The following is a 47,344-nucleotide window of genomic DNA, read 5'->3' on the forward strand; positions in this document are numbered from 1 at the left end:
CGGACACGTCGACCAGGAACACCAGGTTCGCCGGCGGCAGCTCGGCGGCGCTCAGGTCGGCGGCCTTGATCGCCACCCGCAGCAGGCGGGCCTGCGGGTTCCAGGGCGAGACCGCCAGCTCGGTGCCGACGCCAAAAGGCGTATCGCCGGTGGGCTGCGGGTAGCTGTAGGGGAAGTAATTGACCAGCTCTTCCAGGCGCACCGCCTCGGGGGGCGGCAGTTGGCCGTCGTTGAGAAAACGCCGCACGTTGGCGTAGCTGCCGGTGTCCACGTCGATGCTGAAGGTCGACACCGGCGTTTCACTGACCGCGTGCACCGGGTTGGCCGGCAGATCCTGATAGACCTCGCGCCCTGCGTCCTGGTAACCGGCATTCGCCGCATCCGCCAGGGGCGCGGGTGCCACGGCCAGCATCGGCCGCTGTGGGCTGACCGTCCCGTCCACCGCGAACTCGCTGTCCGGGGCTTTCTGCTTGGCCAATTCGGCGGGCGCCGCGTTGCTTTCCTGCAACACCGCCGACGCTTCACGGCGCACGACCGGTTGCGCGACCGACGCGGCATCGCTGGGCGCAGCGGCTTTCGCCTCCACCGCGCCGCTGGCCGCCGGCTTGGTCGTTTCCGGTTGCGGGCCGCTGCACGCGGCCAACGCCAGCAACAGGCCACCGGCAAAACCGCTCAGCAACGGCTGGCGGGACAGAATGAGGTAACGGGACATGGCGCCTCCTGAGAATAAAAAGTCCTTACGCCTCAGTAGACGCAACGCCCGCAGGATCGGGGTTAAGGGCCGTGAAGTTTTTTCTGCGGTAAAAGCCTCGGCCAACCACCTCAGAAATGCTGCGTACCCTCCTGGCACAACTGGGTCGCCAACATGCCCAGAGTCATCAGTGCCCGCTCGGCTTCACGGTTCCAGGGCAGGCCGCAGTTAAGGCGGATGCAGTGGTTGAACTGTTCGGTGTTGCTGAAGATCAGGCCTGGGGCGATGCTGATGCTGTGCTGCAGCGCCCGCACGTGCAGCTCCTTGGTATTGACCCGTACCGGCAGGCTCACCCAGAGAATAAAACCGCCCTTGGGCCGGGTCATCTGGGTCCCCTCGGGAAAGTGCTGCTGCACCGCCAGCTGGAAGGCACTGAGGTTCTTGCGGTACTCCTGACGGATAAAACGCAGGTGACGGTCGTAACCGCCGTTTTCCAGGTAGGCCGCAACGCCCATCTGGGTGACGCTGCAGGCCGAGTGGGTGCTGAACATCTGCAGCCGCTGGATTTCCTCCTGGTACTTGCCGGCCAGGATCCAGCCGATCCGTACCCCCGGCGACAGGGTTTTGGAAAAACTCGAGCAATACAGCACCCGGCCGCTACGGTCCTGGGACTTGAGCGCCTTGAGCGGCCCCTGCTCGAACATCAATTCGCCGTAGATATCGTCCTCGATCACCTGGATGTCGAAATCGTCGGCCAGGCGCAACAATTGCTTCTGCCGCTCTTCGGGGATGCTGCCGCCCATGGGGTTGCTCAGCCGCGCGGTCAGCACCAGGGCCTTGATCGGCCACTGGGTAGCGGCCAGTTGCAACGCTTCCAGGCTGATGCCGGTGCTCGGGTCGCTGGGGATCTCGATCACCCGCAAGCCCAGCAGGTCGGCCAGTTGCAACAGACCGTAGTAGGTCGGCGACTCGGCGGCGATCAGGTCGCCGGGACGGGTGAGGATGCGCAGCGACATCTGCAGGGCGTCCACGCAGCCGTGGGTAATCACCACTTCTGACGGATCGACCACCACCCCAGCGTCGCGCATGCGAATCGCCACCTGACGGCGCAGCGGTTCGAAACCCGGACTGAACATATAGCTGAACGCCCGTGGACTCTGGAAACGCGTCACCTTGGCCAGTTGCTGGTGCAGCGCCCGTACCGGCAGGTAATCGACATGGGGCACCGCCGCGCCGAAGGGAAATACCCCTTCCCGGCGAGACTCCACCAAGATCTGGTTGATGATGCTGCTGCGCGTCACCAGGCCGGGCCGCTCGACGCGGGCGATATCCGGCGTCGGCGCGGTCAGCGCGGGCGTTTCGTGCACATAGTAGCCGGACTGCGGCCGGGCGCGGATCAGGCCCTGGTCTTCCAGGTTGGCGTAGGCCTGCAGCACGGTGGCATGACTGACATTGAGCTGGGCGCTCATCTTGCGTACCGAGGGTACCCGCTCACCGGGCTGGTAGACACCGCGGCGGATGTCTTCGGCCAGTTGCTGAGCGATACGCTGGTAGAGCAATAAGTTGGTCATGGCCATTTTTTCCGTGCTGAACCGTTACAGAGTCGATAACAGCAAAACTGCACTGGTACAGTCAAGGTCATTTAGCCAGTTTGTCGAACAATTTACCCAAACTGTATCGGTTCTTCCCGGGCGGCCTGACTCCGCGGGCACTGTGGTCAAAAAAAACGGAGCCCACAGGCTCCGTTATAGACGTACCACCCTGCCTCAGCGACGGCTGCCCAACTGGCCCTGTTCGTCGGAAAAGACCACCTCGACCCGGCGATTCTGCGCGCGGCCGCGGCTGGAGGCATTGTCGGCGACCGGATAGGCCTCGCCATAGCCTTCAACCTGGATGCGTTTTTCGTTGATGCCCAGGTCCAGCAACACGTCGGCGACCAACTGTGCCCGGGAGCGCGACAGCTCGAGGTTCTCCGCCGCCTCGCCCTGGGCGTCGGTATAACCTTCGATACGCACCACCCGACGCGGATTGAGCTGGAGGAATTGCACCAGCTTGAGCACCGTGCGATTGGCCGAACTCTTGAGTTCGGCACGCCCGGCATCGAACAGCACGTCGCCCAGGGTCATGACCAGGCCGCGCTCGGTCTCGGTGGTCGCCAGGCTGACCATCTGTTCCTCGAGCCATTGGCCCTGCTGCTGCACGCTGAGCAACTTGGCTTCACGCAAGGCCAGCTGCAAGCGTTCGCGGTCCAGCTCGAGCTTGGCCGCCCGTTCCTGGTTCAGGCTCAGGGCGCTGTGCTGGCGGGCGATTTCGCTGTAGCGCTGGCTGAGAAAGGCGTAGTGCAACACATCCGTCTGGCTGCCCCAGTAGCTGGACAGGCGTTCCGCGCGAGCCAAGGACTCGCCGGCGCGAATCACGTCCTTGGGTGCGCTGCGCAGCACGTTGGGGTCTTCCTTGACCTGCTGGAACTGCACCGCCGCCGCCGCCAGGGCCTGATCGCTCTGCTGTTGCAACGCGCAGCCGCTCAGCGTCAGCAGACTGATTGCCAGGCCGAGCGCTTGATAACGAGAGCCGCTCATTGCAAGTCTCCCAACTGCAGGCGCAGGCGCTTGATCTGCGCGTTCAAGCTGGCCAACTGGGTTTCGCTCTTCTGCGTCAGTACCCGCGCTTCCGCCAGACGGGCATCCAGCTCGGCTTGTTCAGCCTGCATGCGGGCATCCTTGAAGGCTTCGTCCGCCATGGCGGTCTGGGCCAGTTGCAGTTTGTCGGCGGCCTGCTGCAGTTCCGGTATTTGCGCGTCGGCACCCACGGCCTTGGCCTGGGCGAGTGCCTGTTCAGTCAGGCGCAGCTGTTCGGTGGGCGCGGGGTCCGAGACGCAGCCGGCCAGGGCCGACAGCAGCAGGAACAGCGTTGAAACTCGATTGTTCACAGGGCGTTCCTATGGATTCGGAACGCTGGCGGGCAGCTGCTGCTGCTCCTTCCAGCGCTCAAGATTGCGGGCCAGCAGGGATTCGGGGACACCAGCGGCGGACAATTCTGTCATTTTTTTCGCCAGTTGTCCGCGCAGCCAGGGCTCGTTGCAGGCCGAGTTATGGGACAGCGTCAGGTACAGGCCCTCGCTGGAAATCGGCGGATCCAGCGCCAACAGGTCATTCGTCATGCTCAGGGTCTCGGCCAGCGCGACACCTGGGTAACGCTCATAGAGTACGTAGTCGGTACGCCCCAGCAACAGCTTCTGAAAGGCCTGGGTCAGGCTGGGGACTTCCTCCAGGCTCAGGTTGTCCTTGGCGAACGCATCGAACTGCTGGCCAAAGCTGTTGTTCACCAGGGTGCCACCGGTACGGCCGCGCAGGTCGGCCCAACTGGCATAGGGAAAGGGTTCGGACTTGCGCATCCAGACCACACTGGAGGTGGTGTAGAACGCCGGGTGGATGTAATCCATGCTGTCCAGGCGCGGCAGGGTCAAAAAAGCACCAGCGATCAGGTCCACACGTCCCGTGCGCACTTCGTCCTGGGCCCGCGACCAGGGACCGGTGTACAACACCTCGATCTTTACGCCCAGGGATTCGGCGATCTGCTTGAGCAGGTCGGCATTGGCACCGATCAGGTGCTGGGGGTTATGCGGGTCGCGCCACAGGTAGGGCGGATACTCCGGATTGCCAGTGGCGACCAGTCGCTCGCAGCGAAGCTGGGCCTGGGCCGGGCCGGACAACAACAGCAAACCGAGCGCTAACAGCCAAGCCTGAAAACGGGCGCGATCACGCATGGGTGGCCTCTAGGCTGATCCTTCGATTAGGCGTGGGGCTCGGCCCACTGCCCGGATTATCTTCATGCTAGCTTAGGCGCTGCCGTGGAGCGCTTGCCGCGAACTACGGCCCAGACGCCCCACGCGGCCCCTTCCCCTGAGCAGGACAACACCGTGATAAAACGCCTGTCTATCGCCTTGGTACTTCTTCTGGGCATCGCTGCCGCCACCCTCTACCTCTCTCCCGCCACGCTGCTGACCACCGTGCAATGGGTCGAACTGCACCGGGCCGGGCTGTCGCCCAAGCAACTGCAGGTGGACGATCTTACCATCCATTATTATGAGGGCGGGCGCGCCGACCAGGAAACCCTGGTGATGATCCATGGCTTCGGCGCCAACAAGGACAACTGGCTGCGCTTCGCCCGCTACTTCACCTCAGACTATCACGTCATCGCCCTGGACCTGCCCGGGTTTGGCGAAAGCAGCCAGCCGGACGTGGCCTACGACGCAGCCAGCCAGATGGAGCGGCTGGTGCGGGTGGTCAAGGCGCTGGGGCTCGGCCGTGTGCACCTGATCGGCAACTCCATGGGCGGACAAATCGCCGCCCTCTACGCCGCCCGCCATCCCCAAGGCGTGGCGTCGGTCGCGCTGGTGGACAACGCCGGCATCACCCCGCCGCAGCAAAGCGAGCTGTTTGCCCGGCTGCAACGCGGCGAACCCAATCCGCTGGTGGTCAAGACCGCGGAGGACTTCCCCCGCCTGCTGGACTTCGTATTCGTCGATGTGCCCAGCATGCCCAAGGCGCTTCAACAGCACTTCGCTCAGCAGGCGATCGCCAACAGCGGCCATTACGAGAACATCTTTCGTCAGCTGGTCGAGCACCCCGTGCCGCTGGAGCCGGAGCTGCCGAACATTCAGGTGCCGGTCTTGGTGCTGTGGGGCGACCGCGACCGTACGCTGCATGTCTCCAGCGTCGAGGTAATGCGGCCACTGCTGCGCCAGTCGCGGGTGGTGATCATGAAGGACTGCGGCCACGTGCCCATGCTTGAGCGACCCGAAGAAACCGCCGGCCATTACCAGGCCTTCCTCGACAATCTGGCCAATTCAACCCCCAGTGTGGCCAAGGGCGCCTGAGCCGGCGCTCGGTGCCGCCACCTGGCGCCAATAAAAAAACCCGCTCGATGAGCGGGTTTTTTTCGAGCCGGGGAAAGGCTGGTTAAACCAGTTTTTCCAGTTCCGGAATCGCTTCGAACAGGTCCGCCACCAGGCCGTAATCCGCCACCTGGAAGATTGGTGCCTCTTCATCCTTGTTGATCGCCACGATCACCTTGGAGTCCTTCATGCCGGCCAGGTGCTGGATGGCACCCGAGATGCCGACCGCGATGTACAGCTGCGGGGCGACGATCTTGCCGGTCTGGCCAACCTGCATGTCGTTGGGCACGAAACCGGCGTCGACCGCGGCGCGCGAGGCACCCACGGCGGCGCCCAGCTTGTCGGCCAGCGCGTACAGGTGCTTGAAGTTGTCACCGTTCTGCATGCCACGACCGCCGGAAACGACGATTTTCGCCGCCGTCAGTTCCGGACGATCGGACTTGGCCAGCTCTTCGCCGACAAAGGCCGATTTGCCGGCTTCATGGGCCGCTGCCACCGCTTCGATGGCGGCGGAACCGCCCTCGGCGGCCACCGGGTCGAAACCGGTGGCACGCACGGTGATCACCTTGACCGACGCCGTGGATTGCACGGTGGCGATGGCGTTACCGGCATAGATCGGACGCTTGAAGGTGTCGGCGCTTTCAACGGCGATGATCTCGGAGATCTGGTCGACATCCAGCTGCGCAGCGACGCGCGGCAGGATGTTCTTGCCGTTGGAGGTGGCGCTGGCCAGGATGTGGCTGTAGGCGCCACCCAGCTCGGCGATCAGCGGGGCCACGTTTTCCGGCAGTTGATGGGCGTAGGCGGCGTTGTCCGCCACCAGCACCTTGCTCACACCGGCAATTTTCGCTGCGGCTTCGGCCACGCCAGCGACGCCGTGACCGGCGACCAGCAGGTGGATATCGCCACCGATTTTCTGGGCTGCGGCCACGGTATTGAGGGTGGCCGGCGCCAGGGCTGCGTTGGAGTTTTCAGCAATAACCAAGATACTCATTTAGATTACCTTCGCCTCGTTCTTCAGTTTCTCGACCAGTTCAGCCACGGACTTGACCTTGATGCCGGCGCTGCGCGAGGCCGGCGCTTCGACTTTCAGGGTCTTGACGGTGGAGCCGGTGGACACACCCAGGGCATCCGGGGTGATGCTTTCCAGCGGCTTTTTCTTGGCCTTCATGATGTTCGGCAGCGAAGCGTAACGCGGCTCGTTCAGGCGCAAGTCGGTGGTCACGATCGCCGGCAAGTTCAATGCGACGGTCTGCAAGCCACCGTCGATTTCGCGGGTCACATTGACCTTGTCGCCAGCCACTTCCACCTTGGAGGCGAACGTGCCCTGGGCGAAGCCGGTCAGCGCCGCCAGCATCTGGCCGGTCTGGTTGTTGTCGCTGTCGATGGCCTGCTTACCCAGGATCACCAGTTGCGGCTGTTCCTTGTCGACCACGGCCTTGAGCAGCTTGGCCACGGCCAGGGAATTCAGCTCGTCGGCGGACTCGACCAGAATGGCACGGTCAGCCCCCAGGGCCAGGGCGGTACGCAGCTGCTCCTGAGCAGTGGCGGGGCCAATGGAGACGACGACGATCTCGGTCGCTACGCCCTTCTCTTTCAGGCGTACCGCCTCTTCCACCGCGATTTCGCAGAAGGGGTTCATCGACATCTTGACGTTGGCGAGATCAACGCCGGAGTTGTCCGCTTTGACGCGAACTTTGACGTTGTAGTCAACTACTCGTTTGACAGCTACAAGAACCTTCATGGATTCCTCGTTACTCTCCGGTGAATAAAATATGTCGCCAAGGCAAGCCTGGCCGGTGATGCCCGTCAGCCGGAACCGACGGTCTGCCATACGGCCAGCGCAAAACCGACCGTATCTTGACCGTAACACCCATTCCGGTCAATACGCGAAAATACCCCTCCATAAGCCTTGAAGCACTGATTCCATCGGGCTTGCATCGAATTCAAACAAACGTTTGTATTGGACCCGCCCCAGGCTGTGGATATAATGCGCCCGCGCAGCTTATGGAAGAGCCTAGCCTCAATATAAATCGATCGAATAAAGCCCTGAGTAGGAGATTGCCTGTGGAACGCGAATTTATGGAATTCGACGTCGTCATCGTCGGCGCCGGCCCAGCTGGTCTGTCCGCCGCCTGCCGCCTGAAACAAAAAGCTGCCGAAGCAGGTCAGGAAATCAGCGTCTGCGTGGTGGAAAAAGGTTCCGAAGTCGGCGCCCACATCCTCTCCGGTGCGGTATTCGAACCCCGTGCGCTCAACGAGCTGTTCCCCGACTGGCAGGCGCTTGGCGCGCCGCTGAACACGCCGGTCAAGCGCGACGACATTTACATGCTGAAAAATGCCGAAAGCGCGATCAAGGTGCCCAACGCCTTTGTGCCCAAGACCATGCACAACGAAGGCAACTACATCATTTCCCTGGGTAACCTGTGCCGCTGGCTGGCCCAGCAGGCCGAGAACCTGGGGGTGGAAATCTACCCGGGCTTCGCCGCCCAGGAAGCCCTGATCGATGAAAATGGCGTGGTGCGCGGCATCCTTACCGGTGACCTGGGCGTCGACCGCGAGGGGCACCCGAAGGAAGGCCTCTACACCCCTGGCATGGAACTGCGTGGCAAGTACACCCTGTTCGCCGAGGGCTGCCGCGGCCATATCGGCAAGCTGCTGATCAAGCGCTTCAACCTGGACAGCGATGCCGACGCCCAGCATTACGGCATCGGCCTCAAGGAAATCTGGGAAGTCGACCCGGCCAAACACGAGCAAGGCCTGGTGCTGCACACCGCCGGCTGGCCGCTGGACGTGGTGGGCAATGCCAACACCGGCGGCTCCTTCCTCTATCACCTGGAAAACAACCAGGTGGTGGTTGGCTTGATCGTCGACCTGTCCTACAGCAACCCCTTCCTGTCGCCGTTCGACGAGTTCCAGCGCTACAAGCACCACCCGGTGATCAAGCAGTACCTCGAAGGCGGCAAGCGCATCAGCTACGGCGCGCGGGCGATCTGCAAAGGCGGCCTGAACTCGCTGCCAAAGATGGTCTTCGCCGGCGGCGCGCTGATCGGTTGCGACCTGGGCACCCTGAACTTCGCCAAGATCAAGGGCAGCCACACCGCGATGAAATCCGGCATGCTGGCCGCCGAAGCCGTGGCCGCGGCACTGTTCGCCGGCAACCCGGGCGGCGATGTGCTGAACAGCTACGTCGAGGCCTTCAAGGGCAGCTGGCTGCATGACGAACTGTTCCGCAGCCGCAACTTCGGCCCGGCATTGCACAAATACGGCCCGCTGTTCGGTGGCGCCCTGAATTTTGTCGACCAGAACCTGTTCGGTGGCAAGATCCCCTTCACCCTGCACGACACCAAGCCGGACCATGCCTGCCTGAAGCTGGCGTCGGAGTCGACGCGCATCGAGTACCCCAAGCCGGACGGCAAACTCAGCTTCGACAAACTGAGTTCGGTATTCCTCTCCAGCACCAACCATGAAGAGGAACAACCCTGCCACCTCAAGCTGACCGACCCGAGCATTCCGATCAGCAAGAACCTGCCGCTGTACGACGAGCCGGCGCAGCGCTATTGCCCGGCCGGGGTGTACGAGGTGGTGACCCAGGAAGACGGTGAGAAGCGCTTCCAGATCAACGCCCAGAACTGCGTGCACTGCAAGACCTGCGACATCAAGGACCCGTCGCAGAACATCACCTGGGTGGCGCCCGAAGGCACCGGCGGCCCGACCTACCCGAACATGTAATGATGTGAAGCACTAAAGAAAAGGCTCCCTCGGGAGCCTTTTTGATTTGCACAAGCCGTAGCGCCAACCGTGGAGCCGGGCGTGCTTCAGCCGTCATGCGCCACAGTCCGCCAGGCGGCTTCGGCGAGCTGCTGCCGGTAGAGTTCCGGACTTTGCTTGACCCTGCCCGAGAGCCAGGCACGGCAATAACTCTCGGCCGAACCGATAATCAGCGAGGGGATGAGTTCACGGGGCAAATCTTTTATATCGCCATGGTGAGAGGGGTCGCTGAACCAGTCCCTCAGTTGAGCGCTTCTGACACCATTGGCCTCCTTAAGCTGATCGCTAAAGGCACCTTGAGCCACGGCATAGCGAGCCTGGTATTGAAAGCGCGCCCAATCAGGCTGGTTGACCACCCAATCCACGTAACTGTAGACCAGGGCCTGAACCCACTCCTGGGTCGATCCGACGCCGCTCATGTAGCTAACCCTCAGTCGCGCTTGGTCGTCCAGGGCCGCCATATAGAGCGCAGCCACCACTCCGTCCTTGTTCCCAAAATGGTGATAGATCGACCCCACGCTCGTCTGGCTTTCAGCCCGGATGGTATCGATGGTGGTCGCGTCTATGCCGTGTGCGTTGAACAGCACGAGCGCGCACCGGAGGATCTGCCGCTTTGATTCGGCGCGACGCCCTGGGTAGCAGCGCTCGAGGAGATCAACAGGTTCCATTCTTCAGCCCAAAAAAGAGCGATGGTAAGTCAAACGAAGGGCCTACACGAGGCATTGACAGCCCACACAAACAAGAATAATGTTCTAGAACAGTATTCTATTCTGTTTTCCATCTCCCCCTACACCAGAGGTTACCTTGCATGAGCCAGACTCTCAGCATGTACCAAAGCGTTGGCGCTCCCGCTTTCAGCGCCATGGCCTGCCAAATGGCGCCCTACTTCGGCAGCATCAATCCGGAAATTTCTGTACTGACCCCCGGTCGCGGTGAAGTGAAGGTGCCTTTTCGTAAAGAAATCACCAATCACCTGGCATCCGTTCACGCCATCGCACTGTGCAACGCGGCAGAACTCGCGGGAGGCATGATGACCGAGGTGTCCATTCCCAGTGGCGCTCGCTGGATTCCGAAAGGCATGACGGTCGAGTACCTGGCGAAAGCCAAAACCTCCATCCACGCGATCGCGGACGGTAGCGAAATCGACTGGTCATCGTCGGGGGACAAAGATGTTCCGGTCGAAATATTCGACGAGGGCGGCGTGAAGGTCTTCACCGCGCGCATCACCATGAACGTGAAGATTGGCTAAGTAGAACGGGTTGACCTGCCGCTTCAACCTGAAGCGACTCAATCAGGCTGCGGGGCGATGGGAAAGAACTGCCCGGCGCTCCAGACGCCCAACCAGGCCTGCCCGTCGATTTCACGCGGCACCGCCAGTTCCACCAGCTGATAGAACTGGTTGCGATGGATCAGCGCCTCAAGGTTGGTCCGGACCCGCACATAGGGCGACGGCTGCTGGGTCGCAGGATCCAGCTCGACGCGCAGCGGGTGCTCGGGCCCGACGACCAGTTCGTCCTCGACATTGGTGACGAAGCGCAGCACCTGGGCCTCGCCCTGCCCTTCGACCTGCAAGCCAACCGCCACAAAAGGCGCGTCCTCGACCTTGATCCCAACCTTTTCCACCGGGGTGATCAGGAAATAGTCGTCACCGTCGCGGCGAATGATGCTGGAGAACAGCCGTACCATCGGCTTGCGGCCGATCGGCGTACCCAGGTAATACCAGGTGCCGTCGCGGGCGATGCGCATGTCGATATCGCCGCAGAAATCCGGATTCCACAGGTGCACCGGCGGTGGACCTTTTTTGCTGGCGGCGCTGATCTGCGCGATCAGGTCACCGGCCTTGTCGGTTTCAGCCATGTCAGGCTCCCTTGAACTGGCGGTCAATCGCTCAAGCCCAGCAGGTGCCGGGCGTAATCCTGCAGTGGGGCGGCGATCAGGTCCTGGGGGTTGTTATCATAAAACGTCAGAAAGCCGCCGCGGCTGCGAATACGCGCAGTATCCACCAAATAACGGGTGCTGGTCTCGATCACCATCAGTTGGATCACGCTGTGGTCCACCCCCAGGCGATCCAGCGCTTCCTGATCCTCCCATTCCTCGGTGGTGCCTATGCGGTCATCGGCGGCGGCGAAACGGCTGTACAGCAGGTAATGCGCGCCGGCCTTACGCGCATCGCTTAGCGCCTCCTCCAGCCCCTGGGGGCGATCGGCGCGGCGAACCATGGGGAAGTATTCGACAAACCCCAGGTAGGCCTGTTCCGCCACCACATTGGGCCGCGGGTAGCTGTCGCCGGGCGGGACAAAATGCCCCTGAGCGATGTAGATAAACGAGTCGGCCTGCAGTCGCCAGGTGTTGGCGCGCCGCGTCTCGCTATGATCGAGAACGCCGGCGTCGCTGAGCTGGGACCGCGCGCCGTCCGCCAGGTCACTGACTTTCATGCAGCCACTCAGGGCCAGGGTTACAAGCAAGAGGATTAGGCTACGCATAGAGGCTCCGACGCCGGTGACATAAAACCGGCAGATGGAGGACTGATGCAGCTTCCGCGCCAGTCCCTAGAGGCCGCGCTGCCATTCCTGGCGCAAGCGGGCCTGTTGCGGCTGCTCGATGGCCTGGCGCACCTGGGCCAGCAAACGCGCCTTGTCGGCGCCCAGGGTCCCCTTGAGCACCAAGTAGTTGGATGCATGATCGCTGCGGAACACCGTGTCCTGCAGTTCCAGCCCCGCGAGCAGGCGTTCCACCTCGACGAAGAGTTGATCCTGGGCCAGGGGCTGGTAATCGGGAAAACCGGCGCGAAAACGCGCCTCGCCCTGGGGAAAGCTCACCACCAGGGTGGAAAGAAACTCCGGCTGCGCGGCATTCATCAGCCGCGCCGAATGGTCCGCATGCTGGGCGCTCAGGGCCTGGCCCCCCAGGCCGTTGAGGACCATCACCGAACGGGCGATGCCCGCCTGGCCCAGCTTGTCCAGGGCACTCAGGGTCGATTCGTAGGTTTCACCCTTGTTCACCCGCGCCAGTACCTCGTCGTCGCCCGACTCGGCACCGACATACACCAGCTGCAACCCGGCGTCGGCCAGCTCCTGCAATTCCGTCACCGACTTCTTGCGCAGGTTGCGCGGCAGGCAGTAGCTGGAGACCCGTTGCACCGTGGGCATGGCCTGGCGAATGGCGGCCAGCACCGTCAACAACCGCCGGGTCGGCAACACCAGCGCATCGCCATCGGCGAGAAACACCCGCTGCACGATGAGCGTCTCGCCGCAGCGACGGATCTCCTCCAGCACTTGGGCTTCGTCCCGGGCGCGAAATTTCTTCTGCGCCGGCGTATACATCTCGCAGAAGGTGCAATTGTTCCAGGAGCAGCCGTTGGTCAGCGGCAGGATCAACGAGTGGGCCTCGCTGGGCGGGCGGAACACTGGTTCGATATAGCTGATGGGGAAAGACTGGGATGACATGCTTCAACTCGTGGGCGGCGCATTCAGGCGCGGGACGGCAGGGGACTCAACCGCCGATAATTTTCATCACCGTGGCGCCACCGGAAAACGCCAAGGCCTGTTTATCGCCCAGGGCCTTGACCAGCAGGCCCTGCAGAGCCGGCAGCGCCTGATGGCGGGGCTTGTCCAGCAGGTCACCGACATAATGCCGGTTGCTCGACGACAGGCAACCGTGCAACCAGCCGGTCGAGGACAGGCGCAGCCGTGAACAGGTCCGGCAGAACGGCACGCTCTCGTTGGCGATCACGCCAAAATAACCACGCCCCGGGATGCCGTAACGCAACGCCGTGGCATCCAGCGGCGCGTCGGCCTGGGCATATTCATGGTGCTGGCCGATCAATGCCAGCAGCTCCGGCAGGCCCACGAACTGCTGGACGAAGCTGTTGCCATCACGGGCCAGGTGGCCCATGCGCATCAGTTCGATAAAACGTAACTCAAAGCCGCGGTCCAGGCAGTATTCAAGCAAGGGCAATACCTGATCGAGGTTCTGTCCGCGCAACGGCACCATATTCAGCTTGACCTTCAACCCGGCGGCGCGCGCCTGCTCCAGGCCATCGAGCACCGTCGCCAGGTCGCCACCACGGGCGATGCGACGAAAGGCCTCAGGGTCGAGGGTGTCCAGGGAGACGTTCAGGCGACGGATGCCGGTGTCCAGCAGCAAGGGCAGTTTGCGGGCCAACAACTGGCCGTTGCTGGTCAGGCTGATATCGTTCAAGCCCAGTCGGCTGACACCGCGCAGCAGGGCGTCCAGCTTGGGGCTGATCAAGGGCTCGCCACCGGTGATGCGCAACCGCTCGATGCCGGCGGCTTCGATCAGGTAAGCCACCCCGCGCACCATGGCATCGGCGGACAGCTCGTCCTGAGCCGCCACCAGCCGCTTGCCGTCCGGCACGCAATAGGTGCAGGCGTAATTGCAGGCGGCGGTCAGGCTAAGACGCAGGTTGCGAAAGCGTCTGCCCTGGCGGTCGACGATCATGGCAGACTCCGGTGGCGTAAGACCGAAGTATATCGCCAGTGCCGGGTCAACGGCACATTGCCCATGCCGTTATAGACCCGCTGAATACTCTCAGGCGGCGGGCAGATCACCTTCACGTTTACGCTTGTTGCCCATGCGCACGCCGATGTCCATCAGGAACTGGAAGAAGCCTTCCTGGTCTTCCAGGACATTGCTCCAGAACGGCGAGTGGTACAGCGCCACGGCGCCGTGCACCAGCGCCCAGGCCGCGCAGTAATGGAAGTACGGCGGCACGTCCTCCAACTTGCCCTCGGAAATCCGTCCTTTGATCAACAGGGTCAGGCGCTCGAAATTGGAGGCACGAATCTTGTGCAGCTCCTCGACCATCTCCGGGACCTGGTTGCCCTTGACCACCTTTTCTTCCAGGCGGTCGAACAGGCGATACCGTTGCGGATCGCGCATGCGGAACTCGAAATAGGCACGGGACAAGGCCTCTTTGTCGCGGTCCACATCCGCCGAATGCAGCAGCGCATTCAAATCCCGCTCGTAGTCGAGCATCAGGCGCAGGTAAATTTCCGCCTTGGATTTGAAATGTTTGTAAATGGTGCCTTTGCCAATACCCACGGCGTCGGCGATCATCTCGACGGTGACGCTGTCCTCACCCTGCTCGAGGAAGAGTTTCAACGCGGTGTCGAGAATCTCCTGCTCACGGCGGCGAAATTCACGGACCTTACGGGGTTCTTTCTGCATAAAGGGACTACAGGGTCAAAAATCGAAGGCGCGTATTATGCCTAAATAGCGCCAAATTGCACGGATCATCCGACCATGTACGCCTTTCAAGACGAGTTTACCCAAGAACCCGGGCTGCGCTACCTGAACCACGCGGCGGTTTCACCCTGGCCCAGAAGAGCCGCCCAGGCCGTCAGCGCCTTCGCCCAGCAGAATGTGCATACCGGCGCGCGGGATTACCCGGACTGGCTGCAAGTGGAAAAAAGCCTGCGCGAACGCCTGAGGCGGCTGCTCAACGCCGCCTCCCGGGCCGATATCGCGCTGCTGAAAAATACCTCGGAAGCCTTGTCCTTCGTCGCCTTCGGCCTCGACTGGCGCAACGGCGACCAAGTGGTGATCAGCAACGACGAGTTTCCCTCCAACCGCATCGTCTGGGAGGCACTGGCGCCCCAGGGGGTCGAGGTGATTCAGGTCGACCTGGGCGGTCCCGACCCCGAAGCGGCCTTGCTCGCCGCCTGCGGTCCGCGCACCCGCCTGCTGTCGATCAGCGCGGTGCAGTACGCCAGCGGCCTGCGCCTGGACCTCGAGCGCCTGGGCCGCGGGTGCCGCCAGGCGGGCGTGCTGTTCTGCATCGACGCCATCCAGCAGCTGGGCGCCCAACCGCTGGATGTGCAGGCCTGTGACTGTGCCTTTGCCATGGCCGATGGGCACAAGTGGCTGCTCGGTCCCGAAGGGTTGGCGGTGTTCTATTGCCGCAGCGACCTGCGCGCCCAGCTGAAACTGCATGAGTACGGCTGGCACATGCTCGAACACGCCGGCGACTACGACCGCACGGACTGGCAACCGGCGCAGAGCGCGCGGCGCTTCGAATGCGGCAGCCCCAATATGCTCGGCGCCATGGCGCTGGAAGCCAGCCTGTCGCTGCTCGAAGAGGTGGGCATGGTGCAGGTGGCCAGCGCCATCGCCGAACGTGTCGACTGGCTCCAGCAGGGACTGCGCCGGCTGCCCGGCGTCACCCTGCTGAGCCCCTCGGACCCGCAGCGCCTCGGCGGGATCCTGACGTTCAGCCTGGCGACCTGGCAGCAGCGGCCGTTGTTCGACAGACTCAAGGCACAGCAGATCATCTGCGCACCGCGCGGCGGCGGCATCCGCTTGTCACCGCATTTCTACACCCAGGCACGGGCCATCGAGGACACCCTGGCCGTGCTGCACGAGCTGGCGGGCGGCTGACCGTCGGCGCGACGAGCCGCGAGGGCAGGTCCTCGCGCGGGCACGCCGACAGGCGCGCCGGGGGTCTGGACTCAGTACCGTCGCGGGTATTCCAAAACCGTTTAAAAAGGCCAGGCAAATGGCCTGGACGTTCGGCCATCTTCGCTAATACTGGGACGTACTGGTGTGCAGCATCTCCCCCAAGTGCTCCACCAGTCAGGGTGCCGTGGATCGTGCGCCTTGATTTACTCCTAATGGTCTTAACCCGGATTCATCCCCCAGAGTCCGGGTTTTTTTTGTCCGGCGTTCCAGCGTTCCCTGCCGTTTTACCTACACGGGCGCCCCGCTCGCTCACCGGGCACTTGGGCGCTCACGCCCGACTCAGGTCCGCCAGCGGAAACAGCCGTACAAAGTTGGCGCTGGTTTGTTCGGCCAGTTGCTCGAATCCGACGCCACGCACCTCGGCCAGAAACTCCGCGACCTCGCGCACGTATTGCGGCAGGTTTGGCTTACCGCGGTAGGGGATGGGCGCCAGGTAGGGCGAATCGGTTTCCACCAGCAAGCGGTCGGCCGGTACCTGGCGCGCCACCTCGCGCAGCGCCTCGGCGTTGCGGAAGGTGACGATACCCGACAGCGAAATATAGAACCCCAGGTCGAGAGCCGCCTTGGCCATGGCCCAATCCTCGGTGAAACAGTGCAACACGCCGCCCTGGGGCAGAGCGGCCTCGCGCAGCAGGTCGAGGGTATCGGCGCGCGCCTCCCGGGTGTGCACGATCACCGGTTTGCCGGTGATGCGCGCCGCCTGCAGGTGCAATGCAAAGGCTTGCCGTTGTGCCGCCGCAGCCTGGGGCTCGTAGTGGTAGTCCAGACCGGTCTCGCCGATGGCCACCACCCGTGGGTGGTCCAGCTCAGCCAGCAACCAGTCCAGGGCAGGCGCCAGGCCCGGCTGCAGGTCCAGGGGGTGCACGCCCACCGAACAATGCACATCGGCATAACGTTCGGCCAGCGCCTTCACCACGGGTGCGTTCTCGGCGCTTACGCCAATGCACAGGAACTGGCTAACCCCGCGTGCGCGCGCGGCATCCAACGCCGCATCGAGCGAACCGCCATGGGCGCTCAGGTCAAGGCGGTCGAGATGGCAGTGTGAGTCGATCAGCATGGGAGCCTCAAGAAGCGCCTAGCCTCAAGCCTCAAGCTCAGCGCCCGTCGCTTGCAGCTTAAGACGTGTCGCTTAGGGCTATTACATCGTATGGGTGGGTCGATCGGACTTCAGCGCACCGGCCAGGTAGGTCTCGATCTTGTTGCGGGCACTGTTGTCGCCGTCATTGAACTGCACGCCGACACCGGCGGCACGGTTGCCCTGCGCGCCCTTGGGCGTGATCCAGACCACCTTGCCAGCCACCGGGATTTTTTCCGGCTCGTCCATCAGGTTGAGCAGCATGAACACTTCATCGCCGAGCTTGTAGCTTTTGTTGGTCGGAATAAACAGACCGCCGTTGCGAATGAACGGCATATACGCGGCATAGAGTACGGACTTGTCCTTGATGGTCAGGGACAAGATGCCGTTACGCGGGCCGAGATTGGGAGGCAGGCTCATGCGGTATTCCTTACTGATCCAGAGGCCGATTCTAGCCCGGTCCGGGCAGGCTTGCCCACTGCACTAACAGGGCTTCGAGAAGCAAGACACGGTTGAGGTTGGCTTTACCCAGAATTTTCTGGCGCTGGGCAAGCACCCACTCCTGCAGCGCCAGAACCTTGGCCTGGGCGGTTTTATCGGCCAGGTACTGCAGGACTTTACGCATGTCAGCCAGGCCGAGGGCCTGTTCGTCGCGGGTCAGTTGGTAACGCAACAGCAGTTGCGACCAGTCGCAGAACCAGTCGAACAGCAACAGCAAGGGCAGCGCATTCCAGCTTTCCGCCAACTGGCTGGGCGCGGCCTGCTGCTTGAGTAGTCTCTTCACACCCTCGACCACCAGCGCGCGTTGCTCAAGCACCGCCTGGCCGTGCAAGCGTGCCGCATTCAGCGGTGAACCCGCGGCCAGCGAGAGCAGCTCGCTGCGCATTTCGGCGCTGCTGTCGGGCAGCGCCCCGGCCAGCCAGGCGAGGCTCTGCGCCTCGGTCGGTAACGGACAGGCCTGCTGCACGCAACGACTCTTGACCGTCGGCAACAGCCGGCTGGGCTGGTGGCACACCAGTAACAACACGGTGTCACCGGAGGGCTCCTCCAGGCTCTTGAGCAAGGCGTTGGCGGCATTCAGGTTCATCGACTCCGCTGGCTCGACCAAGACCACCTTGCGGCCGCCGAGCTGCGCGGTCTGCACCACGAAGCCCACCAGCTCACGGACCTGGTCGACCTTGATGGCCTTGTCCTGCTCCTCCGGTTCGAGCACAAAGTTATCCGGATGGGTTCCCGCGGCGAGCAGATGACAGGCCTTGCACGTGCCACAGGCGTCCACCCCATTGGGGTTGCGGCACAGCAGGGACGCCATCAGCCGCTCGGCCAGGGCCCGTTTGCCGATCCCCGCGGGCCCGTGCAGCAGGTAGGCATGGGCGTGCTGGGCACGCCCGGCCAGTCGTTGCCAGAGCGCCGCCTGCCAGGGATAAGCCTCAGCCACGGGCACGCTCCAGCAGCTCCGGCAGCAGCACGTCCAAGGCTTGCTGGACGTTCGCCAGCGGTTGCGCGGCATCGACGATACGGTAACGCTCGGGGTGGGCCGCCGCCCGCCGCAGGTAGCTGGCGCGCACCCGCTCGAAGAAGCCCCGCTCCTCCTGCTCGAAACGGTCCAGGCGACCGCGTGCCGCGGCGCGCGCCAGGCCCACTTCCACCGGCAGATCGAACACCAGACACAGGTCCGGCTGCAGGCCGGCCTGGACAAACTGCTCGAGCACGGCAATGCGTGCTTCGGACAGGCCCCGGCCGCCGCCCTGGTAGGCGTAGGTGGCATCGGTAAAGCGATCACAGAGCACCACCGCACCGCGCGCCAGGGCCGGACAAATCACCTGCGCCAGGTGCTGGGCACGGGCGGCGAAGACCAACAGCAGCTCGGTGTCGGCGCTCATATTTTCGTCACTGGGCGCCAGCAGCAATTCACGGATTCGCTCGGCCAGCGGGGTGCCGCCGGGTTCACGGCTGAGCAGTACGTCCAGACCGCGCTCGCGCAGACGCTCGGCCAAGTAATCGCGGTTGGTACTCTTGCCGGCCCCTTCAGGGCCTTCGAGGGTGATAAACAAGCCAGTCACAGGCTGCCCTTATTGATTGCCGGCCTGTGGAGTCACAGGACCTGGGCTGGAGCGATAATCGGCGCGCCGCTTGAGCTGGTACTCGCGCACCGCGCGGTTGTGTGCGTCAAGATCCGCAGAAAACACGTGACTGCCGTCGCCACGGGCAACGAAGTACAGGCTCTGCCCATCCACCGGATGCAAGGCTGCATGCAGCGCCTCGCGTCCTACCAAGGCGATGGGTGTGGGCGGCATGCCTTCGATCACGTAGGTGTTGTAGGGCGTCGGCTCGAGCAGGTGGGCGCGGGTCAGCTTGCCGGTGTAACGCTCACCCAGGCCGAAGATCACCGTCGGATCGGTTTGCAGACGCATGCCGATGCGCAGGCGGCGAACGAATACCCCGGCGATCTGGCCGCGTTCCTGGGGCACTCCGGTTTCCTTCTCGACCATCGAAGCCATGATCAATGCCTGGTACGGCTCCCTGTATGGCAACCCCTGGGCTCGCCCCTGCCATTCCTCAGCCAGCACCTGTTCCAGCCGTGCATGCGCCTGTTTGAGCAACTGCACGTCGCTCATGCCGCGCACATAGCGGTAGGTATCGGGGAAAAAACGCCCTTCCGGATGGATCCCGGGCAGGCCCAGTTTGGCCATCAAGGCCGCGTCGTCGAGCCCGCTCAATTGCTGGTCGAGCTTGGCTTGTGCCGACAGCAACTCGCGTACCTGACGAAAACTCCAACCCTCGACCAGGGTCAGGCTGTACTGCACCACCTCGCCACGCTGCCAGAGACCCAACAGGTCGGCGGCGCTCAACCCCGGCGTCAGCCGGTATTCGCCGCTGTGCAAGGGTTGGCCGACCAGATTGAATCGCCAATACAGGCGCAACCAGAACGCGCCGTGCAGTACACCCTCGGCATCCAGGCGATTGAGCAGCAAGCCCGGCGTGGCGCCGTCGGCCACCTCCAACATGCGCTCCTCGGCCAATACCAGCGGTTGGGCCAGCGCTTGCCGTTGCTGCCAACCGGCGAACGCCAGCCCCAGCCCCAGCAACAGCAAGGCCAGTTCCAGCGCCAACACCAAGGTACGTTTCACGAATCAGGCATCCAGAAGATCGCGGGCAATGGCCTGCAGTTTACGGGTCAGCGGCCCGACCGGCCAGCGATGGGTCTGCAGTGCCACCACCGGCCACACGCCGTACTGGCTGTTGCAGAGCAACACCTCGTCAGCCTCCAGCAACTCGCTGTACGCCAGGTCGCGCACCTGCAGGGCGACACCGATCTGCGAGGCCCGCATCATCAGCTCGGCGCGCATCACCCCGGCCACCCCGCAACGGGACAGTTCGGCCGTCAGCAGTTGGCCGTCCTTGACCAGGAACAGGTTGCTGTAGACCCCCTCGATGACCCGGCCGGCCTGGTCGCGCAACAGTCCTTCGGCGTGTTGGCCATCCTGCCATTCGCCACGGGCCAGGACCTGCTCCAACCGATTCAGGTGTTTCAAGCCGGCCAGCAGCGGCTGCTCGGCCAGGCGGGTCGCACAGGGATACAGACGCACGCCCCGCTCGCCATGGGCCGAGGGATACAGCGCGGCCGCTGCACCCTGGAGAATCCGCCGCGGCTGCGCCGGCAGCGGCGGCGCATAGCCTCGCGGGCCATCGCCGCGGGTGATGATCAGCTTGGCCACGCCCTCGCCCAGCTGGGCGCAGAACACCAACACCTCCGCGCGCAGCAACTCGAGATCAAGTTCCAGAGCCAGGCGCGCGCAACCCTGGCCAAGGCGATGCAGGTGGCGCTCCAGCAGCCGGGGGCGCCCATGGCTCACGCCGATCGTTTCGAACAGCCCGTCGCCGTACGCCAGGCCGCGATCGCCGAGGGCCAGCGCGTCGCCAGGACGCCCGTCGACCCAGCTCAGCATCAGCCGGCAAACCGGCGAAACACCAGCGAGCCATTGGTGCCGCCGAACCCGAAGGAGTTGGACAACACGGTGTCGATCACCATGGCCTTGGCCTGGTGCGGGACGAAGTCCAGGTCGCATCCCTGGTCCGGCTCATCCAGGTTGATGGTCGGCGGCGCGACCTGATCGCGGATCGCCAGAATGCTGAAGATGGCTTCCACCGCCCCCGCGGCGCCCAGCAAGTGACCGGTCATGGACTTGGTCGAGCTGACCGACAAGCGCCCGGCCTGCTCGCCGAACACCGTCTTGATCGCGGCCACTTCCGCCAGATCACCGGCCGAAGTCGAGGTGCCATGGGCGTTGATGTACTGCACCTCGTCGAGGTTCAGCTGGGCATCGCGCAGGGCATTGCGGATACAGCGCGCGGCGCCGGCGCCGTCTTCCGGCGGCGAGGTCATGTGGTAGGCGTCGCCGCTCATGCCGAAGCCGATCAGCTCGGCATAGATGGTCGCGCCGCGTGCCTGGGCATGCTCGAGTTCCTCCAGCACCAGGGCGCCGGCGCCATCGGACAGCACGAAGCCGTCGCGACCCTTATCCCAGGGGCGGCTCGCCCGCGCCGGATCATCGTTGCGGGTGGACAACGCGCGCGCCGCACCAAAGCCGCCCAGACCCAGGCCACAGGCGGCCATCTCCGAGCCCCCGGCGATCATCACGTCGGCCTCGCCATAAACGATATTGCGCGCGGCCATGCCGATGCAGTGCGTACCGGTGGTACAGGCGGTGGCAATGGCATAGTTCGGCCCCTGGACACCCAGGTGGATCGACAGAAAACCGGAGACCATGTTGATGATCGAGCCGGGCACGAAGAACGGCGAGATGCGCCGAGGGCCCTGCTCGATCAGAATTTTGCAGTTGTGCTCGATATTGGTCAGGCCACCGATGCCCGAGCCCATGGCGACACCGATGCGTTCGCGGTTGGCGTCGGTGATCTCCAGGCCGGCGTCGCGCACCGCCTGAAAGCTGGCCGCCAGGCCGTATTGAATAAACAGGTCGAGCTTGCGGGACTCCTTGGCCGACAGGTAATCCTCGACGTTGAAGCCCTTGACCGATCCGCCGAACCGGGTGGTGTAAGCGGAAAGGTCCATATGTTCGATCAGGTTGATACCGCTGCGAGCGGCCAGAATGCCCTGCCAGCTGCTCGAAACATCGGTACCCAGGGGCGACAGCATGCCCATACCGGTAACCACGACGCGTCTACGCGACACAGCAATCTCCTCGTCTTCAATTGCAACAGAATGGCGCTTAAAGAAAAACCGCACGCCGGTGAGGGCAGTGCGGCTTTTCCAGGTCGGGAATCGACGATCGAATTATTGCGCGTGCGCAGTAACGTAATCGATGGCTTCCTGAACGGTGGTGATTTTTTCGGCTTGCTCGTCCGGGATTTCGGTCTCGAATTCCTCTTCTAGAGCCATCACCAGTTCAACGGTGTCAAGCGAGTCGGCACCCAGGTCTTCGACGAAGGAAGCACTGTTGGTCACTTCCTCTTCTTTGACGCCAAGTTGCTCGGCAACGATTTTCTTGACGCGTTCTTCGATGGTGCTCATACCTTGTTTTCACTCCTAATGAACAAATCCAGGCAGCTGGTCTGTAAGTGTATAGAAAGGGTTTTGCGCATTTCAAGCTCGATGCCCAAGACCTTCGCGATCACCTCAACGTTCTGTCTATAAACCAGTTGCAGCTTTATAACGGATTTTAGACAGCTCGTATGACAATTTTCCGAAGGTTCCCGTCACATTCAGCTCATGTACATACCGCCGTTCACCGGGATAGTAGCCCCGGTGACATAGGCCGCGCCATCAGAAGCGAGAAAAGAAACCACTTTGGCGATCTCTTCGGCTTGCCCCAAACGGCCTAACGGAATCTGCACCAGCAGGCTTTCGCGCTGCGCTTCGGGCAGTTCACGGGTCATGTCCGTGTCGATAAAACCGGGCGCCACGGCGTTCACCGTGATCGCTCGCGAACCGACTTCCCGGGCCAGGGCACGACTGAAACCCTCCAGCCCGGCTTTGGCCGCCGCGTAGTTGACCTGCCCGGCGTTGCCCATGGCACCGACCACCGAACCGATACTGATGATGCGCCCCCAACGGGCCTTGGTCATGCCCCGCAGCACCGCCTTGGACAGGCGGAACAAACTGTTGAGGTTGGTGTTGATGACATCATGCCACTCGTCATCCTTCATCCGCAGCATCAGGTTGTCACGGGTGATGCCGGCGTTATTGACCAGGATCAACGGCGCGCCAAACTGTTGCTGAATGTGTTCCAGGGCGCTGGCCACCGAGCCATCGACACCGACATCCAGCACCAGGCCCTGCCCCTGCAGACCCTGCTCGCTGAATACGGCGGTGATGCGTTCAGCACCCGCCGCCGACGTGGCCGTGCCGATCACCGTGGCACCCTGACGCCCCAACTCGAGCGCGATGGCCTGGCCGATACCGCGGCTCGCACCGGTGACCAGCGCCACCTTTCCTTGCAGATTCATGGATGAATGCTCCTTGAGTCAGACCAGTGCCGCACGAGCGGCAGCAAAGGCCTCGGGTGTTTCGAGATTGAAGACAGCGATGCCCTTGACGCAACGCTTGTTCAGCCCGGACAGCACTTTGCCCGGACCGCATTCGACCAACGCGGTCACTCCGCTGTCGGCCAGACAGACGATCGACTCGACCCAACGCACCGGATTGTACAGCTGCGCCAGCAGGTCGCGCTTGAGTCCGTCCAGGTTCGCCACGGGGGCGGCACTGACGTTCTGCACCAGGGCAATCTGAGGCATCTGCCACTCAATCGCCGTTAGCGCTTCAGCGAAGCGCTCGGCGGCCGGGCGCATCAGCGCGCAGTGCGACGGCACACTGACCGGCAATGGCATGGCGCGCTTGGCGCCACGGCCCTTGCAAGCCTCGATGGCGCGTTCCACCGCCGCCGCGGCACCGGCGATCACCACCTGGCCCGGCGCGTTGAAGTTCACCGCACTGACCACCTCGCCCTGGGCCGCCTCGGCGCAAGCGGCCAAGACATCGGCATCGTCCAGACCGAGGATCGCCGCCATGCCGCCCTGCCCGGCCGGTACGGCCTCCTGCATCAATTGACCGCGACGCTCGACCAGCTGGACTGCCGCGGCCAGGCTCAAGCAACCGGCGGCGACCAGGGCCGAATATTCGCCGAGGCTGTGACCGGCGACAAAGGCCGGACGCACGCCGCCCTCGGCCAACCACAGGCGCCACAGCGCGACCGAGGCCGCGAGGATCGCTGGCTGGGTCTTGTCGGTTTGGTTGAGCAGCGCTTCCGGCCCCTGCTGAGTCAACGCCCAGAGGTCATATCCCAAGGCCTCGGAGGCCTCGGCAAAGGTGTTCAACAGCAACGGCTGGGTCGCGTACTCGGCCAACATACCGAGCGATTGCGAGCCTTGACCAGGAAAGACAAATGCGAGGGAGGCAGACATAAAAAAGTGGTCCCAGGGAATGTTGTCGTCGAAAGGTTGCCACCAACCGAGGCTGGCGCAACAAACTGACAGTTGGATGACAAGGCCGTCGGCGCGGTCACATCCGCGCGCCGTTTAAAGCAGCAAGTCTTCGAGACGCCCGTGCAGACGCTGCGGCAGGTCTTCCTGGATTTCCCGCAGGGCGCAACGAATGGCACTCTGAAAGCCTTCGCTGCCGGTGGCGCCATGGCTCTTCACCACAATGCCCTGCAGACCAAGAAAACTTGCACCATTGCGTCGCGCGGGCGCCAGGTCGGCACGCAGCCGGCGCAGCAGCGGCAAGGCCAGCAGACCCACCAGGCGCGCCAACAGATTTTGCCGGAACAGCAGCTCCAGCCGGGTGGCGATCATGCTCGCCAGCCCCTCGCTGGACTTCAGCAGAATATTGCCGACGAAGCCGTCACAGACCACCACATCGGCGTCGCCCCGGTAGAGCCCGTCGCCCTCGATAAAACCAATGAAATTCAGCCCCACCGCCTGCTGCAGCAGACTCGCGGCGAGCTTGACCTGCTGGTTGCCCTTGATCGGCTCGGTACCGACATTGAGCAGGGCCACCCGGGGTCTGACCACACCCAGCGCCTCGGCCGCCACCGACCCCATTACGGCGAACTGATACAGGTGCTCGGCGCTGCAATCCACGTTGGCGCCCAGGTCCAGCAGCTGGCAATGGCCTCGCGCGGTGGGGATGGCGGTGATCATGGCCGGGCGGTCGATCCCCGGCAGGGTCTTGAGCATATACCGCGACAGGGCCATCAGCGCGCCGGTATTGCCGGCGCTGACACAGGCCTGGGCGCGACCACTGCGCAGCATTTCCAGCGCCACCCGCATCGACGAGTCGGGCTTGGCCCTCAACGCCTGGGACGGGCGCTCATCCATGCCGATGACTTCACTGGCCGGAACAAGTTGCAGGCGTGAGCGATCGACGCCGGGCTGGCCAGCGAGCAAGTCTTCGAGGATGGAGGGTTGGCCGACGAGGGCCAGGTGCAGCGAGGGAAATTCAGCGAGGCAGGCAAGGCTGGCCTCAACAATGAAACGGGGACCGAAGTCCCCGCCCATTGCATCGATCGCGATGACCGGAGCGGACAAGATTTACTCGTCAGCGCCCTTGTCGATCACCTTGCGACCACGGTAGACGCCTTCCGGAGACACGTGGTGACGCAGGTGAATTTCACCGGTGGTCTTCTCGACGGACAGGGTGCTGGCCTCGAGTGCGTCATGGGAACGACGCATGTCGCGTGCCGAGCGGGATTTTTTGTTCTGCTGAACAGCCATAATTGATTAACTCCTAAACGTTTGGGTCACGCTTTAACTGCGCCAATACACTGAACGGGTTGGACCGCGATACCTCGTCCTCGCTCGGCTCGGGCTCATCAACAAGTCCTGCCGGCTGCTGGCAATCTTTAGGATCATGAGCTGGGACGATGGGCAAGGCGAGCAACAGCTCTTCCTCGACCAGCGCTAACAGATCCAAAGGATCCTCACCCAACTCCAGCACGTCATAGCCTTTCGGCACTGACTGGGTATTCGCACCTTCTTTCACCACGGCATAACTGCATTCGCTGTGGATCGGCAGAGCGACCAGTTCCAGACAACGCTGGCAAACCATCTTGACCTCAACGTCGATCGAGCTGTGGATCACCACAGCCTTACGCTCGTCGCGCTCGAAAAAAAACTTCGCACGGATCTCACCGACATTATCGGCAAGCGTTTCGCAGAGTCGCGTCAGGTCGGCTAGGGGCAGTTCACCGGTAAGGGTGGTGCCACGGTCAGCCAGTTTGCGCGGATCGACGTGAGGAGGAATCGGCCCATTCAACATAGGCGCAGCATTCTAGGGACGCACCTGCCCTCTGTCAAAGGAATATTCAAGCCTGTCCGTCACTTGGCGCGCCCGCTAGAATCCAGGGCCACCCAAAAGGAGACCTTTATGCCCGCACTGGTACTCGCTTCCAGCTCGCCGTACCGCCGGGAATTGCTGGCCCGCCTGCGCCTGCCCTTTAGCTGGGCCGCGCCCGAGCTGGATGAAACCGCCGAGGCCGGCGAAAGCGCCCTGCTGCTGGTACAGCGCCTGGCCGAGCAGAAAGCCCGCGCGCTGGCCGCACGGCATGGCAACCACCTGATCATCGGCTCCGACCAGGTCGCCGTATTGGACGACCGGATCCTCGGTAAACCGCACGACCTGCCACGCGCCCAGGCACAGCTGCAAGCCGCCAGCGGCCGCAGCCTGACCTTCCTCACCGGCCTGGCACTGCTCAATAGCGCCAGCGGCCGCTGCCAGGTCGATTGCGTACCCTTTACCGTGCATTTTCGCCCACTGGACGCCGTACGCATTCGCCGCTACCTGGAGGCCGAGCAGCCATTCGATTGCGCTGGCAGCTTCAAGGCCGAAGGCTTGGGCATCAGCCTGTTTCGCGCCACCGAGGGCACCGACAGCACCAGCCTGATCGGCCTACCCCTGATTCGCCTGGTGGACATGTTGCTGGCCGAGGGCATCGAGATTCCCTGATACCCGTGCAGTGCACGGAGGGCGATGGACAGGGCACGCCAGAGAGGCCAGCGCCCAGCCGTCCGCAAACCAACCCTGTGCAGCATGGGTATCGCTGCGCTCAACGCCATCCTACGCGCCGCGACCCAAGCCGCCGCCCCACAGACAGCCAGCGACCCTTGACAAGCCAGCCCATAAAAAACCCGGCCTGAGCCGGGTCTGTTGCTGCCACGACAGCCCTCAGCGCAAGGCAGGCCCCTGGAAGCCCATCCAGATGGCCAGGTTCTCCGCGACACTGGCCCCCAGACGCTTGGCGAAGCGATCGAATGGCGTTTCCTGGACGGTGAAATCCACCAACTCCTTCTCGCCTATCACTTCGCGCGCCACGTAGCTGGTGTTGCCCAGGCCGTCGATCAAGCCCAGCGGCAGTGCCTGCTCGCCCGACCAGATCAGACCCGAGAACAGCTCAGGATGCTCGGTAACCTTGAGGCGCTCGCCACGACCGCGCTTGACGCTGTCGATAAACTGGCGATGAGTGGTTTCCAGCACACTCTGCCAGAAGCGGGTCTCCTCCTCCTTCTGCGGCTGGAAGGGATCCAGGAAAGCCTTGTGCTCGCCCGAGGTATAGACCCGGCGATCAACCCCCAATTTTTCCATGACCCCGACAAAACCAAAGGTCGCTGCGGTGACGCCAATGGAACCGACCAGACTGGACTTGTCGGCATAGATCATGTCCGCCGCACTGGCGATGTAATAGGCGCCGGAAGCCCCCAGGTCGGTGATGACCGCGTAGACCTTGATATCCGGGTGTTCGCCGCGCAAGCGGAGGATCTCGTCATAGATATAACCCGACTGCACCGGGCTGCCACCCGGGCTATTGATGCGCAGGATCACGCCCTTGGTATTGTCGTCCTCGAACGCCTTGCGCAAGCTGCCGACAATATGGTCGGCGCTGGCCGCCTCCTGATCGGCGATCATGCCCCGCACCTCGATCAGCGCCGTGTGCTTGCCACTGGTAGCGGCCACGCCACCCTTGAGGTTCAGCGCCGGGGTCAACAGGGCAATGGCGCCAAACAGGTAGATAAAGGTCAGCGACTTGAAGAAAATCCCCCAGCGCCGCGCCCGGCGCTGCTCCTGCACACCCGCCAACAAGGTCTTTTCCAGCAATTGCCAGCTGCGGGCGTCACCGCTCGCGCCCGCCGGCGCCTTCCATTCATCCGACATAGCTACCCACCTCAATTGATTGTCCATGGGTGCGCGCCACCAGCCAGGCACGCAACTCGTTAAAGGCTTCGATGGCCAGCGCCGGTCCGTGTTCGCGCAGGGCGCTCAAGGGCTGGGCACCGTAGCCGACCGCCACCGAATCGATCCCGGCACGCGTCGCCATCTGCAGGTCGAACACCGAATCGCCGACCATCAGCGCCCGCTCGGGCGCGACCCGGCAATGCCCGAGTATCTCGTGCAACATGCGCGGATCGGGCTTGCTGGCGGTTTCATCGGCGCAACGGGTGATATCGAAGTACTCCAGCCAGCCATGGGCAGCCAGCACCCGCGCCAGACCTGGGCGACTCTTGCCGGTGGCCACCGCCAACTGATAACCCTGCTCGCGAAAGAGCTCGAGCGACTCACGCACGCCCTCGAACAGCACGGAAGGCTCGGCCTCCAGCGCCAGGTAAGCGTCGCTGTAGCGGCGCCGGAAATGCTCCACCCGCGCCGGCTCGTGCAAATCCGGGTGCAACGACTGGATCGCCTCGGGCAGCCCCAGCCCGATGATGCCCTTGATCGCCTCGTCGCTGCGCGGCAGCAGATCACAGGCCAGGGCCGCCACACGCATCGCTTCGACGATACGACCAATGGAATCGACCAAGGTGCCGTCCCAGTCGAAGATCAACAGCTGGTAGGGCGCGACCTCAGACACTCAAGCGCTCCAGGGTCTTGCTCCAGACCTCGTCCACCGGCGCTTCCAGCTTCAACTCGCCACCCTCGGGCAGCGGCACGGTCAGCATGTAGGCGTGCAGGAACAAGCGCTTGCCACCCAGCTCGCGGATCTCGCGACTGAAGTCATCATCGCCGTACTTGCTGTCACCGGCGATACAGTGCCCGGCGTGCTTGGCATGCACGCGAATCTGATGAGTGCGCCCGGTCACCGGCTTGGCCTCCACCAGGGTGGCGAACTCACCGAAGCGACGCAGCACCTTGAACAGGGTCAAGGCCTCCTTGCCGTCGTCATCCACCTCGACCATGCGCTCACCCGAGCGCAAGTTGCTCTTCTGCAAGGCCGCCCTCACCTGCTTCTTCGCCGTCGCCCAGTGCCCCCGAACCAGCGCCATATAGCGCTTGTCGATACCATCCTTACGCAGCGCTTCATGCAGATGGCGCAACATGCTGCGCTTCTTGGCGATCATCAACAGACCGGAGGTGTCACGGTCAAGGCGGTGCACCAGCTCGAGGTCCTTGGCGTCGGGACGCAACTGGCGGAACGCCTCGATCACCCCGTAATTCAGCCCACTGCCACCGTGCACGGCAATACCGGCCGGCTTATTAAGCACGATCAGTGCCTTGTCCTCGTAGACGATGGCCGCCTCCAGGCGAGCGAGCAACCCCTGAGCCAGTGGTACCGGCTCGTCGCGCTCAGCCAGGCGCAGCGGCGGGACCCGCACGATATCGCCAGCTTGGAGTTTATATTCGGGCTTGATCCGCCCCTTGTTCACCCGCACTTCGCCTTTGCGCAAAATGCGGTAGATCAGGGTCTTGGGCACGCCCTTGAGGCGTGCGCGGAGAAAGTTGTCGATACGTTGGCCGGCTAATTCCGGTTCAACCTCGAGCAACTGAACGCCGGAGGTTGGAGAGGGAGATTCTGTCATCCTCCAATCATAACAATTTTTTATTGAATTGAAGCACTTAATGATTACTGCTATAGTCCCGAGCGCCGCCAAAAGTGGCCCGGCTCGCGGATGTTCGGCAAAAATGCCATCCCGACCGCGTGCAACCCATTTGGGACGTAAGGCCGTCCGACGGGACTTTCGCCGCACTAGGCCGCGAATAACTCGGAAATAAAGCCTTGAGCCATGATGCGCGATCGACCCCTGTTGGGTGATCGCGGTAATGCCAACCCGCTGCGGATTCTGCGAGCGGCACCCGATTTTCAGCGATACGTGTAGGGTGGAGATGCACAACCGTCGGACTGCGTAGCTATTCAAAGACGCTTCATCTCGTCCGCTACCGATGGCTGATTCCTCCTCCTGACTGAGTGCTTCTGTCACCACAGCAAGCAGGAGACGTCTGTCGCGACCCGGCCCTACTGGCCGACTGTCGCTAGACATGGAACGACTTACAACCGTTTCTGACGCACACCTGACACCGACCCTGAGAGTCGTGTGTGCCGATCGCCGCTTCCGGCAGCCCCGGAAATCGACGGTACTACATGAAAAGAATGCTAATTAACGCAACTCAGCCCGAAGAGTTGCGTGTCGCCTTAGTCGATGGCCAGCGCCTCTATGACCTCGATATCGAGTCCGGCGCTCGCGAACAGAAAAAGGCCAACATCTACAAAGGCCGAATTACCCGCGTAGAACCCAGCCTCGAAGCCGCCTTTGTCGACTTCGGTTCCGACCGCCACGGCTTTCTCCCACTTAAAGAAATTTCCCGCGAATACTTCAGCAAGGCCCCAGAAGGCCGCGTCAATATCAAGGACGTGCTCAAGGAAGGCCAGGAAGTCATCGTTCAGGTCGAGAAGGAAGAGCGCGGCAATAAAGGCGCGGCCCTGACCACCTTTATCAGCCTCGCCGGTCGTTACCTGGTGCTGATGCCGAACAACCCGCGCGCCGGTGGTATCTCGCGGCGTATCGAGGGCGAAGAGCGCAATGAATTGCGCGAAGCCCTCAACGGCCTGATCGCCCCGAGCGACATGGGCCTGATCGTGCGCACCGCCGGCCTGGGTCGCAGCAGCGAAGAAATGCAGTGGGACCTCGATTACCTGCTGCAGCTGTGGACCGCGATCAAGGAAGCCTCGCTGGACCGCTCCGCCCCCTTCCTGATCTACCAGGAAAGCAACGTCATCATCCGCGCCATCCGCGACTACCTGCGCCAGGACATCGGTGAGGTGCTGGTCGACAGCGTCGAGGCCCAGCAGGAAGCCCTGAGTTTCATCAATCAGGTGATGCCGCAGTACGCCAGCAAGATCAAGCTTTACGAAGACACCGTACCGCTGTTCAACCGCTTCCAGATCGAAAGCCAGATCGAAACCGCCTTCCAACGCGAAGTGAAACTGCCGTCGGGCGGTTCCATCGTGATTGACCCGACCGAAGCCCTGGTGTCCATCGACATCAACTCGGCCCGTGCGACCAAAGGCAGCGACATCGAAGAAACCGCCCTGCAGACCAACCTGGAAGCAGCCGAAGAAATCGCCCGCCAGTTGCGCTTGCGGGATATCGGCGGCCTGATCGTGATCGACTTTATCGACATGACGCCGGCCAAGAACCAGCGTGCCGTGGAAGAAAAAGTCCGCGAGAGCCTGGAAGCCGACCGTGCACGCGTGCAAGTCGGGCGCATCTCGCGCTTCGGCCTGCTGGAAATGTCCCGTCAGCGCCTGCGCCCGTCCCTGGCCGAAGGCAGTGGCATCGTCTGCCCGCGCTGCAACGGCCAAGGCATCATCCGCGACGTGGAATCCCTGTCGCTGGCGATCCTGCGCCTGATCGAAGAAGAAGCCCTGAAGGACCGCACCGCCGAAGTGCGCGCCCAGGTCCCAATCCCGGTCGCCGCTTTCCTGCTCAACGAAAAACGCAACTCCATCACCAAGATCGAACTGCGTACCCGTGCGCGCATCGTGATCCTGCCGAACGACCACCTGGAAACCCCGCACTTCGAAGTCCAGCGCCTGCGCGACGACAGCCCGGAAGCCCAAGTGGGCCAGTCCAGCTACGAGATGGCCCCGACCGAAGTCGAAGAAGTCCAGGCTGCGGCCGCCACCCGCACCCTGGTGCGCCAGGAAGCCGCGCTCAAGGCCGTCCCTCAGCGCACCGCACCGACGCCGGTTGAAACCGCCGCACCGGTTGCCGCCGCGCCGACCCCCACCGCCGAACCGAGCCTGTTCAAGGGCCTGGTCAAGTCGCTGGTCAGCCTGTTCGCCGGCAAGGAAGAAGAAAAGCCGGTGGTGGTCGAGGTCAAACCGACCAGCGAACGCCCTGCGCGCAGCGAAGAGCGCCGCGGCGGTCGTCAGCAGAACCGCAGCCGCGGTGGCCGCAGCAGCGAGGAGCGCAAGCCCCGCGAAGAGCGTGCACCTCGCGAAGAACGTGCCCCACGGGAAGAGCGTGCCGTACGCGAACCCCGTGAAGAACGCGCCCCGCGCGAAGAGCGTCAGCCCCGTGCCCCGCGCGAAGAACGCCAACCCCGCGAGACGGTGGAAGTTCGCGAACCTCAGGAAGTGCGTCAGTCGCGTCCGCCGCGCGAAGAGCGCAAGCCCCGCGAAGAACGTCCGGCCCGCGAATTGCGCGCCCCACTGGATGCCGCCGAGCAGCCGATCCCGAGCAGCGATAGCGCGGAAATCGTCGAGCCCAAGGCCCGCGAGGAACGTCAACCACGTCCACCCCGTGAAGAGCGCCAACCCCGTGCGCCGCGCGAAGAGCGCCAACCGCGCCCTGCGGTAGACGCGCCCACCGAGGACGAGGAAGAAGCCCTGGCCGGCGACGAGCAGCAAGACGAAGAACAGGATGGCGCTGAAGGCGGCGATCGCCCGCGTCGTCGTTCCCGTGGTCAGCGTCGCCGCAGCAACCGCCGCGAGCGTCAGCGTGATGCCAACGGCAACGTCATCGAAGGTGAAGAAGGCAGCGAAGAGCAACAGGCCGAGCACGGTATCGAAACCGTTGCCGCCGTGGCCCTGGGCGCGACTGTTGCGAGCGACGCGGCGCAAGTCAGCCCCGCAGCCGAAGCCACCTACCCGGTCAGCGACGTTACCGAGTCGCAGCACGCCGCAGCGGATCTCGCAGCGGTCGAAGCCCCTGTCGAGCCGCAGACCGAAACCTCAGTCGCAGTCGAGTCCCCTGCCCCGCTGGCAGTCGAAGCGCCCGTGGCGGTGGAGACCGAAGTGGCCGCGCAAGCAGCCGTCTTTGCGCCTATCGTCGAGTCGGTTGCGGTCATCGATGCGCCCGCCGTGGTGATCGAGCCCGTCGTGGAAGCGGCCGCTGTGGAAGCCGCTCCTCTGGAAACGGCCACCGTGGAAACGGTCGAGCCCGCTCCCGCTGTCGTGGCGCAGGACGCACCCACCGAGGCTAACATCGAGCCCGAACAGGCACCGCTGGCCGAGCAACCCGAGCCAGGCGACACCGTCGCCGAAGCGCCTGCCGCACCTGTGGCGGCTGGGGGCCGTGCGCCGAACGATCCACGCGAAGTGCGTCGCCGTCAGCGCGAAGCCGAGCGTTTGGCACGCGAGGCGACCGAAGCCCCGATCGTGGCAGCGCCGGCCGAGGAAACGGCTCAGGCCGTGCTCCAGCCGATCGTCGAAAGCCAGCCGGTAACCGCCCAGGAGCCTGCGGTGGAAGCCGAAGAGCCGAACCTGGCCGCTGCCGACGCGCAACAGGACGTGCACGAGGTCAAACCGCACGCCTGATGCCTTAGGCGACACGAAAAAGGGATGCCTCGGCATCCCTTTTTTATGCCTGCGTTTCAGGAACTGCGGACACTAGCCACACATGCCGCGTTACCGCGCAACCTGGCCCCACCCTGCCACCGAGGCGGCGCGCCTTGTATCCCCTGTCCAGTCCTGCGGTACCGCATGGGGCCCAGTTGCGTGCACCCCATGCGCGTGGCCTCCGCAAGCCCCGCCAGGCAGCGCCTGGTCGATCAGAAGACGCGAGCCTTGCTCGCAAAGACGTCCCCTCAGGGGTTCCTGCCGGATCGGAACGGAACGGGGGTGTCGCCCCCGCGCCATAACGCCTGTGCGGGGCGCGGATCTGGACGTACAGGGCTGGGTTAAAGCACCCTGGGCTCGATTTCCAGGTCAACGGCAAACCGCTGAAGGATATCGGCCTGGATACGTCGTGCCAACGCCAGCAATTGCGGGCCACTGGCGCCGCCATGATTGACCAGCACCAGCGCCTGCAGGTGGTGCACGCCGGCATCGCCGTCGCGATAACCCTTCCAGCCGGCCCGCTCGATCAGCCAGCCCGCCGCCAGCTTGACCTGCCCGTCGGCCTGGGGATAGGCCACCAGGTCGGCATGTTCGGCGCGCAAGGCCGCGGCCCGCTCGGCCGATACCAGGGGATTCTTGAAAAAACTGCCGGCGTTGCCCAGCTGCGCCGGATCCGGCAATTTTTCCTGGCGGATGGCGCAGATCGCCTGGCTGACCTGAAGGGGCGTCGGCTGTTCAATACCCAGCACCGCCAGGCGCTGGCGTACCGGGCCGTAGTCCAGGTGCACCGCGGCCGTGCGGCTCAGGGCGAAACGCACCCGCAAAATCACCCAACGCTCGCTTTCACGCTTGAAGCGGCTGTCACGGTAGGCGAACGTGCACTCGGCCAGGGAGAACTCGCGCAACTCCCCGGTGTGGCGGTCCAGGGCGGTCAGGCCGGCGAACACGTCCTTGAGCTCGACGCCATAGGCGCCGATATTCTGCATCGGCGCCGCGCCCACCGTGCCCGGGATCAGGCTGAGGTTTTCCAGCCCGGCCAGCCCCTGCTCCAGGGTGCGGACGACGAAGGCATGCCAGGGCTCCCCGGCCTCGGCTTCGACCACCAGCACGCCATCGGCCTCGCTGAGCACCCGCACGCCGCGACTGGCCATACGCAACACCAGCGCCTGGACATCCTGGGTCAACAGCAGGTTGCTGCCGCCACCAATCACCAACAGCGGCAGGCCGCGGGACGTGGCCAACGCCAGCGCCTCACGCACCTGCTGGTCGTTACCCGCCTCGACGAACAGGGACGCCCGGGCGTCGAGGGCAAAACTGTTGAACGGCTTGAGCGACAGCCCTTCGCGCACCACCAGGCTCATACACGCCCCCGCAGCTCATCGATCAGCGCGTCAGCGGCCGACTCCAGCAGATCCAGCACCTGCTCGAAGCCGTCCTCACCGCCGTAATAGGGATCCGGCACCTCGTCCAGCCCCTGGCCATAGCGGCGCAAAAACAGGTCGAGCTCGGCCTTGGCCGTGCCCGGTCGCAAGGCCTGCAGTTGCTGCAGGTTGCTCAGGTCCATGGCCAGGATCAGGTCAAAACGCTCGAAATCGGCCACCTCGACCTGCCGACCGCGCAGGGTCGACAGGTCGTAGCCGCGCCGCTGCGCCGCCAGGCGGGTGCGCATGTCCGGCGCCTTGCCCACATGCCAATCGCCGGTGCCCGCCGAGTCCAGGCTGATCCGGTGTGCCAGGCCGGCCCGCTGCAGCTTGTCGCGCACCACCCCCTCGGCCGTGGGTGAACGGCAAATATTGCCCAGGCAGACGAACAGGATACGCATCAGGCCCCCAGCAGGCGCCGTACGCGCTCCAGGTCGTCAGGCGTGTCCACCCCGGCCGGCGGCGTTTCCAGGGCATCGGCCACATGGATTCGCGCGCCATGCCAGAGTGCGCGTAACTGCTCCAGGGCTTCGCAGTTCTCCAGCCAGCAGGGGCCCCAACTGACGAAGTCCTGGAGAAAGCGTGCGCGGTAGGCGTAGAGGCCGATATGCCGCCGATATGGCACGTCGGCCGGCAACCGCTCAGGGTTGGCCGCCAGGGCATCCCGCGCCCAGGGCAGGGGGGCGCGACTGAAGGCCAGCGCCAGGCCATTGAGGTCACTGATCACCTTGACCACATTGGGATTGAACAGCGTGGCGACTTCCTCGATCGGTTCCGCCAAGGTCGCCATCGCGGCCTCGGGGTGGGCCATCAGGTTGGCCGCCACCTGATCGATCAACGCGGGCGGGATCAAGGGTTCGTCGCCCTGCACATTGACGAGTATCTCGTCGTCCGACAGGCCCAACAACGTGGCGACCTCCGCCAGGCGATCGGTGCCGGAGTTATGCTCGACCCGGGTCAGGCACACCTGCGCGCCGAACCCTTGGCAGGCGTCGACGATGCGCCCATCGTCGGTGGCCACCAGCACCCGCTGCGCGCCGCTTTTACAGGCCTGCTCCCAGACCCGCTGGATCATCGGCTTGCCGGCGATATCCTGCAGCGGCTTGCCGGGCAGGCGACTGGAGGCGAAGCGGGCTGGAATGACGACGGTGAAGCCGCCGCTCATTTGTCCAGGCGCTCATCGACATCCAGGGTGCGGGCTTCGGTTTCCAGCATCACCGGAATCCCATCACGCACCGGGAACGCCAGGGCATCTGCCTTGCAGATCAACTCGGCCTTGTCGGCGGTCAGTTTCAGCGGCCCCTTGCACAGGGGACAGGCGAGGATATCCAGCAATTTCGGGTCCATGCAACGATCCTTGAGAGAGCGAGCCGCCGCATCGAGCCCCAAAGGGGGCCACGGGCAACCGGCCGGGTGAACGGTCAAAGGCGGGCCGCAGGGTCCCGCAGGCGCGCAGTTTACACGGCGCCAGGCGTGCCCGCCCGCCCCGCGTGAGGTGATCACCCCGGCATGGCGTGTCAGGCCTTCGGCGCGCGCCCCAGCAAGCTTGCCAAGCGCAGGTCGAGCCAGGCGATAAAGCTCGACGAGGGCACGGCATCCACCGCCAGGTACCACCAGTCCGGCTCGGCGAAGGCCCGGCATTTCACCGCATCTTTCTCCGTCATCAGCAACGGCAAGGCCGGACTGAACTGCAACTGCTGCGGCTGGTAGGTCGCATGGTCGGCGAAGGCATGGACGACGGGTTGCCAGCCCTGGGCCTGCAGCGTAGCGAAAAAGCGCTGCGGATTGCCGATGCCGGCCACCGCATGCAGGGCCTGGCCTGGCGGAAAATAGTCGAGTGGACGGCGCTCGCCGCTGCTCAGGTTGACCAGCGCGGTGGGGCACAGCCGAAACGCGTAACCGCCCTCTGGATCGTTCTCGGCGCCATTGTAGAGCAGCGCATCGACGCTCTCGAGCCGCTCGCGCGGCTCGCGCAGCGGGCCGGCCGGCAAACAGCGGCCATTGCCCAAGCCCCGTGCGGCGTCGATCAGCACCAGCTCCAGGTCACGCGCCAGGCGGTAGTGCTGCAGGCCGTCGTCACAGAGAATCAGGTCCACCGGCTCGGCTTCGAGCAAGGCGCGCACCGCGCCGGAACGGTCGGGATCGATGACCAGGGGTACACCGCTGCGCTGGACGATCAGCAGCGGCTCATCACCCGCCTCCGCGGCCGAGTGCTCGGCCCGCACCCGCCAGGGCCAGGACGCGGGTGCCGCGCCATAGCCGCGGCTGACCACGCCCACGCGAATGCCTTGGGCACGGCAGTGCTCGATCAGCCAGAGAATCAGCGGAGTCTTGCCGGTGCCACCGACAGTAATATTGCCCACCACCAGCACCGGTACCGGTGCACGGTAAGTGGGGCTTTGGCCATCCAGGAAGCGTCGGCGCTTGCGTTGCACCACGCCGCGGTACAGCCACTCCAGCGGTGCCAGCAACCCCAGCGCCGGATGAGCGCCATACCAGGCGCCCAGCAGGCGCTCGGACCAGCCACTCATGGCCGCACCATCAGGGCGCCGGCGGGGCCTCGACCGTGGTGATGCGCAGGTGCGCAAACCCCAGTTTGCCGGCCGCGTCCATGGCGGTAATGACCGCCTGGTGCGGCGCCTTGCCATCGGCGCTGAGAATCAGCGGTAGGCTGTTATCGCCATTGGATTCTTTCTGCAATGCCGCCATCAGGGTCGATAGGTCGCTCTTGAGCAGCGCCTGACCGTTCAACGAAAAATTACTGTCCGCGTCGATGCCGATTTCCAACTGCTTGCTTTCGCTCTGCGCCGGCGCACCGGTAGCGGCCTCGGGCAGGTCGATCTTCAGTTCGCTGGGACGGCTGAAGGTGGTGGTCACCACGAAAAACAGCAGCAGCACGAAGATCACGTCGATCAGGGACGTCAGGTTGAGGAACACCTCATCGCGGGCCGCACCACCCGCTCTCCGGCGGAACTTCACGCTTTGCCTTCCTCGACGATGTCCACTTCGCGATCGCCCTGCACCACTTCGACCAGCTTGATGGCTTCCTGCTCCATGGCGACCACGATCTCATCGACCCGACGCAACAGGTACCGGTGGAAGAACACCGCCGGAATGGCCACGATTAAGCCCGCTGCGGTGGTGATCAGCGCCTTGGCAATACCGCCGGCGAGCACCGGGGCGTTGGCCATGCCGTTGTCCATAAAACCGCTGAAGATTTCGATCATGCCGAACACCGTGCCAAGCAAACCGAGCAAGGGCGCGGTGGCGGCAATAGTGCCCAGGGCGTTGAGGTAACGCTCCAGCTCATGGATGACCCGACTGGCGGCTTCCTCGATGCACTCTTTCATGATCTCGCGACCATGCTTGGAATTGGCCAGACCCGCCGCGAGGATTTCCCCCAACGGTGAGTGCGCACGCAACTCCTTGAGTTTCTGACTGTTCAGCTGCTTGTCCTTGATCCAGCGCCAGACCTGGCCCAGCAGGTGTGGCGGAGCCACCCGACTGACACGCAGACTCCACAAGCGCTCGGCGCTGATGGCGAAGGCAGCGATGGAACACAGGATGATCGGCAGCATCATCCAGCCACCTGCTTTGACTAACTCCCACACGGCGTACAACCCCCTCGGAAAAGTGGCGCCACTCTAGCATAGGCTCGGCCTCTCACCGAACGCCTCGGTTCTCATTTTTCTCGCCAAAAAGGCCCTGATTCACGCAAGCCCTGCGCGCCCCCTCGGTCGCCCAATTGCACCCGCAGGGCGCCACTCTCGACCGTGTCGTAAATCACCACCCCGCGCGCGGCGTAGCGGGCCAGCACCTCGGGATGGGGATGCCCGAAGCTGTTGTGCTGGCCACGGGAAATCAGCACTGCCCGTGGCGCCACCGCCGCGATAAAGGCCGCCGAGGAGGAACTGCGACTGCCATGGTGGGGCGCCAGCAACCAATCGGCCTGCAGATCCAACCCCTGCCGCAGCAACGCCTGCTCGACTGGGCTGTCGATGTCGCCGGTCAGCAACAGCCGCTCGCCGTTCGCCTCGACCATCAGCAGGCAAGACGCCTGGTTACCCGCCACGGCCCGGGACCAGCGCCACGTCCTGAACCGCACCCCGTCCCAGACCCATTGCTGACCATCGACGCAGGGCCGGGCACCCAGTGTCGCGGCCAATGCGTGGGGTTCACCACTGAGCACCTGGCCGATCGGCACCCCTCGCTGGATAGCCAGTGCGCCGCCGGCGTGGTCATTGTCGGCATGGCTGAGCAACAGGCTGTCCAGCGCAGCGACCCCCAACTGGCGCAAGGACGGCAGCACCACCCGCTCGCCCAAGTCGAAATCCCCCACCCGTGCACCGGCGTCATACAGCAGGGCATGCTCGCGGGTGCGCACCGCGACGGCCAGGCCCTGACCCACGTCCAACACCCATACTTCTGCCCGCCCCGGCGCGATAGGCATCCGCGGCGGCGCGAACACTGGCAGCAGCAGGATCAACCCCAGGGCGCGTAACGGCACCCCGGCCGGCAGCAATACCAAGGCAACGCCCAGGCTGCCCAGCCACCAGGCCCAGATGGGCACGCCGCCGGGTAGCCAGGCTGGCTGCCCAGTGGCCAGGACGTCCAACACCTGAAACAACAGATCGAGCAATCCCCCGGCCAGCCAGAGCAAGACAGCACCGACCAGCGGAACCGGTAACAGCAGCGTCCCGAGCAAGGCCAGGGGCACGACCAGCAATCCGACCCAGGGTACCGCCAGCAGGTTGGCAAAAGGTCCGCTGGCACTGAGCGGCAGCCCCAAGGCCAGCAGCGGCGGCAGCAAGCCAATGGCCAGCGCCCACTGTGGACGAAACCAGGCCTGCCACCAGGACCAAGGTCCCAGGCGTGCGCCGAGGACCCAGGCCAGCACCAGCACCGCGCCGAAGGACAGCCAGAACCCCGCCTGCAGCGTCACCAGCGGCTCGATCAGCAGCACGCCAAGCAGTGCCAGCAACAGCGGCAACGCGCTGCCCAGGTGGCGAAAGCGCAAGCGCCAAAGCAGGACCAGGCCGATCATCAGGCAGGCACGCTGAACCGGCACGGCAAACCCGGCCAGCAGTCCGTAACCCAGCGCACCGCCCAGCGCCAGCGTGCAGGCGCACAACAGCCAAGGCAAACGGCGCGGCCACCACCCCCAGCGCGCCAACGTGGCGACAGCCCCGTACAGCAAGCCCGCCAGCAGGGCGATGTGCTGGCCGGAAATGACCAACAGGTGCGTGGTGCCGGTGCCCTGCAGGATCCGCCACTCGGCAACGGATAATCCAGAGCTGTCGCCCAGCACCAGTGCCGTCAAGGCCCCCTCGCGCCCCCGGGCATCGACCGCCAGCAGGCGTTGGCGCAGGCTGTCGCGCCAGGCGGCCAGGCCTCGGGCGGGGGCCATGCGCTCACCGCCCTTGACCGTGCCGGTCGCACCGATGCGTTGCGCCAATAACCAGGCCTCGTAGTCGAAACCCTGCGGGTTGACCAGGCCCCGCGGGCGCTTGAGCCGCACGGCCAGGCGCCAACGCTCGCCGGCCTGCAGCCGCGGCCCGTCATACCAGGACAGCCGCATCAGTGGCGGCAAGCGCACCTGCCGTGCCTGCGCCTCGGCCAGTTGGAAGCGCACCACCCCGTCCACCACCTGCGGCAAATCGGTGACTCGCCCCTCCAGCCAGAGGATGCGACCGTCCAGGGCCGGCGGCAGACGCTGCGCCAGCGCCCACTGTGCCGAGGTGCAGGCCCAGGCCAACCCCAGCAGGAACAACCCGACTGGGTAGAGTCGTAGCGCCAGCAGCGGAAGCGCCAACAACAGCATCGCCAGCACCAGCGCCGCCGTGGGCAGGGCCGGTAGAAACCGCACCAGCAAGAGCCCGAAGGCCAGCGCAAGCATCCCTGTGCGCATCGTTGCCTCTCCCATGCCCGGCCATGGCACTTAATAGCAATCGTCAATGTCCATGGCGCTTACACATTTGCTGTCACAAAGTCGAAAAGCGGACGACTCCTGACGCGGGCATACTCGACTGTTTACGCCTGGCCGAGATTTCACATGCCGCGTCGTTTATTCAAGCGCTACATGCCCAACCCCGACAGCATCCGCCACAACAAATCCCTGCGCTTTCTGGGCCAGCTGATCCACGACCCCAATCTCTGGCACCTGAACCGCCATTCGGTGGCACGGGCCATGGCGATGGGCCTGTTCGCGGCGTTCATCCCCCTGCCCTTGCAGATGCTGCTGGCGGCCTCCCTGGCCATTCTGGTGCGTGCCAACCTGCCGATTTCGGTTGGCCTGGTGTGGTTGACCAACCCCATCACCATGCCACCGGTGTTTTATTGCACCTATCAGTTGGGAGCTTGGTTGTTGCAGGTGCCCGCGCGCAGCCTGCCGAGCGACCTGACCGTCGATTGGGTCACCCAGGAACTGTCGACGCTCTGGCAGCCCTTTCTGCTGGGCTCGGTGGTCTGCGCCGTACTGTTCGCCCTGCTCGGCTACTTCGTCACCATGCTTTATTGGCGCTGGTGGGTTCGGCATACCTGGCGAAAACGCCAGCAAAGCCGCCGCCAAGGCTAAGAAACAGCCATAAAAAAAGCCGCTCGAAAGAGCGGCTTTTGGGTATTCGGCAGGTGAGTGTCACTCGTAGCGCAAGGCATCGGCGGGCTGGATTTTCGCCGCGCGCCAGGACGGGTACAGGGTCGCGAGAAAACTCAGGATAAAGGCCGCCGAGCAGATCAGCAGCACATCCAGCGCCTGCAGGTCGGACGGCAAATTGTTGATGAAATACACGTCCGAGCTGAGCACCTGCTGGCCACTGGCTTTTTCCACCCAGGCCACCAGCGCACTGACGTTCAAGGCGGCCACTACGCCCAGCACGGCGCCGACCAGCGTCCCGACCGCACCGATGACCGTGCCCTGGACCATAAATACGCCCATGATCTGTCGCGGCGTGGCGCCCAGGGTGCGCAGGATCGCGATGTCGGCGCCCTTGTCCGCCACCACCATGATCAGCGTGGCGATGATATTGAAGGCGGCCACGGCGACGATCAGCAACAACAACAGGCCGATCATGGTCTTTTCCATTTTCATGGCGCTGAACAGGCTGCCCTGGGTGTGGGTCCAGTCGTTGGCCCGGTAATCGGCGCCCAGTACGGCGGCAATGGTCGCCGCCACCTCAGGCGCCTGATACAGGTCCTGCAAGGCCAGCCGCACGCTCTGCACCTGGCCGGGTTGCAGGCGCTGCAACTGTCCGGCGTCGGCCACATGGATCAGCGCCAGCGAGCCATCGAGTTCGGCACCGACCTTGAACACCCCCACCACGTTGAGCCGCTGCATGCGCGGGGTAATGCCGCCCGGCACGCCACTGAGCTCGGGAATGATCAGGGCCAGCTTGTCGCCGACGTTCAGGCGAAAACGCCGCGCGGTGATTTCGCCGATCACCACGCCAAACTCCCCGGCCCGCAAGTCCTCCAGACGTCCCTGCACCATATGCCGGGCGATGATCGAGACCTTGGGCTCTTCCGCCGGGTCGACGCCGTTGATCTGCACCGGCTGCATCGTGCCCTTGTACGACAGCATGCCTTCCAGCTCGCTGAAGGGCGCCGCCGCGACCACCGCGGGATTGCCCAGTGCCTTGGCCGCCACCGCGCGCCAGTCCTGCAGGGGTTGCCCCGCGCTGACCGTCGCGTGCGGCACCATGCCGAGGATGCGCGAGCTCATTTCCTGCTGAAAACCGTTCATCACCGACAGCACCACGATCATCGCCAACACCCCGAGGGCCAGGCCGATCATCGAAGTCATCGAGATAAAGGAGATGAAATGGTTACGGCGCTTGGCGCGGGTATAACGCAGGCCGATAAACAGTGATAAAGGTCGAAACATGGGCCAAGGCACCCCAATAGGAAAGAAACCCGCGAGGGTCAGGCATTGACCAGCCGACCGTCTTCCAGGCGCAGCACACGGTCCATCTGGCGCGCCAGGTCGAGGTCGTGGGTCACCACCAAAAACGCGGTTTTCGAGGCGCCGCTGAGCTCCAGCATCAGGTCCTGAATGCCCTGGGCGGTATGGTGGTCGAGGTTCCCGGTGGGCTCGTCGAGCAATACCAGCCCCGGCCGGTTGACCAACGCCCGGGCAATGGCCACCCGCTGGCGCTCGCCGCCCGACAGCTCCGATGGCTTATGTGCCAGGCGATGACCTAGCCCGACCCGCTCGAGCAGCGCACTGGCACGCTCGCGTGCCTCGGCGATGGCCGTACGGCCGATCAGCAAGGGCATGCAGACGTTTTCCAAGGCGGTGAACTCGGGCAACAGGTGGTGAAACTGGTAGACGAAACCCAGCGATCGGTTGCGCAACAGGCCGCGCTGTTTCTCGTTGAGCGCCGACAGCTCCTCGCCGGCCAGCCAGACACTGCCGGTACTGGGCGTGTCCAGGCCACCCAGCATGTTCAGCAGCGTGCTCTTGCCCGAGCCGGAGCTGCCGACGATCGCCACCCGTTCACCGGGAAACAGTTCCAGTTGCAAGTCGGCCAGTACCACCACCGACTGTGGACCCTCGTCGTAGCTCTTGCCCAGGTTGCGACAGCTCAGCACGGCTTTATCGGTCATACCCTTCTCACTCATAACGTAACGCCTCTGCCGGTTGGGTGCGCGCCGCACGCCAGGCCGGATACAGGGTGGCGAGAAAACTCAGGACCAGTGCCGCCGCGCAGACCAGCAGCACATCCGCGGCCAGCAACTGCGAGGGCAGGTAATCGATGAAATACACATCGGCATTGAGGAACTTGAACCCCAGCCATTTTTCCACATGGGCCACGCCGCTGCTGACGCCCAGTGCCGCCAACATGCCCAGCACCGCGCCGATCAGGGTGCCGACCACGCCGATAATGGTGCCCTGCACCATAAAGATCGCCATGATCTGGCCCGGTGTGGCCCCCAGAGTCCGCAGGATGGCGATATCACCCTTCTTGTCGGTGACCACCATGACCAGGGTCGAAATGATATTGAACGCCGCGACCGCCACGATCAGCAGCAGCAGCAGGCCGATCATGGCCTTCTCCATGCGGATGGCCTGGTAGAGGTTGCCGTGGGTACGGGTCCAGTCACGGGCGAAAAAGTCCTGCTCGCCCAGACGCTGGGCGATCCCCCAGGCCAGCCGCGGCGCCTGGAACAGGTCATCGAACTTCAGGCGCAAACCCTGCACCTGGCCGTCTTTCCAGCGGTGCAGGCGAGCGATGTCCTGAATATGTGCCAGCGCAACGAAGCCATCGACCTCGCCGACCCCGACACTGAAGATGCCGACCACCGTGAACCGCTTCAACCGCGGAAACATGCCCGCCGGGGTCACCGTCACCTCGGGGGCGACGAAGGTCAGCTTATCGCCCACCGTCACGCCCAGTTTACTGGCCGCCTTCTTGCCGATGATCAGACCAAATTCGCCCGGCTTGAGCGCCGCCAGCGCGCCCTGGGCGCCATCCTCGGCCTTGAAGAACTCACCGATCACCGAGACCTTGGCTTCCTCCACCGGATCCACACCGTTGATCAGCACCTTCTGCACCTTGCCATCGTGGCTGAGCAGCCCCTGCATCTGGGTGAAAGGCGCGGCCGCCAGCACCTGCGGCTGCTTCAGAATCGGTCCCGCCAGCTGGCGCCAGTCATCGATGGGTGTGGCGCTCTCGACCGTGGCATGGGGCACCATGCCGAGGACCCGGTTGCGCATCTCCCGGTCGAAGCCATTCATCACCGACAGCACCAGGATCATCACCATCACGCCCAGGGCGAGGCCGATCATCGATGTCAGGGAAATAAAGGATACGAAGTGGTTGCGGCGTTTGGCGCGCGTGTAACGCGCACCAACAAATACGAACAAAGGTCTGAACATGAGTCGGGGGCTGATTCTTGAGAAAGGAGAACGTCCAGGTGGCGAGGCGTTGCGCGCAGCCTTACACTCAGACCACCACTGCCGCCACGGGTTCGCAATGACTACGCGAGATGACGCCGATCGCCGCGAATACTATCGTATAGACGACACGATCGCACTGGAATTTAGCCAGTTGAACGGCGCCCAGGCACTCGCCAGCGAGGCGCTGCACGACAGCTCGCCGCTGTTCAACCTGCTCAGCGACCTGCACCTGGCCGACTTCGAATCCCAGCACCTGCTACGCCATATCACCGAGCGCGATCGCACCCTGGCTAACTACCTCAAGGTCATCAACAAGCGCATCGATCTGCTCGGCCAGGCTGTGGCCCAGAGCCTGTTGCGCGATATCGGCCTGCCGCGCAGCGTCAGCCTCTCGGAGGGCGGTATCAGCTTCAACAACGCCCAGGCGATCGAGGTCGGTAGTCACCTGGCGATCAAGATGGTCCTGATGCCCCAGGCGCTGGGCCTGCTGTTGCGTGCCGAGGTGATCCACTGCCACCCCCGTGACGACCTGCAGTTCGAGATCGGCACTCGCTTCGAAGCGCTGACTGACGCACAGCGCCAACTGCTGGCCCGGCATATCCTGCAAAAGCAGGCCCTGCAACGGCGCCAGGCCCGCGCCCAGCCCTATCCACGCGCCTGAGAAATCCAATGCTACGTCTTCACCTGTTATGGACCCTGCTGCTGCCCCTGGGTCTGCCCCTTACCGGCCTGGCCGACACCCTGCAGATCCCGCTCGGGGCACAGGGCGCCAGCCCACTGCCGATGCCGGAACGTGGCGCCCGGCAAAGTGCCGTACTGGAACGCTTCGGCCTGCCCGACGAAGAACATCCGGCCGTGGGCCAGCCGCCGATCAGCCGCTGGGACTACCGCGACTTCAGCGTTTATTTTGAAAGCGGCCAGGTGGTCGATAGCGTGCGTCATCATCAACCCCGCACCGCACCCTGAGACCGACGGGAACCCGCAGCCACCTATGAAACCCGCTCTATGTGCCCTGTGCGGCCAGAGTCCCGAGTTGCCAGGCGGGGCCTGGGTGGAGTTCGCCGACTATGATGACGGCGCAATCGCCGCGCTCGATTTTCATCCACAGGGCCTCGAATTTTTCTGCAGCCAGCACCTGCCACTCGCCCGCGCGTGCGCTGGCCTCGATAGCCAGCACGCCCTGGCGCAACTTGCTGGACAACCACCGCAACAGCTGCAACAGCCGCGACCCGCAGCACGGGCGCTCAGCCTTGGCCAGCGTCTGAGGCGCTGGCTGGACTGAACGCTGCCTGCATCGATCTCAGCCATATGCCAGGTGACCAGCCCTGGTTTGCCGCCAGTTCGGCGTTACCCTTCGCTGGCGAGGCGCGGTCCCGACCAGGGCGCCAGGCACTGGGCGAACCGCTACCGGGCTGCCGCTCAGCAGCGTTTCTAGGGGTTTTCGGCCTGCGCCTGGTACGCCGTCAGGTAGTGCTCCGCATTGGCCTGGGTCGACAGCTCTTCGCTGTAGCTCAGGCGCTTGGTCTGCCCGGTGCCCGGCACATTCAGTTCGCCCGTTCCTTCGTTAAGGATCAACAGCACATAAGGCTGCCCTTTGAGCTGCACGCTGTAGCTGACCTCCTGCCCCTTGACCTGGGTGCTGGCCAGAAGAATTTTCTGGTTAAGGTCATTGTCGATATCCGTCATCTGCACCAACGCCTGACGGGTTTCACGCTTGTCATAGCGCAGGGTCCAGACCTTCACCCCATCGGCGGACGCATAGGCCTTGACCTGTCCGGCCACCTCCGGGCGCGCGGTCTCGGCCTGTGCCGAACCCAGGGTAGCAAGACCCAAGGCGAGCACCAGTAAGGGTCGCAGGCATTGTTTGAACGTCATTGAAAACTCCTTGGGCAGGGTCGCAAGACCCGGCGATATGATTGCTCCACGGGTGCCTGCGCCCAATACGCCAGCACGGCCGGGCGACAAGCCGGGCAACCATGCTCGTCGCACTGCCCAGGGTCAAGAGAGGGTGACGGCCTTTGCTTGAATATGCGAACTGGATAAGGTCTGGTGGGCCACGCCAGACCGGTCGCCCCGCTCGACAATCAGCACTTCGAAGGGGGGCCCTGCTGAGCCATAGCGATTTTCATTCCTCACCCACCTTCCCCTGTCGCCGCACGTCCAGGGCGCCCAAAAACCAATCGGGATTGACCACAGCGGCCTCCAGGCCAACGTCCCATCGATCCAGCCCGAGGCGGGAGCGGGCACCGGTTGACGTTAAAATCGGCGCAACGAAAAAAGGACCCGAAGGTCCTTGATTCGTAGGCGTGCAGATAAATCCGCAGTGCCTGATATGGAGCGGGAAACGAGACTCGAACTCGCGACCCCGACCTTGGCAAGGTCGTGCTCTACCAACTGAGCTATTCCCGCAGTTACAACAAAAATGGCGTCCCCTAGGGGACTCGAACCCCTGTTACCGCCGTGAAAGGGCGGTGTCCTAGGCCACTAGACGAAGGGGACAACAACGCTTTCAAACAATGCTCACCGCACTGCCTGGTGAATTTGGA

General features: G+C 63.8%; 51 protein-coding genes and 2 tRNA genes. 9 read left to right on the forward strand and 44 right to left on the reverse strand.

Features of this window, described 5'->3' with window-relative positions:
• From ABWY06_RS18895 to ABWY06_RS18915, 5 genes are all read right to left on the reverse strand, one after another.
• A partial coding sequence (locus ABWY06_RS18895; protein ID WP_353927123.1) for a von Willebrand factor type A domain-containing protein occupies positions 1–712 on the reverse strand: 712 nt, incomplete at its 3' end.
• Between the two features lie 110 nt (positions 713–822).
• Positions 823–2,262 carry an aminotransferase-like domain-containing protein gene (locus ABWY06_RS18900; RefSeq protein WP_353927124.1) on the reverse strand — a complete coding sequence of 480 codons (1,440 nt, stop codon included), beginning with the start codon at positions 2,260–2,262 and terminating at the stop codon, positions 823–825.
• 195 nt (positions 2,263–2,457) lie between these two features.
• A complete protein-coding gene (locus ABWY06_RS18905) occupies positions 2,458–3,270 on the reverse strand; it encodes an OmpA family protein (RefSeq protein ID WP_353927125.1) in 813 nt (270 codons plus the stop codon).
• Positions 3,267–3,593: a DUF4398 domain-containing protein gene (locus ABWY06_RS18910; RefSeq protein ID WP_353927170.1), complete on the reverse strand. Its 327-nt coding sequence runs from the start codon at positions 3,591–3,593 to the stop codon at positions 3,267–3,269. The genes ABWY06_RS18905 and ABWY06_RS18910 overlap by 4 nt, the downstream gene beginning before the upstream one ends.
• 36 nt (positions 3,594–3,629) lie before the next feature.
• A complete protein-coding gene (locus ABWY06_RS18915) occupies positions 3,630–4,457 on the reverse strand; it encodes a substrate-binding periplasmic protein (protein WP_353927126.1) in 828 nt (275 codons plus the stop codon).
• 156 nt (positions 4,458–4,613) lie between these two features.
• Here ABWY06_RS18915 and ABWY06_RS18920 point away from each other — a divergent pair, with 156 nt between their 5' ends.
• Positions 4,614–5,570: an alpha/beta fold hydrolase gene (locus ABWY06_RS18920; RefSeq protein WP_353927171.1), complete on the forward strand. Its 957-nt coding sequence runs from the start codon at positions 4,614–4,616 to the stop codon at positions 5,568–5,570.
• Positions 5,571–5,652: 82 nt separating this feature from the next.
• Here the strand turns inward: ABWY06_RS18920 and ABWY06_RS18925 are convergent, their stop codons facing one another.
• Together ABWY06_RS18925 and ABWY06_RS18930 are read right to left on the reverse strand one after the other, a co-directional pair.
• Complete coding sequence (locus ABWY06_RS18925) at positions 5,653–6,582, reverse strand: electron transfer flavoprotein subunit alpha/FixB family protein (protein WP_353927127.1); 930 nt, start codon at positions 6,580–6,582, stop codon at positions 5,653–5,655.
• Positions 6,583–7,332 (reverse strand): electron transfer flavoprotein subunit beta/FixA family protein, encoded by a 750-nt coding sequence (locus ABWY06_RS18930; protein WP_353927128.1) that lies wholly within the window; start codon positions 7,330–7,332, stop codon positions 6,583–6,585.
• Positions 7,333–7,655: 323 nt separating this feature from the next.
• On the opposite strand from ABWY06_RS18930, the gene ABWY06_RS18935 reads away from it, so the two are divergent.
• Positions 7,656–9,320: an electron transfer flavoprotein-ubiquinone oxidoreductase gene (locus tag ABWY06_RS18935; protein WP_353927129.1), complete on the forward strand. Its 1,665-nt coding sequence runs from the start codon at positions 7,656–7,658 to the stop codon at positions 9,318–9,320.
• Between the two features lie 86 nt (positions 9,321–9,406).
• Here the strand turns inward: ABWY06_RS18935 and ABWY06_RS18940 are convergent, their stop codons facing one another.
• Positions 9,407–10,027: a TetR/AcrR family transcriptional regulator gene (locus ABWY06_RS18940; protein WP_353927130.1), complete on the reverse strand. Its 621-nt coding sequence runs from the start codon at positions 10,025–10,027 to the stop codon at positions 9,407–9,409.
• A gap of 140 nt (positions 10,028–10,167) precedes the next feature.
• On the opposite strand from ABWY06_RS18940, the gene ABWY06_RS18945 reads away from it, so the two are divergent.
• Positions 10,168–10,608: a hotdog fold domain-containing protein gene (locus tag ABWY06_RS18945; RefSeq protein ID WP_353927131.1), complete on the forward strand. Its 441-nt coding sequence runs from the start codon at positions 10,168–10,170 to the stop codon at positions 10,606–10,608.
• 38 nt (positions 10,609–10,646) lie between these two features.
• Here ABWY06_RS18945 and ABWY06_RS18950 read toward each other — a convergent pair whose 3' ends face one another.
• The 5 genes from ABWY06_RS18950 to ABWY06_RS18970 form a co-directional block, all read right to left on the reverse strand.
• A complete protein-coding gene (locus ABWY06_RS18950; RefSeq protein WP_353927132.1) occupies positions 10,647–11,216 on the reverse strand; it encodes a DUF1285 domain-containing protein in 570 nt (189 codons plus the stop codon).
• A gap of 23 nt (positions 11,217–11,239) precedes the next feature.
• Positions 11,240–11,842: a DUF4823 domain-containing protein gene (locus ABWY06_RS18955; RefSeq protein WP_353927133.1), complete on the reverse strand. Its 603-nt coding sequence runs from the start codon at positions 11,840–11,842 to the stop codon at positions 11,240–11,242.
• 66 nt (positions 11,843–11,908) lie between these two features.
• Complete coding sequence (locus tag ABWY06_RS18960) at positions 11,909–12,805, reverse strand: radical SAM protein (RefSeq protein WP_353927134.1); 897 nt, start codon at positions 12,803–12,805, stop codon at positions 11,909–11,911.
• A 46-nt stretch (positions 12,806–12,851) separates the two neighbouring features.
• On the reverse strand, positions 12,852–13,820 hold the full coding sequence (locus tag ABWY06_RS18965; RefSeq protein ID WP_353927135.1) for a GTP 3',8-cyclase MoaA: 969 nt from the start codon (positions 13,818–13,820) through the stop codon (positions 12,852–12,854).
• A gap of 90 nt (positions 13,821–13,910) precedes the next feature.
• On the reverse strand, positions 13,911–14,549 hold the full coding sequence (locus tag ABWY06_RS18970) for a TetR/AcrR family transcriptional regulator (RefSeq protein ID WP_353927136.1): 639 nt from the start codon (positions 14,547–14,549) through the stop codon (positions 13,911–13,913).
• A 75-nt stretch (positions 14,550–14,624) separates the two neighbouring features.
• On the opposite strand from ABWY06_RS18970, the gene ABWY06_RS18975 reads away from it, so the two are divergent.
• Entirely contained in the window at positions 14,625–15,758 is a 1,134-nt protein-coding gene (locus ABWY06_RS18975) for an aminotransferase class V-fold PLP-dependent enzyme (RefSeq protein WP_353927137.1), read from the forward strand.
• A 349-nt stretch (positions 15,759–16,107) separates the two neighbouring features.
• Here the strand turns inward: ABWY06_RS18975 and ABWY06_RS18980 are convergent, their stop codons facing one another.
• From ABWY06_RS18980 to ABWY06_RS19040, 13 genes are all read right to left on the reverse strand, one after another.
• Positions 16,108–16,896 carry a TatD family hydrolase gene (locus ABWY06_RS18980; RefSeq protein ID WP_353927138.1) on the reverse strand — a complete coding sequence of 263 codons (789 nt, stop codon included), beginning with the start codon at positions 16,894–16,896 and terminating at the stop codon, positions 16,108–16,110.
• A gap of 81 nt (positions 16,897–16,977) precedes the next feature.
• The gene (locus ABWY06_RS18985; protein ID WP_353927139.1) at positions 16,978–17,334 is read right to left on the reverse strand and encodes a PilZ domain-containing protein; all 357 of its coding nucleotides are present in this window, start codon (positions 17,332–17,334) and stop codon (positions 16,978–16,980) included.
• Between the two features lie 31 nt (positions 17,335–17,365).
• Positions 17,366–18,352: a DNA polymerase III subunit delta' gene (locus tag ABWY06_RS18990; RefSeq protein WP_353927140.1), complete on the reverse strand. Its 987-nt coding sequence runs from the start codon at positions 18,350–18,352 to the stop codon at positions 17,366–17,368.
• Positions 18,345–18,977 carry a dTMP kinase gene (gene tmk / locus ABWY06_RS18995; protein WP_353927141.1) on the reverse strand — a complete coding sequence of 211 codons (633 nt, stop codon included), beginning with the start codon at positions 18,975–18,977 and terminating at the stop codon, positions 18,345–18,347. Before tmk ends, ABWY06_RS18990 begins: the two co-directional genes overlap by 8 nt.
• A 9-nt stretch (positions 18,978–18,986) precedes the next feature.
• Positions 18,987–20,045 carry an endolytic transglycosylase MltG gene (gene mltG / locus ABWY06_RS19000; protein WP_353927142.1) on the reverse strand — a complete coding sequence of 353 codons (1,059 nt, stop codon included), beginning with the start codon at positions 20,043–20,045 and terminating at the stop codon, positions 18,987–18,989.
• 3 nt (positions 20,046–20,048) lie between these two features.
• The gene (gene pabC, locus ABWY06_RS19005) at positions 20,049–20,864 is read right to left on the reverse strand and encodes an aminodeoxychorismate lyase (protein WP_353927143.1); all 816 of its coding nucleotides are present in this window, start codon (positions 20,862–20,864) and stop codon (positions 20,049–20,051) included.
• Entirely contained in the window at positions 20,864–22,108 is a 1,245-nt protein-coding gene (fabF, locus tag ABWY06_RS19010) for a beta-ketoacyl-ACP synthase II (RefSeq protein ID WP_353927144.1), read from the reverse strand. The genes pabC and fabF overlap by 1 nt, the downstream gene beginning before the upstream one ends.
• A 102-nt stretch (positions 22,109–22,210) precedes the next feature.
• Positions 22,211–22,447, reverse strand: a complete 237-nt coding sequence (acpP, locus tag ABWY06_RS19015) for an acyl carrier protein (RefSeq protein ID WP_003245177.1) — start codon at positions 22,445–22,447, stop codon at positions 22,211–22,213.
• A gap of 191 nt (positions 22,448–22,638) precedes the next feature.
• Positions 22,639–23,382 carry a 3-oxoacyl-ACP reductase FabG gene (fabG, locus tag ABWY06_RS19020; RefSeq protein WP_353927145.1) on the reverse strand — a complete coding sequence of 248 codons (744 nt, stop codon included), beginning with the start codon at positions 23,380–23,382 and terminating at the stop codon, positions 22,639–22,641.
• An 18-nt stretch (positions 23,383–23,400) separates the two neighbouring features.
• Positions 23,401–24,336: an ACP S-malonyltransferase gene (gene fabD / locus ABWY06_RS19025; RefSeq protein WP_353927146.1), complete on the reverse strand. Its 936-nt coding sequence runs from the start codon at positions 24,334–24,336 to the stop codon at positions 23,401–23,403.
• Between the two features lie 114 nt (positions 24,337–24,450).
• Complete coding sequence (gene plsX, locus ABWY06_RS19030) at positions 24,451–25,461, reverse strand: phosphate acyltransferase PlsX (protein WP_353927147.1); 1,011 nt, start codon at positions 25,459–25,461, stop codon at positions 24,451–24,453.
• 3 nt (positions 25,462–25,464) lie between these two features.
• Positions 25,465–25,647, reverse strand: coding sequence for a 50S ribosomal protein L32 (gene rpmF, locus ABWY06_RS19035; protein ID WP_002552688.1), 183 nt, complete (start codon positions 25,645–25,647; stop codon positions 25,465–25,467).
• A 13-nt stretch (positions 25,648–25,660) separates the two neighbouring features.
• The gene (locus ABWY06_RS19040; RefSeq protein ID WP_353927148.1) at positions 25,661–26,191 is read right to left on the reverse strand and encodes a YceD family protein; all 531 of its coding nucleotides are present in this window, start codon (positions 26,189–26,191) and stop codon (positions 25,661–25,663) included.
• A 108-nt stretch (positions 26,192–26,299) separates the two neighbouring features.
• Here ABWY06_RS19040 and ABWY06_RS19045 point away from each other — a divergent pair, with 108 nt between their 5' ends.
• Positions 26,300–26,878, forward strand: coding sequence for a Maf family protein (locus ABWY06_RS19045; protein ID WP_353927149.1), 579 nt, complete (start codon positions 26,300–26,302; stop codon positions 26,876–26,878).
• A gap of 219 nt (positions 26,879–27,097) precedes the next feature.
• On the opposite strand, the gene ABWY06_RS19050 is transcribed toward ABWY06_RS19045, so the two are convergent.
• The 3 genes from ABWY06_RS19050 to rluC are packed head-to-tail and all read right to left on the reverse strand — an operon-like array spanning position 27,098 to position 29,721.
• A complete protein-coding gene (locus tag ABWY06_RS19050) occupies positions 27,098–28,081 on the reverse strand; it encodes a S49 family peptidase (RefSeq protein ID WP_353927150.1) in 984 nt (327 codons plus the stop codon).
• Entirely contained in the window at positions 28,071–28,775 is a 705-nt protein-coding gene (locus tag ABWY06_RS19055; RefSeq protein ID WP_353927151.1) for an HAD-IA family hydrolase, read from the reverse strand. Before ABWY06_RS19055 ends, ABWY06_RS19050 begins: the two co-directional genes overlap by 11 nt.
• On the reverse strand, positions 28,768–29,721 hold the full coding sequence (gene rluC / locus ABWY06_RS19060) for a 23S rRNA pseudouridine(955/2504/2580) synthase RluC (protein ID WP_353927152.1): 954 nt from the start codon (positions 29,719–29,721) through the stop codon (positions 28,768–28,770). The genes ABWY06_RS19055 and rluC overlap by 8 nt, the downstream gene beginning before the upstream one ends.
• 560 nt (positions 29,722–30,281) lie before the next feature.
• On the opposite strand from rluC, the gene rne reads away from it, so the two are divergent.
• Positions 30,282–33,461, forward strand: coding sequence for a ribonuclease E (gene rne / locus ABWY06_RS19065; RefSeq protein WP_353927153.1), 3,180 nt, complete (start codon positions 30,282–30,284; stop codon positions 33,459–33,461).
• Between the two features lie 362 nt (positions 33,462–33,823).
• On the opposite strand, the gene murB is transcribed toward rne, so the two are convergent.
• The 8 genes from murB to ABWY06_RS19105 all read right to left on the reverse strand — a co-directional run bounded on the left by murB (position 33,824) and on the right by ABWY06_RS19105 (position 40,811).
• Complete coding sequence (murB, locus tag ABWY06_RS19070; protein ID WP_353927154.1) at positions 33,824–34,843, reverse strand: UDP-N-acetylmuramate dehydrogenase; 1,020 nt, start codon at positions 34,841–34,843, stop codon at positions 33,824–33,826.
• Positions 34,840–35,304: a low molecular weight protein-tyrosine-phosphatase gene (locus tag ABWY06_RS19075; RefSeq protein ID WP_353927155.1), complete on the reverse strand. Its 465-nt coding sequence runs from the start codon at positions 35,302–35,304 to the stop codon at positions 34,840–34,842. The genes murB and ABWY06_RS19075 overlap by 4 nt, the downstream gene beginning before the upstream one ends.
• Positions 35,304–36,068: a 3-deoxy-manno-octulosonate cytidylyltransferase gene (gene kdsB / locus ABWY06_RS19080; protein WP_353927156.1), complete on the reverse strand. Its 765-nt coding sequence runs from the start codon at positions 36,066–36,068 to the stop codon at positions 35,304–35,306. Before kdsB ends, ABWY06_RS19075 begins: the two co-directional genes overlap by 1 nt.
• Positions 36,065–36,250, reverse strand: a complete 186-nt coding sequence (locus ABWY06_RS19085; RefSeq protein WP_353927157.1) for a Trm112 family protein — start codon at positions 36,248–36,250, stop codon at positions 36,065–36,067. Before ABWY06_RS19085 ends, kdsB begins: the two co-directional genes overlap by 4 nt.
• 170 nt (positions 36,251–36,420) lie before the next feature.
• Positions 36,421–37,434 carry a tetraacyldisaccharide 4'-kinase gene (gene lpxK, locus ABWY06_RS19090; RefSeq protein ID WP_353927158.1) on the reverse strand — a complete coding sequence of 338 codons (1,014 nt, stop codon included), beginning with the start codon at positions 37,432–37,434 and terminating at the stop codon, positions 36,421–36,423.
• 10 nt (positions 37,435–37,444) lie between these two features.
• Positions 37,445–37,882 (reverse strand): flagellar polar localization protein PocB, encoded by a 438-nt coding sequence (pocB, locus tag ABWY06_RS19095; protein WP_353927159.1) that lies wholly within the window; start codon positions 37,880–37,882, stop codon positions 37,445–37,447.
• A complete protein-coding gene (gene pocA, locus ABWY06_RS19100; RefSeq protein ID WP_353927160.1) occupies positions 37,879–38,514 on the reverse strand; it encodes a flagellar polar localization protein PocA in 636 nt (211 codons plus the stop codon). Before pocA ends, pocB begins: the two co-directional genes overlap by 4 nt.
• Positions 38,515–38,585: 71 nt before the next feature.
• Positions 38,586–40,811 (reverse strand): DNA internalization-related competence protein ComEC/Rec2, encoded by a 2,226-nt coding sequence (locus tag ABWY06_RS19105; RefSeq protein ID WP_353927161.1) that lies wholly within the window; start codon positions 40,809–40,811, stop codon positions 38,586–38,588.
• A gap of 144 nt (positions 40,812–40,955) precedes the next feature.
• Between ABWY06_RS19105 and ABWY06_RS19110 the strand changes: the two genes are divergently transcribed.
• A complete protein-coding gene (locus ABWY06_RS19110; protein ID WP_353927162.1) occupies positions 40,956–41,477 on the forward strand; it encodes a DUF2062 domain-containing protein in 522 nt (173 codons plus the stop codon).
• Positions 41,478–41,537: 60 nt separating this feature from the next.
• Here ABWY06_RS19110 and ABWY06_RS19115 read toward each other — a convergent pair whose 3' ends face one another.
• From ABWY06_RS19115 to ABWY06_RS19125, 3 genes are read right to left on the reverse strand one after another with little or no spacing between them, the layout of a single operon-like run.
• A complete protein-coding gene (locus ABWY06_RS19115) occupies positions 41,538–42,782 on the reverse strand; it encodes a lipoprotein-releasing ABC transporter permease subunit (protein ID WP_353927163.1) in 1,245 nt (414 codons plus the stop codon).
• Positions 42,783–42,820: 38 nt separating this feature from the next.
• Positions 42,821–43,504 carry a lipoprotein-releasing ABC transporter ATP-binding protein LolD gene (gene lolD, locus ABWY06_RS19120; protein WP_353927164.1) on the reverse strand — a complete coding sequence of 228 codons (684 nt, stop codon included), beginning with the start codon at positions 43,502–43,504 and terminating at the stop codon, positions 42,821–42,823.
• A 7-nt stretch (positions 43,505–43,511) separates the two neighbouring features.
• Positions 43,512–44,777, reverse strand: a complete 1,266-nt coding sequence (locus ABWY06_RS19125; protein WP_353927165.1) for a lipoprotein-releasing ABC transporter permease subunit — start codon at positions 44,775–44,777, stop codon at positions 43,512–43,514.
• 97 nt (positions 44,778–44,874) lie between these two features.
• Between ABWY06_RS19125 and ABWY06_RS19130 the strand changes: the two genes are divergently transcribed.
• Together ABWY06_RS19130 and ABWY06_RS19135 are read left to right on the forward strand one after the other, a co-directional pair.
• Positions 44,875–45,459 carry a PilZ domain-containing protein gene (locus tag ABWY06_RS19130; protein ID WP_353927166.1) on the forward strand — a complete coding sequence of 195 codons (585 nt, stop codon included), beginning with the start codon at positions 44,875–44,877 and terminating at the stop codon, positions 45,457–45,459.
• Between the two features lie 8 nt (positions 45,460–45,467).
• Positions 45,468–45,764 carry a phosphodiesterase gene (locus ABWY06_RS19135; protein WP_353927167.1) on the forward strand — a complete coding sequence of 99 codons (297 nt, stop codon included), beginning with the start codon at positions 45,468–45,470 and terminating at the stop codon, positions 45,762–45,764.
• A 37-nt stretch (positions 45,765–45,801) separates the two neighbouring features.
• Here ABWY06_RS19135 and ABWY06_RS19140 read toward each other — a convergent pair whose 3' ends face one another.
• The 4 genes from ABWY06_RS19140 to ABWY06_RS19155 all read right to left on the reverse strand — a co-directional run bounded on the left by ABWY06_RS19140 (position 45,802) and on the right by ABWY06_RS19155 (position 47,297).
• Positions 45,802–46,017, reverse strand: coding sequence for a hypothetical protein (locus tag ABWY06_RS19140; RefSeq protein ID WP_353927168.1), 216 nt, complete (start codon positions 46,015–46,017; stop codon positions 45,802–45,804).
• 212 nt (positions 46,018–46,229) lie between these two features.
• A complete protein-coding gene (locus ABWY06_RS19145; RefSeq protein ID WP_353927169.1) occupies positions 46,230–46,673 on the reverse strand; it encodes a hypothetical protein in 444 nt (147 codons plus the stop codon).
• A gap of 458 nt (positions 46,674–47,131) precedes the next feature.
• A tRNA-Gly gene (locus ABWY06_RS19150) sits at positions 47,132–47,207 on the reverse strand.
• 14 nt (positions 47,208–47,221) lie between these two features.
• A tRNA-Glu gene (locus ABWY06_RS19155) sits at positions 47,222–47,297 on the reverse strand.
• Between the last annotated feature and the right edge of the window lie 47 nt (positions 47,298–47,344).

This window comes from Pseudomonas sp. (assembly GCF_040514055.1).
Classification (GTDB): domain Bacteria; phylum Pseudomonadota; class Gammaproteobacteria; order Pseudomonadales; family Pseudomonadaceae; genus Aquipseudomonas.

Bases quoted from the DNA above. Each gene is read 5' to 3' on its own strand.
- ABWY06_RS18900 (WP_353927124.1), bottom strand. From the start codon at position 2,262: ATGACCAACTTATTGCTCTACCAGCGTATCGCTCAGCAACTGGCCGAA.
- ABWY06_RS18905 (WP_353927125.1), bottom strand. From the start codon at position 3,270: ATGAGCGGCTCTCGTTATCAAGCGCTCGGCCTGGCAATCAGTCTGCTG.
- ABWY06_RS18915 (WP_353927126.1), bottom strand. From the start codon at position 4,457: ATGCGTGATCGCGCCCGTTTTCAGGCTTGGCTGTTAGCGCTCGGTTTG.
- ABWY06_RS18925 (WP_353927127.1), bottom strand. From the start codon at position 6,582: ATGAGTATCTTGGTTATTGCTGAAAACTCCAACGCAGCCCTGGCGCCG.
- ABWY06_RS18930 (WP_353927128.1), bottom strand. From the start codon at position 7,332: ATGAAGGTTCTTGTAGCTGTCAAACGAGTAGTTGACTACAACGTCAAA.
- ABWY06_RS18940 (WP_353927130.1), bottom strand. From the start codon at position 10,027: ATGGAACCTGTTGATCTCCTCGAGCGCTGCTACCCAGGGCGTCGCGCC.
- ABWY06_RS18945 (WP_353927131.1), top strand. From the start codon at position 10,168: ATGAGCCAGACTCTCAGCATGTACCAAAGCGTTGGCGCTCCCGCTTTC.
- ABWY06_RS18950 (WP_353927132.1), bottom strand. From the start codon at position 11,216: ATGGCTGAAACCGACAAGGCCGGTGACCTGATCGCGCAGATCAGCGCC.
- ABWY06_RS18955 (WP_353927133.1), bottom strand. From the start codon at position 11,842: ATGCGTAGCCTAATCCTCTTGCTTGTAACCCTGGCCCTGAGTGGCTGC.
- ABWY06_RS18960 (WP_353927134.1), bottom strand. From the start codon at position 12,805: ATGTCATCCCAGTCTTTCCCCATCAGCTATATCGAACCAGTGTTCCGC.
- ABWY06_RS18965 (WP_353927135.1), bottom strand. From the start codon at position 13,820: ATGATCGTCGACCGCCAGGGCAGACGCTTTCGCAACCTGCGTCTTAGC.
- ABWY06_RS18970 (WP_353927136.1), bottom strand. From the start codon at position 14,549: ATGCAGAAAGAACCCCGTAAGGTCCGTGAATTTCGCCGCCGTGAGCAG.
- ABWY06_RS18975 (WP_353927137.1), top strand. From the start codon at position 14,625: ATGTACGCCTTTCAAGACGAGTTTACCCAAGAACCCGGGCTGCGCTAC.
- ABWY06_RS18980 (WP_353927138.1), bottom strand. From the start codon at position 16,896: ATGCTGATCGACTCACACTGCCATCTCGACCGCCTTGACCTGAGCGCC.
- ABWY06_RS18985 (WP_353927139.1), bottom strand. From the start codon at position 17,334: ATGAGCCTGCCTCCCAATCTCGGCCCGCGTAACGGCATCTTGTCCCTG.
- pabC (WP_353927143.1), bottom strand. From the start codon at position 20,864: ATGCTGAGCTGGGTCGACGGGCGTCCTGGCGACGCGCTGGCCCTCGGC.
- acpP (WP_003245177.1), bottom strand. From the start codon at position 22,447: ATGAGCACCATCGAAGAACGCGTCAAGAAAATCGTTGCCGAGCAACTT.
- fabG (WP_353927145.1), bottom strand. From the start codon at position 23,382: ATGAATCTGCAAGGAAAGGTGGCGCTGGTCACCGGTGCGAGCCGCGGT.
- fabD (WP_353927146.1), bottom strand. From the start codon at position 24,336: ATGTCTGCCTCCCTCGCATTTGTCTTTCCTGGTCAAGGCTCGCAATCG.
- rpmF (WP_002552688.1), bottom strand. From the start codon at position 25,647: ATGGCTGTTCAGCAGAACAAAAAATCCCGCTCGGCACGCGACATGCGT.
- ABWY06_RS19040 (WP_353927148.1), bottom strand. From the start codon at position 26,191: ATGTTGAATGGGCCGATTCCTCCTCACGTCGATCCGCGCAAACTGGCT.
- ABWY06_RS19045 (WP_353927149.1), top strand. From the start codon at position 26,300: ATGCCCGCACTGGTACTCGCTTCCAGCTCGCCGTACCGCCGGGAATTG.
- ABWY06_RS19050 (WP_353927150.1), bottom strand. From the start codon at position 28,081: ATGTCGGATGAATGGAAGGCGCCGGCGGGCGCGAGCGGTGACGCCCGC.
- rluC (WP_353927152.1), bottom strand. From the start codon at position 29,721: ATGACAGAATCTCCCTCTCCAACCTCCGGCGTTCAGTTGCTCGAGGTT.
- rne (WP_353927153.1), top strand. From the start codon at position 30,282: ATGAAAAGAATGCTAATTAACGCAACTCAGCCCGAAGAGTTGCGTGTC.
- murB (WP_353927154.1), bottom strand. From the start codon at position 34,843: ATGAGCCTGGTGGTGCGCGAAGGGCTGTCGCTCAAGCCGTTCAACAGT.
- ABWY06_RS19075 (WP_353927155.1), bottom strand. From the start codon at position 35,304: ATGCGTATCCTGTTCGTCTGCCTGGGCAATATTTGCCGTTCACCCACG.
- kdsB (WP_353927156.1), bottom strand. From the start codon at position 36,068: ATGAGCGGCGGCTTCACCGTCGTCATTCCAGCCCGCTTCGCCTCCAGT.
- ABWY06_RS19085 (WP_353927157.1), bottom strand. From the start codon at position 36,250: ATGGACCCGAAATTGCTGGATATCCTCGCCTGTCCCCTGTGCAAGGGG.
- lpxK (WP_353927158.1), bottom strand. From the start codon at position 37,434: ATGAGTGGCTGGTCCGAGCGCCTGCTGGGCGCCTGGTATGGCGCTCAT.
- ABWY06_RS19105 (WP_353927161.1), bottom strand. From the start codon at position 40,811: ATGCGCACAGGGATGCTTGCGCTGGCCTTCGGGCTCTTGCTGGTGCGG.
- ABWY06_RS19110 (WP_353927162.1), top strand. From the start codon at position 40,956: ATGCCGCGTCGTTTATTCAAGCGCTACATGCCCAACCCCGACAGCATC.
- ABWY06_RS19115 (WP_353927163.1), bottom strand. From the start codon at position 42,782: ATGTTTCGACCTTTATCACTGTTTATCGGCCTGCGTTATACCCGCGCC.
- lolD (WP_353927164.1), bottom strand. From the start codon at position 43,504: ATGACCGATAAAGCCGTGCTGAGCTGTCGCAACCTGGGCAAGAGCTAC.
- ABWY06_RS19125 (WP_353927165.1), bottom strand. From the start codon at position 44,777: ATGTTCAGACCTTTGTTCGTATTTGTTGGTGCGCGTTACACGCGCGCC.
- ABWY06_RS19130 (WP_353927166.1), top strand. From the start codon at position 44,875: ATGACTACGCGAGATGACGCCGATCGCCGCGAATACTATCGTATAGAC.
- ABWY06_RS19135 (WP_353927167.1), top strand. From the start codon at position 45,468: ATGCTACGTCTTCACCTGTTATGGACCCTGCTGCTGCCCCTGGGTCTG.
- ABWY06_RS19145 (WP_353927169.1), bottom strand. From the start codon at position 46,673: ATGACGTTCAAACAATGCCTGCGACCCTTACTGGTGCTCGCCTTGGGT.